This window comes from Streptomyces sp. NPDC047049 (assembly GCF_040643995.1).
Taxonomy (GTDB): Bacteria; Actinomycetota; Actinomycetes; order Streptomycetales; family Streptomycetaceae; genus Streptomyces; species Streptomyces mooreae.
The window spans coordinates 625,201-681,430 of sequence record NZ_JBEYVM010000002.1; the positions used below are offsets into that span (position 1 = coordinate 625,201).

50 protein-coding genes and 1 pseudogene (2 of these 51 running past the window's edge) are annotated in these 56,230 nt (G+C 72.4%); 24 read left to right on the forward strand and 27 right to left on the reverse strand.

Annotated elements, in window-relative coordinates; genetic code table 11:
• Positions 1 to 1,048 carry the 3' portion of a PP2C family protein-serine/threonine phosphatase gene (locus ABZ851_RS06850; protein WP_361123119.1) on the forward strand. 50 nt of this gene lie to the left of the window's left edge, so 1,048 of the gene's 1,098 nt are visible here — the last part of the coding sequence; its start codon lies off the left edge, out of view; it ends in the stop codon at positions 1,046 to 1,048.
• 163 nt (positions 1,049 to 1,211) lie between these two features.
• On the opposite strand, the gene ABZ851_RS06855 is transcribed toward ABZ851_RS06850, so the two are convergent.
• The gene (locus ABZ851_RS06855; protein WP_361123122.1) at positions 1,212 to 2,072 is read right to left on the reverse strand and encodes a helix-turn-helix transcriptional regulator; all 861 of its coding nucleotides are present in this window, start codon (positions 2,070 to 2,072) and stop codon (positions 1,212 to 1,214) included.
• 53 nt (positions 2,073 to 2,125) lie between these two features.
• Between ABZ851_RS06855 and ABZ851_RS06860 the strand changes: the two genes are divergently transcribed.
• Together ABZ851_RS06860 and ABZ851_RS06865 are read left to right on the forward strand one after the other, a co-directional pair.
• Complete coding sequence (locus tag ABZ851_RS06860; protein ID WP_361123125.1) at positions 2,126 to 2,986, forward strand: glucose 1-dehydrogenase; 861 nt, start codon at positions 2,126 to 2,128, stop codon at positions 2,984 to 2,986.
• Between the two features lie 224 nt (positions 2,987 to 3,210).
• Positions 3,211 to 4,170: a DUF5996 family protein gene (locus tag ABZ851_RS06865; protein ID WP_361123783.1), complete on the forward strand. Its 960-nt coding sequence runs from the start codon at positions 3,211 to 3,213 to the stop codon at positions 4,168 to 4,170.
• A gap of 40 nt (positions 4,171 to 4,210) precedes the next feature.
• On the opposite strand, the gene ABZ851_RS06870 is transcribed toward ABZ851_RS06865, so the two are convergent.
• Positions 4,211 to 5,086: a glycosyltransferase gene (locus ABZ851_RS06870; RefSeq protein WP_336048938.1), complete on the reverse strand. Its 876-nt coding sequence runs from the start codon at positions 5,084 to 5,086 to the stop codon at positions 4,211 to 4,213.
• 262 nt (positions 5,087 to 5,348) lie between these two features.
• Here ABZ851_RS06870 and ABZ851_RS06875 point away from each other — a divergent pair, with 262 nt between their 5' ends.
• The 3 genes from ABZ851_RS06875 to ABZ851_RS06885 all read left to right on the forward strand — a co-directional run bounded on the left by ABZ851_RS06875 (position 5,349) and on the right by ABZ851_RS06885 (position 7,024).
• Positions 5,349 to 5,711 carry a cupin domain-containing protein gene (locus ABZ851_RS06875; RefSeq protein ID WP_361123128.1) on the forward strand — a complete coding sequence of 121 codons (363 nt, stop codon included), beginning with the start codon at positions 5,349 to 5,351 and terminating at the stop codon, positions 5,709 to 5,711.
• A 309-nt stretch (positions 5,712 to 6,020) separates the two neighbouring features.
• Positions 6,021 to 6,431, forward strand: coding sequence for a thioredoxin (gene trxA / locus ABZ851_RS06880; protein ID WP_361123131.1), 411 nt, complete (start codon positions 6,021 to 6,023; stop codon positions 6,429 to 6,431).
• On the forward strand, positions 6,428 to 7,024 hold the full coding sequence (locus ABZ851_RS06885; RefSeq protein ID WP_129296557.1) for a histidine phosphatase family protein: 597 nt from the start codon (positions 6,428 to 6,430) through the stop codon (positions 7,022 to 7,024). Before trxA ends, ABZ851_RS06885 begins: the two co-directional genes overlap by 4 nt.
• A 151-nt stretch (positions 7,025 to 7,175) precedes the next feature.
• Here the strand turns inward: ABZ851_RS06885 and ABZ851_RS06890 are convergent, their stop codons facing one another.
• From ABZ851_RS06890 to ABZ851_RS06900, 3 genes are all read right to left on the reverse strand, one after another.
• Positions 7,176 to 8,207 carry a rod shape-determining protein gene (locus ABZ851_RS06890; protein WP_336048936.1) on the reverse strand — a complete coding sequence of 344 codons (1,032 nt, stop codon included), beginning with the start codon at positions 8,205 to 8,207 and terminating at the stop codon, positions 7,176 to 7,178.
• A gap of 151 nt (positions 8,208 to 8,358) precedes the next feature.
• Positions 8,359 to 9,018, reverse strand: a complete 660-nt coding sequence (locus ABZ851_RS06895) for a hypothetical protein (protein ID WP_361123136.1) — start codon at positions 9,016 to 9,018, stop codon at positions 8,359 to 8,361.
• Between the two features lie 135 nt (positions 9,019 to 9,153).
• Entirely contained in the window at positions 9,154 to 10,179 is a 1,026-nt protein-coding gene (locus ABZ851_RS06900; protein WP_361123139.1) for a TetR/AcrR family transcriptional regulator C-terminal domain-containing protein, read from the reverse strand.
• Between the two features lie 181 nt (positions 10,180 to 10,360).
• Between ABZ851_RS06900 and ABZ851_RS06905 the strand changes: the two genes are divergently transcribed.
• On the forward strand, positions 10,361 to 11,953 hold the full coding sequence (locus tag ABZ851_RS06905) for an MFS transporter (RefSeq protein ID WP_361123142.1): 1,593 nt from the start codon (positions 10,361 to 10,363) through the stop codon (positions 11,951 to 11,953).
• 6 nt (positions 11,954 to 11,959) lie between these two features.
• Here the strand turns inward: ABZ851_RS06905 and ABZ851_RS06910 are convergent, their stop codons facing one another.
• Positions 11,960 to 12,391 (reverse strand): MarR family transcriptional regulator, encoded by a 432-nt coding sequence (locus ABZ851_RS06910; RefSeq protein ID WP_361123145.1) that lies wholly within the window; start codon positions 12,389 to 12,391, stop codon positions 11,960 to 11,962.
• A gap of 88 nt (positions 12,392 to 12,479) precedes the next feature.
• Here ABZ851_RS06910 and ABZ851_RS06915 point away from each other — a divergent pair, with 88 nt between their 5' ends.
• The 8 genes and pseudogenes from ABZ851_RS06915 (at position 12,480) to ABZ851_RS06950 (ending at position 22,439) form a co-directional block, all read left to right on the forward strand.
• Positions 12,480 to 13,499 (forward strand): NADP-dependent oxidoreductase, encoded by a 1,020-nt coding sequence (locus tag ABZ851_RS06915; protein ID WP_361123148.1) that lies wholly within the window; start codon positions 12,480 to 12,482, stop codon positions 13,497 to 13,499.
• Positions 13,500 to 13,704: 205 nt separating this feature from the next.
• Positions 13,705 to 14,133, forward strand: a complete 429-nt coding sequence (locus ABZ851_RS06920) for an organic hydroperoxide resistance protein (protein ID WP_361123151.1) — start codon at positions 13,705 to 13,707, stop codon at positions 14,131 to 14,133.
• Between the two features lie 374 nt (positions 14,134 to 14,507).
• Positions 14,508 to 14,633: a hypothetical protein gene (locus ABZ851_RS06925; protein WP_018088072.1), complete on the forward strand. Its 126-nt coding sequence runs from the start codon at positions 14,508 to 14,510 to the stop codon at positions 14,631 to 14,633.
• Between the two features lie 329 nt (positions 14,634 to 14,962).
• Positions 14,963 to 15,964 (forward strand): LacI family DNA-binding transcriptional regulator, encoded by a 1,002-nt coding sequence (locus ABZ851_RS06930; RefSeq protein WP_361123155.1) that lies wholly within the window; start codon positions 14,963 to 14,965, stop codon positions 15,962 to 15,964.
• A 272-nt stretch (positions 15,965 to 16,236) separates the two neighbouring features.
• Positions 16,237 to 17,832, forward strand: coding sequence for a sugar ABC transporter ATP-binding protein (locus ABZ851_RS06935; RefSeq protein ID WP_361123158.1), 1,596 nt, complete (start codon positions 16,237 to 16,239; stop codon positions 17,830 to 17,832).
• Positions 17,833 to 17,860: 28 nt separating this feature from the next.
• A pseudogene (locus ABZ851_RS06940) lies at positions 17,861 to 19,821 on the forward strand (substrate-binding domain-containing protein).
• 58 nt (positions 19,822 to 19,879) lie between these two features.
• Entirely contained in the window at positions 19,880 to 20,806 is a 927-nt protein-coding gene (locus ABZ851_RS06945) for a ribokinase (protein ID WP_361123786.1), read from the forward strand.
• A 340-nt stretch (positions 20,807 to 21,146) separates the two neighbouring features.
• Complete coding sequence (locus tag ABZ851_RS06950) at positions 21,147 to 22,439, forward strand: HAMP domain-containing sensor histidine kinase (RefSeq protein ID WP_361123161.1); 1,293 nt, start codon at positions 21,147 to 21,149, stop codon at positions 22,437 to 22,439.
• 72 nt (positions 22,440 to 22,511) lie between these two features.
• Here the strand turns inward: ABZ851_RS06950 and ABZ851_RS06955 are convergent, their stop codons facing one another.
• Positions 22,512 to 23,585 (reverse strand): pyridoxal-phosphate dependent enzyme, encoded by a 1,074-nt coding sequence (locus ABZ851_RS06955; RefSeq protein WP_361123164.1) that lies wholly within the window; start codon positions 23,583 to 23,585, stop codon positions 22,512 to 22,514.
• Positions 23,586 to 23,692: 107 nt separating this feature from the next.
• On the opposite strand from ABZ851_RS06955, the gene ABZ851_RS06960 reads away from it, so the two are divergent.
• Positions 23,693 to 24,610, forward strand: coding sequence for a LysR substrate-binding domain-containing protein (locus ABZ851_RS06960; protein WP_361123167.1), 918 nt, complete (start codon positions 23,693 to 23,695; stop codon positions 24,608 to 24,610).
• A gap of 46 nt (positions 24,611 to 24,656) precedes the next feature.
• On the opposite strand, the gene ABZ851_RS06965 is transcribed toward ABZ851_RS06960, so the two are convergent.
• Genes ABZ851_RS06965 through ABZ851_RS06975 form a run of 3 tightly spaced genes read right to left on the reverse strand, consistent with a single transcriptional unit; the run spans position 24,657 to position 27,837 of the window.
• Positions 24,657 to 25,949: a pyroglutamyl peptidase gene (locus ABZ851_RS06965; protein WP_361123170.1), complete on the reverse strand. Its 1,293-nt coding sequence runs from the start codon at positions 25,947 to 25,949 to the stop codon at positions 24,657 to 24,659.
• On the reverse strand, positions 25,946 to 27,163 hold the full coding sequence (locus tag ABZ851_RS06970) for a pentapeptide repeat-containing protein (RefSeq protein WP_361123789.1): 1,218 nt from the start codon (positions 27,161 to 27,163) through the stop codon (positions 25,946 to 25,948). The genes ABZ851_RS06965 and ABZ851_RS06970 overlap by 4 nt, the downstream gene beginning before the upstream one ends.
• Positions 27,160 to 27,837, reverse strand: coding sequence for a TetR/AcrR family transcriptional regulator (locus ABZ851_RS06975; RefSeq protein ID WP_361123173.1), 678 nt, complete (start codon positions 27,835 to 27,837; stop codon positions 27,160 to 27,162). The genes ABZ851_RS06970 and ABZ851_RS06975 overlap by 4 nt, the downstream gene beginning before the upstream one ends.
• Before the next feature lie 141 nt (positions 27,838 to 27,978).
• On the opposite strand from ABZ851_RS06975, the gene ABZ851_RS06980 reads away from it, so the two are divergent.
• On the forward strand, positions 27,979 to 30,516 hold the full coding sequence (locus ABZ851_RS06980) for a glycoside hydrolase family 3 C-terminal domain-containing protein (RefSeq protein WP_361123176.1): 2,538 nt from the start codon (positions 27,979 to 27,981) through the stop codon (positions 30,514 to 30,516).
• A gap of 53 nt (positions 30,517 to 30,569) precedes the next feature.
• Here ABZ851_RS06980 and ABZ851_RS06985 read toward each other — a convergent pair whose 3' ends face one another.
• The 3 genes from ABZ851_RS06985 to ABZ851_RS06995 form a co-directional block, all read right to left on the reverse strand.
• The gene (locus tag ABZ851_RS06985) at positions 30,570 to 31,271 is read right to left on the reverse strand and encodes a DUF4097 family beta strand repeat-containing protein (protein WP_361123179.1); all 702 of its coding nucleotides are present in this window, start codon (positions 31,269 to 31,271) and stop codon (positions 30,570 to 30,572) included.
• Between the two features lie 190 nt (positions 31,272 to 31,461).
• Positions 31,462 to 32,493, reverse strand: a complete 1,032-nt coding sequence (locus ABZ851_RS06990; protein ID WP_361123182.1) for an aldose epimerase family protein — start codon at positions 32,491 to 32,493, stop codon at positions 31,462 to 31,464.
• A gap of 23 nt (positions 32,494 to 32,516) precedes the next feature.
• Positions 32,517 to 33,407 (reverse strand): GDSL-type esterase/lipase family protein, encoded by an 891-nt coding sequence (locus ABZ851_RS06995; protein ID WP_361123185.1) that lies wholly within the window; start codon positions 33,405 to 33,407, stop codon positions 32,517 to 32,519.
• A 322-nt stretch (positions 33,408 to 33,729) separates the two neighbouring features.
• On the opposite strand from ABZ851_RS06995, the gene ABZ851_RS07000 reads away from it, so the two are divergent.
• Positions 33,730 to 34,224, forward strand: a complete 495-nt coding sequence (locus ABZ851_RS07000) for a DUF3145 domain-containing protein (RefSeq protein WP_093639031.1) — start codon at positions 33,730 to 33,732, stop codon at positions 34,222 to 34,224.
• A gap of 80 nt (positions 34,225 to 34,304) precedes the next feature.
• Positions 34,305 to 35,195, forward strand: coding sequence for an NAD(P)-dependent oxidoreductase (locus ABZ851_RS07005; RefSeq protein WP_361123188.1), 891 nt, complete (start codon positions 34,305 to 34,307; stop codon positions 35,193 to 35,195).
• Positions 35,196 to 35,265: 70 nt separating this feature from the next.
• On the opposite strand, the gene fabF is transcribed toward ABZ851_RS07005, so the two are convergent.
• The 5 genes from fabF to ABZ851_RS07030 all read right to left on the reverse strand — a co-directional run bounded on the left by fabF (position 35,266) and on the right by ABZ851_RS07030 (position 40,237).
• Entirely contained in the window at positions 35,266 to 36,531 is a 1,266-nt protein-coding gene (gene fabF / locus ABZ851_RS07010) for a beta-ketoacyl-ACP synthase II (protein WP_361123191.1), read from the reverse strand.
• Positions 36,532 to 36,608: 77 nt separating this feature from the next.
• Positions 36,609 to 36,857, reverse strand: coding sequence for an acyl carrier protein (locus tag ABZ851_RS07015; protein ID WP_361123194.1), 249 nt, complete (start codon positions 36,855 to 36,857; stop codon positions 36,609 to 36,611).
• 104 nt (positions 36,858 to 36,961) lie between these two features.
• Positions 36,962 to 38,008, reverse strand: a complete 1,047-nt coding sequence (locus ABZ851_RS07020; RefSeq protein ID WP_311626160.1) for a ketoacyl-ACP synthase III — start codon at positions 38,006 to 38,008, stop codon at positions 36,962 to 36,964.
• Positions 38,009 to 38,021: 13 nt separating this feature from the next.
• Positions 38,022 to 38,963 (reverse strand): ACP S-malonyltransferase, encoded by a 942-nt coding sequence (locus ABZ851_RS07025; RefSeq protein ID WP_311626159.1) that lies wholly within the window; start codon positions 38,961 to 38,963, stop codon positions 38,022 to 38,024.
• An 89-nt stretch (positions 38,964 to 39,052) separates the two neighbouring features.
• A complete protein-coding gene (locus ABZ851_RS07030) occupies positions 39,053 to 40,237 on the reverse strand; it encodes a helix-turn-helix domain-containing protein (protein ID WP_088797503.1) in 1,185 nt (394 codons plus the stop codon).
• Positions 40,238 to 40,294: 57 nt separating this feature from the next.
• On the opposite strand from ABZ851_RS07030, the gene ABZ851_RS07035 reads away from it, so the two are divergent.
• A complete protein-coding gene (locus tag ABZ851_RS07035; protein ID WP_361123199.1) occupies positions 40,295 to 40,966 on the forward strand; it encodes a pirin family protein in 672 nt (223 codons plus the stop codon).
• Positions 40,967 to 41,078: 112 nt separating this feature from the next.
• Here the strand turns inward: ABZ851_RS07035 and ABZ851_RS07040 are convergent, their stop codons facing one another.
• The gene (locus ABZ851_RS07040; RefSeq protein WP_361123202.1) at positions 41,079 to 41,900 is read right to left on the reverse strand and encodes a serine hydrolase domain-containing protein; all 822 of its coding nucleotides are present in this window, start codon (positions 41,898 to 41,900) and stop codon (positions 41,079 to 41,081) included.
• A 185-nt stretch (positions 41,901 to 42,085) separates the two neighbouring features.
• Here ABZ851_RS07040 and ABZ851_RS07045 point away from each other — a divergent pair, with 185 nt between their 5' ends.
• Entirely contained in the window at positions 42,086 to 42,571 is a 486-nt protein-coding gene (locus tag ABZ851_RS07045) for a MerR family transcriptional regulator (RefSeq protein ID WP_361123205.1), read from the forward strand.
• Positions 42,572 to 42,578: 7 nt separating this feature from the next.
• A complete protein-coding gene (locus ABZ851_RS07050) occupies positions 42,579 to 43,604 on the forward strand; it encodes an aldo/keto reductase (RefSeq protein WP_361123208.1) in 1,026 nt (341 codons plus the stop codon).
• A 67-nt stretch (positions 43,605 to 43,671) separates the two neighbouring features.
• Here ABZ851_RS07050 and ABZ851_RS07055 read toward each other — a convergent pair whose 3' ends face one another.
• The 7 genes from ABZ851_RS07055 to ABZ851_RS07085 all read right to left on the reverse strand — a co-directional run bounded on the left by ABZ851_RS07055 (position 43,672) and on the right by ABZ851_RS07085 (position 51,728).
• The gene (locus ABZ851_RS07055) at positions 43,672 to 44,910 is read right to left on the reverse strand and encodes an acyltransferase family protein (protein WP_361123211.1); all 1,239 of its coding nucleotides are present in this window, start codon (positions 44,908 to 44,910) and stop codon (positions 43,672 to 43,674) included.
• 100 nt (positions 44,911 to 45,010) lie between these two features.
• The gene (locus ABZ851_RS07060; RefSeq protein WP_361123214.1) at positions 45,011 to 46,177 is read right to left on the reverse strand and encodes an alpha/beta hydrolase; all 1,167 of its coding nucleotides are present in this window, start codon (positions 46,175 to 46,177) and stop codon (positions 45,011 to 45,013) included.
• 193 nt (positions 46,178 to 46,370) lie between these two features.
• Positions 46,371 to 47,051 (reverse strand): response regulator transcription factor, encoded by a 681-nt coding sequence (locus ABZ851_RS07065; protein WP_361123217.1) that lies wholly within the window; start codon positions 47,049 to 47,051, stop codon positions 46,371 to 46,373.
• Positions 47,048 to 48,451, reverse strand: a complete 1,404-nt coding sequence (locus tag ABZ851_RS07070) for a sensor histidine kinase (RefSeq protein ID WP_361123220.1) — start codon at positions 48,449 to 48,451, stop codon at positions 47,048 to 47,050. Before ABZ851_RS07070 ends, ABZ851_RS07065 begins: the two co-directional genes overlap by 4 nt.
• Positions 48,452 to 48,566: 115 nt before the next feature.
• Entirely contained in the window at positions 48,567 to 49,445 is an 879-nt protein-coding gene (locus ABZ851_RS07075; protein ID WP_361123223.1) for a DUF4429 domain-containing protein, read from the reverse strand.
• Between the two features lie 208 nt (positions 49,446 to 49,653).
• Positions 49,654 to 50,871, reverse strand: coding sequence for an alpha/beta hydrolase (locus ABZ851_RS07080; protein WP_336052730.1), 1,218 nt, complete (start codon positions 50,869 to 50,871; stop codon positions 49,654 to 49,656).
• Positions 50,872 to 51,074: 203 nt separating this feature from the next.
• On the reverse strand, positions 51,075 to 51,728 hold the full coding sequence (locus ABZ851_RS07085; RefSeq protein WP_361123226.1) for a TetR/AcrR family transcriptional regulator: 654 nt from the start codon (positions 51,726 to 51,728) through the stop codon (positions 51,075 to 51,077).
• Positions 51,729 to 51,843: 115 nt separating this feature from the next.
• On the opposite strand from ABZ851_RS07085, the gene ABZ851_RS07090 reads away from it, so the two are divergent.
• A complete protein-coding gene (locus ABZ851_RS07090; protein WP_361123229.1) occupies positions 51,844 to 53,445 on the forward strand; it encodes an MFS transporter in 1,602 nt (533 codons plus the stop codon).
• A gap of 511 nt (positions 53,446 to 53,956) precedes the next feature.
• The gene (locus ABZ851_RS07095; protein WP_361123232.1) at positions 53,957 to 54,376 is read left to right on the forward strand and encodes a peptidase inhibitor family I36 protein; all 420 of its coding nucleotides are present in this window, start codon (positions 53,957 to 53,959) and stop codon (positions 54,374 to 54,376) included.
• Positions 54,377 to 54,505: 129 nt separating this feature from the next.
• On the opposite strand, the gene aceE is transcribed toward ABZ851_RS07095, so the two are convergent.
• Positions 54,506 to 56,230 carry the 3' portion of a pyruvate dehydrogenase (acetyl-transferring), homodimeric type gene (gene aceE / locus ABZ851_RS07100; protein WP_311626145.1) on the reverse strand. 1,008 nt of this gene lie beyond the right edge of the window, so only the last 1,725 of its 2,733 coding nucleotides appear in the window; the start codon falls outside the window, past its right edge; it ends in the stop codon at positions 54,506 to 54,508.

A 56,230-nucleotide genomic window follows, 5' to 3' on the forward strand; every position in this document is an offset into this window, starting at 1 on the left:
CCTGGTGCGGCTGTCGCCGGTGATCCTGACCGTCGTCATCGCCAGCCTGGCATATGCCACTCCCCCGGAGATGGCCTTCAGCCGGCTCCTGCCCGCGGCACCGGCCCTCGCCGCCGCCATGTGGCCGGTGCTCCCCACCGTCCTGCTGGGGACGGTCTGCCTCTTTCTGATGATCGGCCTCAGCATCGTGTTCCCCGGTCTGGGGACGTGGTGGACGGCTGCGGGGATCATCGCGGTCACCGTGGCGGCCGCATACGGAAGCCACGTCCGGCTCCAGCGGGAGCGGACCCTCTTTCAGGTGCGGCTCGTCGCCGACGCGGCGCAGCAGGTGGTGCTGAGCCCGATGCCGCGCCGCTTCGGAAGCGTCGAGATCGAGTCGCTGTATCTCGCGGCCGCGGCGGAGGCCCGTATCGGCGGGGACTTCTACGAGGTGGTCGACACGCGATACGGGGTCAGGCTGCTCATCGGCGATGTGCGGGGCAAGGGCCTGCCGGCAGTGGGGGCGGCCGCGGCGATCGTCAATTCCTTCCGGGAAGCGGCCTACGGCGAGGCCGATATGGTCAGCGTCGCGCGCCGGCTGGACGCGAGCAGCGCCCGTTACAACGCCGCCTTTCCTCCCGAGGGGCCGATGGAGCGCTTCGCCACCGCTCTTCTCGTCGAGATCCCGCACGACGGCGGGCGCATCGAGATCCTCAACTGCGGACACCCTCCGCCGCTGCTCAGGAACCGCGGAGAACTCCGGGCCCTCGAGCCCACCACCCCCTCGCCGCTGCTCAACCTCGCGGAGCTGATCGGCGATCACTACACGATCGACACCTTCGACTTCGTCCCCGGCGACCTGCTTCTCCTCTACACCGACGGGATCGCCGAGGCCCGCGCCCGCGACGGCAGGTTCTTTCCGCTGGCGGCCTGGATGCGCCGACAGCCCCCGACGCCGCCCCACGAGCTGCTGACGGCTCTTCACCGCGACCTCCTCCACTACAGCAAAGGACGCCTGGACGACGACATCGCCGCCCTCGCGGTACGCCTGCGGGAACCTTCGGAGTAAACGCGGCCCGGATCGGATCGCGGCCCGGATCGCGGCCCGGACCGTGGCCAGGTGATCCTGGAATGCAGGAAACGCAGGGAGGCTGAGCGGCACGGGGTGTATGGCCGCCTTGGCGGTTTCGCCTACGCCGCAGCCGGCATGCCCCCGAATTGGGCACTGCCCGTCAGCCGGGTACCCCCAGGCGCTGTGTGCCGACGACGGAGAGCAGTCGTAGGGCCTCTTCCGATGGGGAGCCGGGGGGTGCGGTGTAGATGATGACTTGTTGGTCGCGGTCGGTGATGTCCAGGGTGTCGCATGTGACGCTGATGGGGCCGACGAGGGGGTGTGCGAAGGTCTTGCAGAGGGTGGGGCGGGCGGTGATGTCGTGGGCTGCCCAGATGCGGGTGAACTCCTCGCTGCCGGCCAAAAGTTCCTGGACCAGGCCGGTGACCTCCGGGTCGGTGGGGTAGCGCGCCGCGGCGGTGCGCAGGTGCTGGGCCGAGGTCCGGGCGAACGCGTCCGCGTCCGAGACGCCGTACAGACGCCGGCCGTGCCGGTGCGGGCCGAGGAACGCGCGGCGGAGCAGATTCCGGTCCCGGCGCGACAGGGCGGAGAAGTCCTCCATCAGGGCGCCTGCCAGGTGGTTCCAGGCGATGACCTCGTACGTTGCCGAGATCACGATCGCCGCGGCGCCCGGCAGCCGGTGCAGCAGGTCGACGATGCTCTGCCGTACCTCACGCGAAGGCCCCGGCGGAGGCAGGGGCGGGGCGCCGGCGAGGTGGTGGAGGTGGTCGCGCTCGGGGTCCGACAGGCGGAGCGCGCGGGCGAGTTGGGTCAGCACATCGCGGGAGGGGTGGTGGGCGCGGGCCTGTTCCAGTCGCGTGTAGTACTCGGTCGAGATGAAGGCCAGCTGCGCCACCTCCTCGCGCCGCAGTCCCGGGGTACGGCGGCGTGGCCCGGCGGGCAGCCCCACGTCCGCGGGGGTGATGCGCTCGCGCCTGCTGCGCAGGAAGTCACCCAGCTCTCGTCGTACTCGTCGATTCACCCGCCCAGTGTGCGGGGTGCCGAGGTGTCCAGCCAGGTACTCCCGGGGCCTGGATGAGCGGGGCGGCCGGACACAGGCTCGTCGGTATGGACAACGCACCGATCACGCCGATCACACCCATCACCTCAAGCACGCTGATCACTCCAAGCACCACCTCGGGTCTGCTCGCCGGCAAGGTCGCCTTCATCACCGGTGCCGGTCGCGGCATCGGCGCGGCCGCAGCGCGGCTGTTCGCCAGGGAAGGGGCCAGGGTGCTCCTCGCGGCCCGGACGGAGGCCCAGCTCAAGACGGTGGCCGAGGAGATCAGGGCGGGCGGCGGCACCGCGGACCATGTGGTGTGCGATCTGGCCGACGGGGCGAGCATCCGTGCTGCCGTCGACCGGGCCGTGGAGCTTTACGGCCGGCTCGACGTGGCGTTCAACAACGGTGCGACGGGCCAGCCGCCCGGCCCGATGGACCAGTTGCCGGAGGCCGACTTCGACCGCGTCTGCGCCATCAACCTCAAGGGTCCGTGGCTGGCCATGACCGCCGAAATCGCCGCGATACGTGCCACGGCGAAGAGCGGTGCCATCGTCAACACCTCCAGCGTCGGCAGTCTGATGGGCAACCCCGAGCTGCCCGCGTACGGCGCGGCGAAGGGGGCGCTCAACAGTCTCACCGCGTCGGCGGCCGTCACCTACGGCCCGGAGGGGATCCGCGTCAACGCCATCGCGCCCGGCACCACGCTCACCGAGCTGCTGCAGGACTGGGAGGAGAAGTCCCCGGGTACCATCGCGCAGCGCAACGCCCTGACCCCGCTGGGCCGCGTCGCCGGGCCGGACGAGATCGCCCAGGCTGCCGCCTGGCTCCTCAGCGACCGCGCCTCCTACGTCACCGGTACGGTCCTACGCGTCGACGGCGGTATGCGAGCCTGAGGCCGGGCAGCCCACTGCCGGTGCATGAGCTGGACGGCAGTGTGGGGCGGGTCCCGTACGAAGGTGTCGGCACTGCGCGGTCTTGGGTTGGCCGGGTGGTGTTGTGCGTCCAGGTAGGGGTGTTGCGGGGAGGCGGCACGCCGTTGCGCTCCCGCGTGGCCATCATGGGCACCCGGTCCGCCCGGCCGTCAGGAGTGCGGGGCGGGAAGGGGAAGGTGATGACGGTGGAGTTGTTCCCGCCGATCCCGTTCGCCGAGTGGCGGGACACCAAAGAGACGCTGCATCGCTTCGCTCAGATCGTGGGGAAGGTCCGGCTGGCGGCCGCTCCGCGGCGCAACCACTGGTGGAACGTGCCGTTCCACCTCACCGGACGCGGAATCACCAGCCGGCCGATGGGGCAGGTCGACGGTCATCCGGTCTTCACGGTCGATTTTGACTTCGTCGGTCATCAGCTGGTAGTCGCGGCGCTGGACGGCCGGTCGTTCTCCTTTCCGCTCGTCGGTCAGTCCGTGGCGTCCTTTTACGCCGCGGTCATGGAGGCGCTGGCCGCGCTGGGCGTCCGGGTGGAGCTCGCCATTCCCCGGCCGTTCGACCTGCCCGATGGGGGCCGGCCGTTCGCCGAGGACACCGAGCACGCGACCTACGACGCCGGGCACGCCACCCGCTACTGGCAGGTCCTCAGCCAGGTGGCGTCGGTGCTGGAGGAGTTCGCCGCGGGCTATTCGGGGAAGGTCAGCCCCGTGCATCACTTCTGGCACACCTTCGACATCGCCCACACCCGGTTCTCCGACCGGCACATCGACCAGCCCGGGAAGGTCGACCCGGTGACCCGGGAGGCGTACTCCCGGGAGGTCATCAGCTTCGGCTTCTGGTTCGGCGACGACTCCTTCGCCGCGCCCGCGTTCTACTCCTACACCGCTCCGGAGCCCGCCGGCCTGGCCGAGGAGCCGCTGGAGCCCGCGGCGGCACAGTGGGCCGACCGCGGCGGCAGCCACTTGGCGGTGCTGCCGTACGACGAGGCCCGCGCCGCGGCCGATCCCCGTGCCACCGTGCTCGGCTTCTACGAGAGCGCGTATCGGGCCGGGGCCCGCCGTGCCGGATGGGACCGTGAACGGCTCGCCTGCCCGGGCGGGGTGACGGACCCGTGTCTGCGGGGGGAGGAGACGGGAGGGGCGGCCCCGTGAGGGACCAGGGGGAGCCCCTGATGGACGTAGGGGAGACTCCCTAGATGACCGGGGGCCGGCCCAGCCTCGTCATGCGCCAGACGGTGCGCCAGCGCATCGGCCGCCGCCGTCCGCACGGGGTCCGTACCCCCTCGGCGAAACCCGCCGCCCAGGCGCGCAGGCCCGCCGCCGAGCGGCTGCGGACGGCCGTCAGCGCGGCCCAGACGCCGAGGTAGAGCGGCACCAGGAGCGCGGGGAGATGCCGCTTGGCCAGCCAGACGCGGTTTCTGGCGACCATGCGGTGGTAGACGGCGTGCCGGGTGGGCGAGGTGTACGGGTGCTGGAGCACCAGTTCCGGTGCGTAGCGGATGTGCCAGCCGTCGTCCAGGGCCCGCCAGGCCAGGTCGGTTTCCTCGTGCGCGTAGAAGAATTCGTCCGGCCAGCCGCCGATCCTGTCCAGCATCGGGACGGACAGCGAGTGCCCGCCGCCGAGGAACGTGGTGACCAGACCGCCGCGTGCCGGGTCGCCGACGCGCAGGCGGGGGACATGCCGGCGCTGGGTGCGGCCCCGCTCGTCGGCGACGCGGAAGCTCACGATCCCCAACTTCGGGTCGCCGGTGTGCAGTTCCGCCAGCCGGCTGAACACGTCCGGGCTGATCAGCAGGCCGTCGTCGTCCAGATCGACCACGAGGTCGAGGTCCCCGAGCTTGCGCAGCTCGTCCAGGGCGACGTTCCGGCCGCCGGAGACCCCAAGGTTGTCGCTCAGCTCGATGCCCACGGCACCGTGCGGCAGCGGGGGGAGCGGCGAGCCGTTCCCGATGACCACGATGTGGGCCGGCGGGAGGTCCTGCTTGGCGACCGAATCCAGCAGCGCCTGCAGTTCGGCGGGACGGTTTCCCATGGTCAAGATGGCGACGCCTACGCGCAGATGACGCACAGAAGAATGCTCCGTTCTTGGCGGTCCTTTCGCGATGCTAGCCGCCGGGGGAGGCGACTGCGTGCTACGGCACCTGCCCGGCGACATCCCGTCGGACGGCCGTGGTGGACCTTTGCGGAGCTCTTCCCGCGGCCCCCCGGTCCCGGTGGCCGGGGGTTCCGGTGCGGCGCACCATGGAAGGACCGGGGGTATGCCCGGATGGCCAGGTGGCCCGCATGGCCAGGTGGCCGGATGACCAGGGGGGCGGATGGAGGAAGCCCTCATGATGGAAGTCAAGACGGTCGACAAGCCGGATGAACGGCGCGACTTTCCCCGGGGCCACCTCGAAGCCCTGCACCTCACCGGACTGGACTTTGCCGTGGCCACCTTCGAGCCCGGCTGGCACTGGACGGAGTCGGTGGGGCCGATCGTCGGGACGACAAGCTGCGAGGTACACCACAACTGCTACATGGTCCAGGGCCGGATGCGGATCAGGATGAACGACGGCGCGGAGTCCGAGATGGGGCCAGGCGACGTGGTCGTCATCCCGCCCGGTCACGATGCCTGGGTCGTGGGGGACGAACAGGTGATCCTGTACGACTTCGCGGGCGGTATGGCGACCGACTACGCCAAGTCGAAGAGCTAGGGAGAGCTGGGGGTGTCTCCCTGTTGAGTGGTGGCGAGGGTGCGCTTCGGGGACAGCTGCGGGTGCGATGCGGTGTTCCCCGGGGCGCGCCGGAAGGGGAGATCCGGTGGGGGCGGGGGTGCCCGGGGGCCGTGGTGGAGCCCGGTGGGCGGCGTGGCGATTCCCACGTGCATCGCGATGTCTAGGAACGCGATCGTTGGGCAGGGGTGCGGGACGGTCCGGCGTGCGGAATACGTCACGGGTTGTGCCCGTTACCGCAGCCGGAGACCGACTGGCAATCGTCGACAGACCGGAAGCAGGGAAACACGCATGAGCACCATCGAGCTCACCAAGGACAACTTCGACGAAATCGTCTCCGGCAACGATTTCGTCCTCATCGACTTCTGGGCCGAGTGGTGCGGGCCGTGCAAGCAGTTCGGCCCGGTCTTCGAGAAGTCGTCCGAGACGCATGACGACCTGGTCTTCGCCAAGGTCGACACGGAGGCGCAGCCCGAGCTGGCCCAGGCCCTCCAGATCCAGTCCATCCCGACCGTGATGATCGTCCGCGAGAACATCGCGGTCTTCGCCCAGCCGGGCGCACTGCCCGCCGAGGCCCTGGAGGACGTCATCGGCCAGGCCCGCGCACTGGACATGGACGAGGTCCGCGCCTCGGTCACCGAGGCCCAGCAGAACGAGCAGGACGGGTCCGCCGAGCAGGGGCAGCAGGCGCAGGGCTCGTGAGCGACCTCCTTCTGGTCCGGCACGGCGAGACCGAGTGGAGTCGGGACGGCAGGCACACCAGCTGGACCGACCTCCCGCTGACCGCGGTCGGTGAGGAGCAGGCCCGCGCACTGCGGCCGCTGCTGTCGGACCGGAAGATCGGGCAGGTGTACGCCAGCCCGATGAAGCGGGCGCTGCGCACCGCCGAGCTGGCGGGCCTCGCCCGTCCGCAGACCGATGCCGACCTGCGGGAATGGGACTACGGCGGTTACGAGGGCATCGCCACCGCCGAGATCCACCGCAGCCGTCCCGGCTGGTATCTGTTCACCGACGGTGTCCCCGAGGGGCCCGACGGGCACCCCGGGGAGTCACCGGAGCAGGTCGGGGCGCGTGCGGACCGGGTGCTGGCGCGGATCGTGCCGCAGCTGGCCGCCGATGAGGGGGATGTGGCGCTGGTGGCGCACGCCCACTTCCTGCGGGTGCTGGCCGCCCGCAGGCTCGGGCTGCCGCCCGGCGCCGGCGGGCTGTTCACCTTCGAGACCGGGGCGGTGGGCGTCCTGGGCACGGAGCACGACCGGCCCGCCGTGGTGGCCTGGAACGCCCGGAGTCTGTAGGCGACGGGAGGCCGGTAGGCGGTCGGAGGCCCGTAGGTGCCGGTAGTGGGTGGGCTGTCGGGCCCGGTATGGGGGCCGGAAGGCTGACCGGCCCGGCCTGCCCTGCCCCGCCAGGCGCGTCCGCGTCCCCCCTTACGGGTCCATGGAGCCCCTACGGGTCCATCGGATCGAGGTGCAGGGGTTGCACCTTGCCCTCGATCATGGCGCCGAGCCCCATGACGGCACAGGTGTCGGGGCGGTCCGCGGTGTGCACCGGCATGGTCGTGGCCTGATGGATCATCGGCTCCAGTCCGGGGATCAGCGCACTGCCGCCCGCGAGCACGATGCCGCGTTCCCCGAGGTCGGCCACCAGATCCGGCGGGCAGCGGCGCAGCACCGACCCGATGGCGTCGAGGATCGCGGTCAGCGGGGTGGTGATGGCGTCCCGGACCCGTTCGGTGTCGACGTGCACGGAGCGCGCCATCCCGCTGACCACATCCCGGCCGTGCACCTCGGTGGAGCCGGGGGTCATGCCGTCGCCGCCGGAGAGGATCAGCTGCAGCGGACGTACCGCCTGGCCCGCCAGCATCAGCTCGTGGTGCAGCCGCAGATGCTGGATCACCGCGTGGTCGATGGCGTTGCCGCCCACCGGGACGGTCTCCGCCGCCACGATCGAACCCAGCGAGAGCACCGCGACCTGCGTGGTTCCCGCGCCACACACCACGATCATGGTTGCCTCGGGCTGCTCCACCGGCAGCCCGGAGCCCACCGCGGCGGCGACCAGGGTGTCGACCAGCTCCACCCGCCGTGCCCCCAGCCCCGTCATCGTTTCCACCGCCGCCCGCTGGGCCAGCGGCTCGCTGCCGTACGGGAGGCAGACCGCGGCCCGCGTCGTGGGACGGCGCCGCCACGTCTTGCGCAGCTTGTCGCCGACCAGGGTGCGCAGCAGCCGCTGGGCCATGTCGATGTCGACGATGGTGCCGTGGGAGACCGGGCGCACCACCCGGATGTGATCGGGAGTGCGCCCGTCCATCACCTCGGCCTGGGCGCCCACTGCCAGCAGTGCCCCGGTGCGGGTGTTGATGGCGGCGACGGTCGGTTCATCGACGACCAGCCCCTGGTTCTTCACGTACACCCTGGTCCGGGCCGCTCCGAGGTCGACGGCGGCCGAGCACCGCCGCAATTGGGCGAGGCTGATGGTCATGGGTGATTCCTCCCCGACGGGCCGTTATGGACGAAAGCGCTCGTGCGGCCTGTTCGCAGGGACCGCTCTGCGCCATCCTCCGGTCGCGCGCGGCCGCCCGCCCGCTGGAAAGGTCCGCTCGGGGGACGGGCGGAGGACGGGCCGGGGGCGGTTACGGCGAAGGAGTGAGGTCGCGGCCGCCGGCCGGTGTGGCGGGGGCCGAACCGGTCAGCCGCTGGTACAGCCCCCAGGTGAATTCCGCGACGATGTCCTGGGGCGTGCCGTCGGGACCGGGGGCGGTGCAGGCCAGCTGCCAGCGGGTGGGGGCGCTGCCCTCTCGTGGGCGGGCCGGTGCGAAGGCGCGGGCGACCTCGTCGACCGTGCACGACCAGGGCGTCAGATCCTCGGTCGTCCGCAGGTCAGGGGCCCTGGCGCCGGGTGCCCGGACGAGCCAGGCGTTCCATACGGCGCCCCGGGTGCCGGTGAGGACTTCGAAGCGCAGATCGGGCCAGAGCGGAACGGGCCAGGCCAGGGCCTCGCAGGTCAGGTCGCCGATCCGGCGGGTGGTGACGGTCTCGGGGGTGCCGAGCAGCGCACGATACGGCCAGGCGCCGCTACGCGCTCGCGGGGCGTGCATCCGTGCCTGCCAGCGGCGGTTGGCGTCGCGCATATCGGCGCGGGAGGCCCGCAGAGTGCGCAGGGCGTCCTCGACCAGGCCGGGGTGGTGGTCGGCCATCCGGCGCAGCAGGACGAGCTGGAAGGCGACCGGTCCCGGCAGGCCGGAGGGGGCTGTGGAGCCGGCGGGCGGGTCGGTGTCAGCGGTGCCGTTCATGAAAGACATGGTGGTGGACGGGGCGGGATCCGGGGGTGGGGGAGGGGCTGGGGCCCGATCCGGGAGGCGGAATCGGGGCCCGGGGGCGCGGGGCCCGGGGGCGCGGGGCCCGGGGGCGGCTGCCGGGCGGGGCGCTCAGCCGGCGTCGCCGGTATCACCGCCGTCAGTGCCGTCAGTGCCGTCAGTGCCGTCACCGCTGTCACCGCCCTCCCCGGCCCCGTCGCCGGCCGCCCCGCTCCCGACGAGCGTCTCCATGCCGTCCAGCAGACGGGCCAGCCCGAACTCGAAGAGCGAGTCCTGGTTCACCACGTCCTCGCCTATCGCCGAGACCCCCGCGTACATGGGGTAGGAGCCCGAGGTGAGGATCCCCTCGAACGTCGGCTCCATCGTGGCCATCCACTGCGCCTGGTCCATGCCGGTCTCCTGCTCGGCCTCCAGGTCGTCCTCGAATCCGGCGGCGGTGGACAGCACGAAGCCCAGCAGCGTCAGCGCCATGTGGATCAGCGTCACCGGGTCCATTCCCCGGATCCGCCCCATGGTCCACTCGACCAGTGCCATCGCCCGCGGCATCGGCTGCGGCCGGGTGATCGACAGGTACTGCGCCAGCCAGGGGTGCCGCCGGTAGAGCTCCCACTGCAGCCGTGCGCCCGCCTCCATCCGTGCGCGCCAGCCGTCCGGCGCCGGTTCGGGCAGCTCGACGTCGAGGAACGCGGCGTCCGCCATCAGCAGCACCAGCTCGTCCTTGCCGGCCACATGACGGTAGAGCGCCATCGAGGACACCCCGAACTCGGCGGCGACCCGGCGCATCGACAGCGCCCGCAGTCCCTCGGCGTCGGCGACCTTGATCCCGGCCCGTACGACGCTCTCGCGGCTCAGCCCGCTGTCCGTCTCGCGCGGCCGCCGCTCCCGCGCGAGGCCGCCGCTGCGGGCGGTCCGCTGCGGCTCGGCCACGACCGTGCCCACCCCCGGTACGACCCGTACGAGTCCTTCCTGACGGAGCGTCGTCAGCACCTTGGTGGCGGTCGCCATCGCCACCCCCCACTCCTGGGTGATCCGCCGGGTCGAGGGCACCCGGTCACCCGGCGTCAGCTCGCCGGTGGCGATGCGGCGCCGGATCGCGTCGGCGATCTTGCGGTAGGGCGGTGGGGGCGGCTGCTCCACGGGGGACCTCCGTACTAGTGCACCAGGGGGAGTTCAGGGTAGCTCTGCGGGGCGTGAGGGTGGCAACGCGCACTCCATCAGGGCAGTGCGCCAGGGTTGGTGCACTAGTGTGACGCATCACCAACTCCCTTGCTGTCCATATTGTTTGCACCGTAAGCGCAACCTGCTTACCGTGTCATCCATGTCGTTTACACCGTACACATCCAAGCCGGTGGCCGGCCGCCGGGAGTGGACCGCCCTGGGCGTCCTCCTGCTGCCCTGTCTGCTCGTCTCGATGGACGTCTCGGTGCTCTACTTCGCGGTGCCGTTCCTGACCGCGGAGCTGAAGCCCAGCAGCGTCCAGCAACTGTGGATCCTCGACGTCTACGGGTTCGTCCTGGCCGGGCTGCTGATCACCATGGGTGCGCTGGGCGACCGCATCGGCCGCCGCAAGCTGCTGCTGTCCGGCGCCCTCCTCTTCGGACTCGCCTCCGGGGTCGCCGCCTACGCGCGCAGCGCCGAAATGCTCATCGCCGCACGGGCGTTGCTCGGCATCGGTGGTGCGACGCTGATGCCGTCCACCCTTGCGCTGATCCGCAACCTCTTCCACGACGCCAGGCAGCGCGGCAAGGCGGTCGCGATCTGGTCGGCGGCGGTGACCGGCGGCATCGCGGTCGGCCCGGTGCTCAGCGGGGCGCTGCTGGAGCACTTCTGGTGGGGCTCGGTGTTTCTGGTCAATGCCCCGGCGATGGTGCTGCTGCTGGTCTGCGGCCCGCTGCTGCTGCCGGAGTCCAAGAACCCGGCGGCCGGGCGCTTCGACCTGCCGGGCTCGCTGCTCTCCCTGCTCGCCATGCTGCCGGTGGTCTACGGCGTCAAGGAGATCGCCCGCGACGGCCTGGCGGTGCTGCCCGTCCTCGCGCTGGTGACCGGCCTGATGGCCGCCGCGGCCTTCGTCCACCGCCAGCGCACCGCCCGTCATCCGATGCTCGATCTGGAGCTCTTCCGGCACCGCGGATTCAGCGTCTCGGTGCTGATGAACCTGCTGGCGATGTTCGCGATCGTCGGCTGCGCGGTGTTCTTCACCCAGTACCTGCAGTCCGTACGAGGCATGAGCCCCATGGAGGCGGCGCTGTGGAATCTGCTGCCGACCCTCGCGGTGGGCGGGATGGCGCCGGCCGCCACCGCGCTCGCCCAGCGGATGGACCGGGCCTATGTCATCGCCATGGGGTGCGGCCTGGCGGCCGGCGGCTTCGTCTGGCTGTCCTGGCTGCAGCCGGGCTCGGCCCTGTGGTTCGTCCTGGTGGCCTCGGCGGTCTACGCCTCGGGCCTGGTGATGGTGATGTCGCTCGGCAACGAACTGGCCATCGGCCTCGCGCCGCCCGAGCGGGCGGGATCCGCCTCGGCCGTACTGGAGTCCGGCACCGAACTGGGCGGTGCGCTGGGCATGGCGATTCTGGGCAGCGTCGGGAGCGCGGTCTACCGGGGCGACATCCGTGACGCGCTGCCGTCCGGCCTTCCGGCGGGCGCGGCGGACGTGGCCCGGGAGACGCTGGCGGGTGCCGCCGTGGTGGCCGGTCAACTCCCGGGCCGGGCGGGCGAGATGCTGCTGACCGCGGCCCGGGCGGCGTTCACCGACGGGCTGCGGACGGCGGTGCTGGGTGCCGCGGGCGTCATGGTCGTGGCCGCGGTCCTGGCGCTGACGCTGCTGCGGGGGCTGCGGACAGCGGGAGTTGCGGAGGAGACGGACGCGTCGGGGGCGGCCGGTGGCCGGTCGGCGGTCCGCCATCGCCCGTAGGCCGGCTCACTCGGGCGCGACGCCCAGCATCCGCTGGAGCAGTTCCTTCAGCAGCGTCCGCTCGGCGACCGTCAGACGGCCGAGGGGTTCGCGGGCGAAGTGGAGCGAGGTGCGCAGCGCCCCGGCCGTGCGCGCGCCCTCGGCGGTCGGGGCGGCGAGCTTGACGCGGCGGTCGGACGGGTCGGGGCGGCGCTCGACCAGGCCGCGGGACTCCAGGCGGTCCACGATGCCGGTGACGTTCGACGGCTCGCACTTCAGGCGCTCGGCGACCTTGCGCATGGGCAGCGGTTCAAGGCTGAGCAGGCTGAGCACCCTGGCCTGGGCGCCGGTGAGGGAGTGCTCGGCCGCGGCGAGCTCGTACTCCTCGTAGTAGCGGGCCACGACGGTGCCGATGAGGTCGACGACCTCGACGGTCAGGGAGTCTGCGCGGGGGGTCATGCACACGAGGATACCCATTTACTTGACAACATGAAATATCGAGGAGCATGGTTGTTTCAGCACCTGAAGCTTTAGGAGGATCGCGCTTATGTCCGCACTGCCCACGACCAGCCGCGAATGGCACCTCGTCGCCCGCCCCCACGGCTGGCCCACTCCGGAGGACTTCGCGCTGCGCGAGGCCGCGGTGCCCGAGCTCGGCGAGGGTCAGATCCTCGTCCGTACGCAGCACTTCTCCGTCGACCCGTACATGCGCGGGCGGATGAACGACGTGAAGTCCTACGTCCCGCCCTTCCAGCTCGACCAGCCGATGGACGGCGGCGCGGTCGGCGAGGTCATCGCCTCGCGCGACGATTCCCTCGCCGTCGGCGACCACGTGCTGCACGGTCTCGGCTGGCGTGAGTACGCGGTGCTGGACGCCAAGCGCGCCGCCAAGGTGGACCCGTCGCTGGCTCCGCTCACCGCCTACCTCGGCGTGCTGGGCATGCCGGGCCTGACCGCCTACGCGGGCCTGCTGGAGGTCGCGTCCTTCAAGGAGGGCGACGCCGTCTTCGTCTCCGGCGCGGCCGGTGCGGTGGGCAGCGAGGTCGGCCAGATCGCCAAGCTCAAGGGCGCCTCCCGCGTCATCGGCTCGGCCGGCTCCGACGACAAGGTCAAGCTCCTGGTCGAGGAGTACGGCTTCGACGCCGCCTTCAACTACAAGAACGGCGATGTTGCCAAGCAGCTCAAGGAGGCCGCGCCGGACGGCATCGACGTCTACTTCGACAACGTCGGCGGCGACCACCTCGAGGCGGCCATCAGCTCCCTCAACGTCCATGGCCGTGCCGCCATCTGCGGCATGATCTCCATGTACAACGCCACGGAGCCGAGCCCCGCCCCGCGCAACCTCGCGATGGTGATCGGCAAGCGGCTGCGCCTCCAGGGCCTGCTGGTCAGCGACCACGCCGCGCTGCAGCCGCAGTTCGTCGAGGAGGTCTCCGCCTGGATCCGCTCCGGCGAGCTCAAGTACAGCGAGACCAAGGTGGGCGGCATCGAGAACGGCGTCGAGGCCTTCCTGGGCCTGCTGCGCGGCGAGAACACCGGAAAGATGATCGTGAGCCTCGACAGCTGACGACAGCTCGACGACGACCTGGGGGCGGGGAGGGGCGGGGCGGGGCGAAGTCCGAGGGGCATCCGCCTCACCCCCACCCGCCTCGCCACCCCGCCTCGCCTCCCCACCTGCCTCGGCCCCATCCCCTTGCCCCGGCCGTTAGGCTCGGCGGCACGCCGTCGCGATCCGTGGGCGCGAGTCGCGGCGAACCACAGGAGGATTTGGTATGTCCATCCAGTCCGTCGACGTCGTCTACACCGCCGTCGCCACCGCTGAGAACGGCCGTGACGGCCGCGTCGCCAGTGATGACGGCAAGCTCGACGTCATCGTCAACCCGCCCAAGGAGCAGGGCGGCAGCGGCGCCGGCACCAACCCCGAGCAGCTGTTCGCGGCCGGCTACAGCGCCTGCTTCCAGGGCGCGCTCAGCGTCGTCGCCCGCCGGGAGAACGCCGATGTCTCCGGCTCCCGGGTGACCGCCAAGGTCGGCATCGGCAAGACCCCGGACGGCGGCTTCGGTCTCACGGCCGAGATCTCCGCCGCGATCCCCAACGTCGACGCGGCCACCGCCCGCGACCTCGTGGAGAAGGCGCACCAGGTGTGCCCGTACTCCCACGCCACCCGCGGCAACATCGAGGTCACGCTGACCGTCGTCTGACACCCGGCTCCGGAGGCCGCGGCGGCGCAGAGCGAGGGCGCCGGAGGCCGTGGGTATCCGAAGGCCGCGGTACCGGAGGCCGAGGGCGCCGGAGGTCGAGGGCGCCGGACGTCGCGAACGCCGGAGGCCGCGGTACCGGAAAGTAAGCCAGGAGAAGCAAGTAAGGCCAGGGGCCGTATCCCGTGAACGGGGTGCGGCCCCTGGCGCGTGGCCGTGGTGCGTGGTGCGTGGTGCGTCTGCCGGTTCCCCGCGGCGCGGCGTCAACTCGCGCTATTCTGGCGGGGCTTCACCACGTTCCTCCCCGCAGCTCCGTCGGCGGCCGGCCGGCGGGGGCCCTGGCCTCCGGGGCCTGTCCGGAGGAGCGAGGAGGAGCGATGGACGATCAGGACACGGAGCAGGAGAGCGACCGGTGGGCGCCGTCTGACAGATGGCAGGTGGTCATCGGAGTGCTGGGTCTGCTGGTGGCGATCGTCGCGTGTGTGGGGCAGTTCGCCCGGTAATCGCCGGAGGGGCCCCGTGGGTCCGGACACGGCCGGTGCCCGCCGTCGAGGCGGGACGGCCAACGGGGGAGTGCCCGGGCTCGACAGGCCCCGCGCCCTCCCGCCCTGCGATGTGACGCATGACGTGACGTACGACGCGACGTACGGCGGCGTCGCGTACGACGTTCCACACGGTGTGACGCAGCCAACATTCACGCCGTCTTGACGCACGCCCCGCGTAATCGATTTCGTAGCCCCCGCGAATCCCTCACGAAATCGATTACACATCGATCACGCGAAGCCGCTCCCCGCACCGGAAGCGCTCGCACGGACAGAACGGCAACGGCGCCATGGCGAACATCAAGGATGTGGCAGAACGGGCAGGGGTCTCCGTCGCCACGGTCTCCCGGGTCCTCAACGGGCACAGCCCGGTCGCGGAGACCCGTGAGCGGGTGCTCGCCGCCGTACAGGAGCTGGGCTACCGCCCCAACAACGTCGCCCGCGCGCTGCGCACCGCACGGACCGGCGCGCTCGGCCTGATCATCAGCGACCTCACCAACCCCTTCTTCACCGAGCTGGCGGACGCCGTCGAGGACGAGGCCCGCAGCCTCGGCTACAGCCTGGTGATCGGCAACGCCGGCGAGCGCCCCGCGCAGCAGGACGACTACATCCGCACCCTGCTCGACCGCCGGATCGACGGCCTGCTGGTCAGCTCGGCCGGCACCGGCTCGGCGATGCTCCGCGAGGTCGTCGCCTCCGGCACCCCGCTGGTCCTGCTGGACCGCGCCGTGCCCGGCATCGACGCCCCCTGCGTACGCGCCGACGGCCGCGCCGCGCTCACCGAGCTCGCTGCCCACCTCGCCGCCCACGGCCGTCGCCGCCCGGCGATCATCGTCGCCCCGGCCGGCACCCCGACCGGTGACGAGCGCCTCGCCCTCTTCCGTACGGCGCTGGGCGGATACGGCCTCACCCTGCCCGACGAGCGGGTCGGCGCCACCCCCGACCTCCAGCACACCGGCGGCCGGCAGGTGATGAGCGCCTTCCTCGACCTCCCCGAACCGCCGGACGCGGTGCTGGCCACCGACAACCTGATGGCGCTGGGCGCGATGGACGAACTCCGCGCCCGCGGCCTGCGCGTCCCCGACGACGTGGCGCTGGTGGTCTATGACGACGTGCCGTGGTTCACCCACACCGATCCGCCGCTGACCGCCATCACCCAGCCCACCCGCGGACTCGGGCGCGCCGCCGTCCACACCCTGCTGGAGCGCATCGAGGGCCGGCCCGCCGACTCGGTGCTGCTGCCCGCCCGGCTGGTCACCCGCCGCTCCTGCGGCGAGGCGCCCGCCCCCTGAGCAGGCCCGCCCGGCGCCCGGGACCGGTACCCCGGTCCCGGCTCCCCCGGCCGGGCGGGCCACCTAGGGGGTGTCGTTTGGATCATGGTGGATCAGGGAGCGGGGTCTGGTGCGTGCGATCGCAAGGCGGAGGAGGGAGTCGACGCGGAGCGTCGGCGAGTGACGACAACGCGGCGAGCGTGCGTGCCAGACCCCGCGAGCCCGCCATGATCCAAACGACACCCCCTAAGTCAGTTACCGCACCACCCACCCGAGGAAGAGAGGGGCAGCGCATGACCGGCGTCAACGACGACGAACCGGGCGGCCGCGAACTGCTGCGCGTGGAGGGGGTGACGAAGTCGTTCCCGGGCGTCCGCGCGCTGGACGGCGTGGACCTGACCCTGCGCCCCGGTGAGGTGCATGTCCTGCTCGGCGAGAACGGCGCGGGCAAGAGCACCCTCATCAAGATGCTCTCCGGCGCCCACCGCCCCGACGAGGGCCGCATCCTCGTGGACGGCGACGAAGTCACCATCCGCTCGGCGCAGGACGCCGAACGGCACGGCATCGCCACCATCTACCAGGAGTTCAACCTCGTCCCCGGGCTGACCGTCGCCGAGAACATCTTCCTGGGCCGCCAGCCGCGCACCGCGCTCGGCCTGGTCGACCGGAAGACGATGCGGGCACGGGCCGCCGAGCTGCTGCGGCGCGTACGGCTCGACGTCTCCCCGAACACCCCGGTCGCCGAACTCGGCATCGCCCGCCTCCAGATGGTCGAGATCGCCAAGGCCCTCAGCCTGGACGCGCGCGTCCTGATCATGGACGAGCCGACTGCGGTCCTGACCTCCGAGGAGGTCGAAACCCTCTTCGCGATCGTCCGCGAGCTGCGCGACTCGGGCGTCGGCATCATCTTCATCACCCACCACCTGGACGAGATCGGCGCCCTCGGCGACCGGGTCACCGTCCTGCGCGACGGCCGCTCCGTCGAGGAGGTGCCGGCCTCGACGGACGAGGACGAGCTGATCCGCCTCATGGTGGGCCGGGACATCGCCGAGCAGTATCCGCGGCAGCGACCCGAGGAGCCGGGCGCGCCCCTGCTGCGCGTCCGCGGTCTGACCCGCAACGGCACGGTGGCCGGACCGGTCTTCGAGGGCATCGACTTCGAGGTGCGGGCCGGTGAGGTCGTGGGCCTCGCGGGGCTGGTCGGCGCGGGCCGCACCGAGGTGGCCCGGGCGGTCTTCGGCGTGGACCGCTACGACGCCGGGACGGTCGAGATCGACGGCAAGGAGCTGGCCCGCGGCGACGTCCGTGCCGCCATGCGCGCCGGGCTCGGCCTCGTACCGGAGGACCGCAAGGGCCAGGGCCTGGTCATGGACGCCTCCCTCCAGGACAACCTCACCCTCGCCCGCCTCGACCGCGACACCCGCGGCGGGCTGGTGGACCGGGGCGCGCAGCGGCGCGAAGCGGCCACCGTCGCCGGGCAGTTGAAGGTCCGGATGAGCGGGCTGGGGCAGAGCGCCCGCACCCTCTCCGGCGGCAACCAGCAGAAGATCGTCATCGGCAAGTGGCTGCTGGCGGACACCCGGCTGCTGATCCTCGACGAGCCGACGCGCGGGATCGACGTCGGGGCCAAGGTCGAGATCTACCAGCTCATCAACGAACTGACCGCGTCCGGCCGCGCGGTGCTGATGATCTCCAGCGATCTGCCCGAGGTGCTCGGCATGAGCGACCGGGTGCTGGTGATGTCGCAGGGCCGGCTGGCCGGAGAGCTGTCGGCCGACGAGGCCACCCAGGACGCCGTGATGGAGCTGGCGCTCCGGTCCCCGCACGGCACGAGCACGAGCACCGAGCACAACGACGAGAGCGCGATGGAGGGCTCCGATGTCCACTGAGGTGAAGACGGGAGCCGCCGCCGAGGCGGTGGGGCGGGCACCGGACCGCGACGGCGCGGGAGCGTGGTTCTCCCGGGCGGTGCTCAGAAACGGCCCGCTCGGCGGACTGATCGCCCTGGTCGTGGTGATGGCGGCGCTGTCCGGGGACTTCCTCAACGGCCAGAACCTCCTCAACGTCGGCGTCCAGGCGTCGGTCACCGCGATCCTCGCCTTCGGCGTCACCTTCGTGATCGTCTCGGCCGGTATCGACCTCTCCGTCGGCTCGGTCGCCGGTCTCTCCGCCACCGTCGTCGCCTGGGCGGCCACCCACGAGGGCCTGCCCGTCTGGATGGCGGTCCTGCTCGGCCTGGCGGTCGGCGCGGGGGCCGGTCTGGTCTCCGGCGCGCTGGTCGCCTACGGCAAACTGCCCGCCTTCATCGCCACGCTGGCGATGCTCTCGGTCGGCCGCGGTCTGGCCCTGGTCATCTCCGGCGGCACGCCGATCGCCTTCCCCGGCGCGCTCGGCGCGCTCGGTGACACCCTCGGCGGCTGGCTGCCGGTGCCCGTCCTCGTCATGATCGCCATGGGGCTGATCGCTGCGCTGGTCCTGGCCCGTACGTACACCGGCCGGGCGATGTTCGCGATCGGCGGCAACGAGGAGGCCGCCCGGCTCTCCGGCATCCACGTCAAGCGCCGCAAGCTCGTCATCTACGCGCTGTCCGGGCTGTTCGCCGCGGTCGCCGGCATCGTGCTCGCGGCCCGGCTCACCTCCGCCCAGCCGCAGGCCGCCACCGGCTACGAGCTGGACGCGATCGCCGCCGTCGTCATCGGCGGGGCCAGCCTCTCCGGCGGCTCCGGCAAGGCCTCCGGCACCCTCATCGGCGCGCTGATCCTCGCCGTCCTGCGCAACGGCCTCAACCTGCTGAGCGTGTCGGCGTTCTGGCAGCAGGTGGCCACCGGCCTGGTCATCGCGCTGGCGGTGCTCCTGGACACGCTGCGCCGCCGGAGCGCGCGATGAACGCCCGGACGAGCGTGGGAAGGACTGAGGTACGGACCGAGGGAAGGACCGCCCGGATGACCGCGCGCAGGACCGTCCGGCTCCGGATGCCGCTGGCGGCCGGGCTGGCCGCGGCCGTCGCCCTGGGGCTGGCCGGCTGCGACCGCGGAGGCAACACCGACCTGGGGCTGGCGCTGTCCACGATGAACAACCCCTTCTTCGTCGGCATCAAGAAGGGCGCCCAGGCCGAGGCGGACGCCCGCCACCTGCACCTCAACATCACCGACGCGCAGAACGACCCGACCCAGCAGATCAACCAGATGGAGACGTTCACCAGCCAGAACGTCAAGGCGGCCATCATCAACCCGGTCGACTCGGACGCCGCCGTCCCGGCCGTCGGTGTCGCCAACCGGGCGAAGGTGCCGGTGATCTCCATCGACCGCGGCGTCAACGGCGGCAAGGTCGGCTCGACCATCGCCTCCGACAACGTCGCGGGCGGCCGGCTCGCCGCGAAGACACTGGCCGAATCGCTCGGCGGCAAGGGCAAGGTGGCCTTCCTGGAGGGCCAGGCCGGCACCTCCGCCGCCCGCGAGCGCGGCCGGGGCTTCGAGGAAGGCATCAAGAAATACCCCGGCATCCAGGTCGTCGCCCGGCAGCCCGCGGACTTCGACCGCACCAAGGGCATGGACGTGATGACCAACATGCTGCAGGCGCACCGCGACATCGGCGGGGTGTTCGCCGCCAACGATGAGATGGCGCTGGGCGCGTCCAAGGCGCTGGCCGGCCGCTCGGGCAAGGACGTGAAGGTGGTGGCGTTCGACGGCACCCCGGACGGCGTCGCGGCGGTCCGCAAGGGCACGCTGACCGCCACCGTCGCCCAGCAGCCGGAACTCCTCGGCAAGCAGGCCGTGGACTGGGCGCTCAAGGCCTCCCGCGGTGAGAAGCTGCCGCAGTCGGTCCGAGTGCCGGTGGTGCTGGTGACGGCGGAGAACGCCGCGAAGTTCGACGGCTGAGAAGGCGGCCCGGCGGGTCGCCGGGCCACGACGGAGGAGAGAAATGGGAGAGCGGCGCATGTATGACGTCCTGGTGGTCGGCTCGGCCAACGCGGATCTGACGGTACGGGTCGAGCGCCGGCCCGGCGCGGGCGAGACCGTGACCGGCACGGATCTGGTCGAGTCGGCCGGCGGCAAGGGCGCCAACCAGGCGGCCGCAGCGGCCCGGATCGGCGGACGCACCGCGCTGCTGGCGCGGGTCGGCGGCGATGCCTACGGCGAACTGCTGCTCGGCGCCCAGCGCGACGCGGGCACCGATGTCACGCCGGTGATCGTGGACGACGCGGCCCGCACCGGCACCGCCATGATCCTCGTCGACCCCGACGGCGACAACAGCATCGTGGTCTCGCCCGGCGCCAACGCCGCCCTCACCCCGCAGGACGTGGCGGCGGCGAAGGACACCATCGCCGCCGCCTCGGTGGTCTCCCTCCAGCTGGAGATCCCCATGGAATCCGTACGTGCCGCCGCCGCGGCCGCCGAGCAGGCCGGCACCCGCGTCGTCCTCAACCCCTCCCCGGCACCCGAGGCGGCCGCACTGGCGCCCGAACTCCTCGCGGCGGCCGACCCGTTGGTGGTCAACGAGCACGAGGCGCGGCAGCTCTCCGGGCTCGCCGACGGCACGCCCGCCGCGTGGGCGCGGGCGCTGCGCGAGCGGGGCGCCCGCTCCGTGGTGGTCACCCTCGGTGGCGACGGCGCGCTGGTCCTGGACGCCTCGGGGACCACGGGCGTCCCGGGCGTACGGGTCAAGGCCGTGGACACCACCGGTGCCGGCGACGCCTTCACGGGCGCCCTCGCCACCCGCCTGGCCCGTGGCGACTCGCTGCCCGAGGCGGCGCGCTTCGCCGTACGGGTGGGCGCCGCGGCCGTCACCAAGCCGGGCGCCCAGCCGTCCTACCCCACCCCGGCCGAGCTGGACGTGCTGGCGCCCGAGGCGGCGCAGGGCTGAGGCCCGGCCCCGTCCGGCCGGAGGGACGGCCGGACGGGGCAGGCCGGACAGGCCCGGGAAGGCCGGTCCGGGAAGCGCTCCGCCGGGAGGAGCGCCGGACCGTAGGCACCGGACCGCCAGGCGCCGGTCTGCGAGGCGCCGGTCTGCGAGGCGCCGGACGCCAGGCACCGGACTGCGAGCCGATCCGTTGCTTACTGCCGGTTTATGGGTCCTTTGGGCAGGATGGGTGCTGTGGGGCAACTGTCGTGTGCCTTACGGGATCTGAGGAAGGACCAGCAGTGCGCCTAACCCCCGTCCCGGTATCGGTCGCCGTGCCCGCTTCACCGGGTCTCCGGGGCTGATGACTGTGACCGTCTCCACCCCGCCGTCCCCGTCCTCCCCGTCCTCGCCGTCCTCTTCGTCGTCCCCGCCGGTGGCCGCGCCTCCGCAGCCCACCCGGACCGCCCCTCCGCCGGACCACCGTCCGGCACCGTGGCTGCGGCCGACCATCCGGATACGGCTCGCCCTGCTCTACGGCGGCATGTTCCTGATGGCGGGGGTCGTACTGCTCGTCATCATCTACTTCCTCGCGGCCAGGACCCTCAAGGAGGGCACCCCGGAATTCCGCGTGTTCGGCAGCAACGTCAGGCTGGGCAACATCAGCTGTCCCGACCTGCCGTCGGTCGCCTCGCTCGACGAGATCAATGCGGCGATCGGCCGCTGCCTCCGCAACCAGCGCGAACAGGCCCTGCACACCTTCCTGAACAGCTCCCTGCTGGCTTTGCTGGGTTTGACGGTGGTGGCGTTCGCTTTCGGTTATGCGATGGCGGGGCGGGTGTTGTCGCCGTTGGGGCGTATTACGCGGACGGCTCAGCGGGTGGCGGGTTCGGATCTGCACCGGCGGATCGAGCTGGGGGGTCCTGATGATGAGCTGAAGGAGCTCGCGGACACGTTTGACGAGATGCTGGACCGGCTGGACCGGGCGTTCGAGTCGCAGCGGCGGTTCGTGTCGAATGCTTCGCACGAGTTGCGGACGCCGTTGGCGATCAACCGGACGCTGCTGGAGGTGCAGCTGGCGGATCCGGGGGCGTCGCCGGAGCTGGCGCAGCTGGGCAAGACGCTGCTGGCGACCAATGAGCGCAGTGAGCAGCTGGTGGAGGGGTTGTTGCTGCTGGCGCGCAGTGAGAACAAGGTCGTGGACAAGAAGCCGGTGGATGTGGCGGAGGTGGCGTCGCAGGCGGTGGAGCAGATGCGTGAGGAGGCGCAGGCCAAGGGGGTGGCGTTGCGGGGGGTGCGGGAGCAGGTGTTCGTGCAGGGCAACGGGGTGCTGCTGGAGCGGATCGCGCTGAATCTGGTGCAGAACGCGGTGCGCTACAACGTGCCGGAGGAGGGCTGGGTGGAGGTGATGACCCAGCCGCAGCCGGGGTGTGCGGTGCTGGTGGTCTCCAATACCGGTCCGGTGGTGCCGGCCTATGAGGTGGAGAACCTTTTCGAGCCGTTCCGGCGGCTGCGCACGGAGCGGACCGGGAGTGACAAGGGGGTCGGGCTGGGGCTGTCCATCGTGCGTTCGGTGGTGCGTGCGCATGACGGCACGATCACGGCCCGGCCCCGTGAGGGCGGCGGACTGGTGATGCGGGTCGTCCTGCCGCTGTAGGCGCGGGACCGGGGCCGGGACGGGATGCGATGCGCCGGGCCGTCGCCCACCCCCGTTCGCAACATGGTTGATTCACCGGCCGGTCGATGCGTGCGGGTTGGCCTCGGCGCCCTCGGTGCTGAGCAGTACGACCGTGCGGGTGCTGTGCTTCGCCAGTACCGCACGGCGTTCGGCGGCGGAGGTCAGGGCGGCCCGGGCCCCGGCCAGCGAGGCGGCGCCGCAGGGGCCACAGGAGAGTCCGAGCGCTGCCAGGTCGCGGGCCGCGCGGGCGCTTTCGGCGTCGGTGACGGCGACAGCGGCGTCGAGCCCGTCGCGCAGCAGGGGCCAGGCGGCGCTGGAGGGCGTGCCGCAGTTGAGCCCGGCCATGATGGTGGCGCCGGTCGGCACGGTGGTCGGGCGGCCGGCGGTGAGGGATGTCAGGACACCCGCGGCGGTGTCCGGTTCGACGCTCAGCAACGACGGCGGCGGGGCGTCCCGCGGGGCGCGGTAGTGGCTGACGGCGGCCTGCGCCAGTGAGCCGACGCCGACGGGGACGGCCACCAGCCCGGCGGGTCCGGCGCCCAGCGCGCGCAGTTGCACATCGGTCTCGTCGAACAGCGTGGCGTAGCCCTCGATGATCCAGCCGGGTATCCGGGTGTAGCCGGGCAGGGCGGTGTCCTGGACGAGGACGGCGCCGGGTGTGCGCGCGGCGGCGTCGGCAGCCCGGTGTACGGCGTCGTCGTACGCCCCGTCGACCCGCGTCACCCGGGCGCCCTCACGCGCGATGGCGTCGGCCGCCGCCGGGTGCACCGCGGTGGGTACGAAGACCTCGGCGGTCAGGCCCAGCAGTCGGGCGGTACGGGCCACGGCGCGGCCGTGGTTGCCGTCGGTGGCGGTGACCAGCCGTTCGCCGGGCGTTTCGGCCAGGGCCCGGTGGATCGCCCAGGACGCCCCCAGGATCTTGAACGCGGGCAGGCCGAGCCGGGCGGACTCGTCCTTGACGAACACCCGGTGGACTCCCAACTCCTCGGCCAGCGCGGGCATTTCGCGCAGCGGCGTCGGAGCGTAACCGGGCAGGGTGGCGTGGAAGGTGATCGCCGCACGCGGCGCGGGCGGACAGGTCCAGGAACGGGCGGCAGGGCGTGCGTACCAGTCAGTGGTGGGCATGGGGAGCACGCTGCCGTACCGCCGTCCCAACGGTCCAGCACATCTTTTCGAGCGATAATCGTCGGAAAACCCGAACGGTTGCGGACGATGGAGGGGCTGGACCGGACATGCTCGATCTCCACCGGCTGCGGCTGCTGCGCGAACTCAAGCACCGCGGCACCCTCGCCGCCGTCGCGGCGGCCCTCTCGTACAGCCCTTCCTCGGTCTCGCAGCAGCTCTCGGTGCTGGAGGCCGAGGTGGGCGTGGCGCTGCTGGAGCCGGTGGGACGCCGGGTACGGCTGACCGAGCAGGCCGAGATCCTGGTGGCGCACACGGACGTTCTGCTGGAGCGCCTGGAGCGGGCCGAGGCCGATATCGCCGCCTCGCTGGCCGCCGTCACCGGCACCCTGCGGGTCGCCGCCTTCCAGACGGCCGTGCTGGCGCTCGTCCCGCCGGCGCTCACCCTGCTGCGCGAGGAACACCCGGGCCTGCGCGTCCACGTCGTACAGGCGGAGCCGGAGGCGGCGCTGCCCGCCCTGCTCGCGCGGGAGGTGGACCTGGTCGTGGCGGAGGAGTACCCGGCGCACGCGGTCGCCCGGCCCGCCGGGGTGGACGCGGTGGAGCTGTGCGGCGACGAGATGCGGCTCGCCCTGCCGCCCGGCAGCGCCTCCCCGGCGGACGAGCCGGCGGCGGCGCTGCGCGCGCTCTCCGGCCGGCCGTGGGTCATGGAACCGGCGGGTACCGCGTCCCGGCGGTGGGCGACGGCCGTGTGCCGCCAGGCCGGTTTCGAGCCCGACGTACGGTTCGAGTCGCCCGACCTGCTGGTGCAACTGCGGCTGGTGGAGCAGGGGCACGCGGCGGCCCTCCTGCCCGACCTGCTGTGGGGCGGGAGCGCACCGACCGTTCCGCTGCTGCCGCTGCCGGACGGCGGCCGCACCCGGCGGCTCTTCACGGCCGTACGGCACGGCGGTGAAGGCCACCCGGCGGCCCGGGCCTGCCGTGCGGCGCTGCGACGCGCCGTCGAACGGGCCCGCTGCCTGCCCTGAGCGCCCGGCAGGCCCGGTCCGCCGCCCCCGGAACGTGACGGGAGTACTACCGCCGCGCGCCCCGCGCCGCCGCCGTCTCCGAGGCCGCCACCGTCAGGATCGCCCGTACCTGCTCGGTGATCGCGACCCGGTGGTGGACGAAGTCCGGGTCGGTGACCTGGCCGTGCGCCGGGTCCGTGTTGCCGGGGCCGAACTCCAGCACCGGGGTGTGCAGATGCCCGCCGGGGAGCGCCGGACGCACCGCGTCGCGCAGCAGGGTCGCCCGGTAGGCGATCTCGTTGGAGAGATAGTCCCCGCCGCCACCGGCACGGGCCGTCGACCCGGGAGTGGGGCCGTCCGGCCGGTCGACCGGCCCGGTGCCGCCCGCCGGGATCTCCGTGACCTCGGTGTGGTCGACCACGGGGAAGGGCCCGGTCCCGGCCGCCACGATCCGTGCGTACGGGAGGCTGGTGGTCGTCCACTGCGGCTGCGGCCACACGGTCGGCACGCCTGCCGGAACCGGCACGGTCTCCGTACGGGATTCCCGCGCGTTGTCCGGATAGCCGCCCCGCCAGGCCCCGTTGGTCCGCTCGACATCGAACCGGCCGGGCCGCCCCTGGCTGATCGTCGTGAACAGATCGGCCTGCCGCGGCCCGCTCCGGAAGTGCGGGAGCAGGGTGCGCTCCACCGTGCCGTCCGCGAAGTCGGCCCACCGTACAGGGAAGACCGCGGTCTCGATCCGGGCCGGCTGTCCGGAGGCGGTGCGTACCGTCGTCCCGTCCAGCGCGAGCGCCGCCGCCCCCGACGGGTTGCTGCGCCGTGCGTCGGCGTCCAGCTGGAACGGGTCGAATCCGGTCACCACGATCCGCAGGACGTGCTGGTCCGCGGGCAGTTCGATCGAGTCCTGGCCGCGCGAGCCCCGCTCCAGTGACCCGAGGAGCGCGGCGCGCGCGGACTCCGTCAGTCCGAAGTCCGGTCGCCATTGCCGTAGTTGCCCGGTCATTCCCAGCCGTGCCCAGTACAGCGGCCGGTCGTCGTCCCGGCTCAGGTCCCCGCTGCCGGGCCCGCGTCCCTGCGCCCGGTCCACGGCCCGCCGCCACAGCGCCCGCCCCTCGGCGGCGACATAGCGCCGGGCTTCGCCGTAGCCGGCCACCCGCGCAAGCCCGTGGCCGAACTCCCGCTCCACCGCGTCGAATCCGCTGCGCCGCAGGATCTCCTGCGGTGCGGCCTGTGTCAGGCGCCCCTCCTCCACCGTGACATCCGCCGGAGCGGCCGCGGTGGCCGGTGCCGTGAGGGACAGCGGGGCGGCGGCCAGCAGCGCGACGGCGAGCGCGGCCATTCCGGTGCGTATGCGAGTCATGGGGGCGAGTAAAGCGGTGTACGCCGTGGGGCGGTAGAGGGAGGGGTCGATGGCTGATACGCCGGGGCGCCCTGCTTCTTGCCTCTTCCTCTTGCCTCTTGTCTCCTGCCCCTTGCCCCTTGCCCCTTGCCCCCTGTCCTTTGTCCCTTGCCCCTTCCTCTTTGCTCCTGCCCCTGCCCTCGCCCGCCGAGCGGCCGCGGATAGGGTTTCTGGTTCGGCCCGGTCCGGCTCACCACCGTGTCCGACGACAGACAGGCACGAGACTCAGGGGGATTTCTGTGGCCACCCCGCCACCACCGCAGGGCCCGTACTCGTACGCTCCGCCGCCCTCGGAGCCTTATGCGCAGCAGCCCGCCGGCCCGTATGCCCCACAGCCGTACGCCCCGCAGTCGTACGCCCCGCAGTCGTACGCCCCGCAGTCGTACGCCCCGCAGTCGTACGCCCCGCAGTCGTACGCCCCGCAGCAACCGGGGTACCCGGCACAGGCTCCGCACCCGTACGCGCAGCAACACCCGTACCCGCACCCACAGTCGCCTCCGCCTCCGCACCCGCAGCCGTACGCCGCTGCCCCGGGCTGTTGTCAGCTCTGCGGTGCTCAGCCCGCCGTGCAGGCCACCGTGCGCGGGCACCAGGGCATCCTCTACGTGATGCGGTTCCTCAGCCGCAAGGGGATGTTCTGCCGCTCCTGCGGGCTGGCCACCTACCGCGAGATGTCCGCGAAGACGCTGTGGCAGGGCTGGTGGAGCCCGCTGTCCGTGGCCATCACCCCGCTCACCCTGCTGATGAACCTCGGTCCCCGGGGCCGCTTCCGCAAACTGTCCGCCCCCGCAGGCGGCTTCCGGCCCTCGCTCGACCCGGGCAAGTCGCTGCTGCGCCGGCCGGAGGCGATGCTGTTCCTGGTGCCGATGGCCCTCGTGGCGGTGACGGTCCCGGCCCTGCTCGCACTCGGCCTGTTCGCCGACGGGGCCGGCATCGGGAAGGCGCCCACCCTCGCCGTCGGTGACTGCGTGCGCAACGAAGGCGACTGGCAGGACCAGGACCTGGAGGTCGTGGACTGCGGTTCGGCCGACGCGCAGTACAAGGTGACCCGCAGGCTCGACACCTCGAAGGCCCACTGCGCCGGCGGTGACATGCTCGCCGATCTTGAATACAGCGCGGACAAGGCGACGATTTCCTGTCTTTCCCCCGTCCGGTAGCGGCACCGGGAGGGTCACCCCACGCCCGGCTCCTCGCCGGATCCGGCGCCGCCGCCCTGCCCCTCGGTTCGCCCCAGCAGCGCCAGGAAGTCCCGGAACGCGGCCGGCATGTCCACCTCCTCCGGGTCCAGCAGCCACTGCAGTTGCAGGCCGTCCATCACGGCGGCCAGCAGCGGCGCCGCCCGCTCGGCGGACAGGCCGCCGGGCAGCGTGTCGCCGTACTCGGCCCGCAGCACCTCGGCCATCGAGGCCCGCACGGAGCGGAAGCGGGATTCGAAGAAGGCGCGGGCGGGGTGGTCCTCGGTGACGCTGTCGGCGGACAGCACCGTGTAGGTCTGGACGATGCCGGAGCGGGTGGCGTTGTAGTCGACGAGCTGGGCGAGGGCGTCGGTGCGCAAGGTGCCGGACGCCGCGGCGGCCGAGGCCAGGTCCCAGCGGTCGCGCGCCTCCAGGACGCCGACCAGCAGCAGCTGCTTCGTCGGGAAGTGGTGCAGCAGCCCCTGCTGGGTCAGTCCGGCGCGCGCGGCAACGGCGGCGAGTGAGGTACGGCGGTAGCCGCGCTCGGCGATGAGCTCCATGGCGGCCTGCAGGATGGCCTCGCGCCGCTCCGCGCGCCGGGCCTCCCGCCCGCCACCGCCGAGCCGGGCGCCCGCTCCGCCACCGTGGGATCTGTCCTGGTCTGGTGCAGTCACCGGCCGAGCGTAACTCCCGCGTGGAGATCCCGTACGGCTGGTGTATCGGAAAAGTAACGGCGCCTACCGGCCGGGAGGCAGGACGGCAAGAATCGCGGCAAGGGGGGCCGCACGTCCATTCAGGGAGCACCGGAGAACCGCATGACCGACACCCAGCCCCGCCACCCCACCGACGCCGACCACCGCGCCCCCGATGAGGCGCCCGACTACACCGCAGTGGTGGAGCGGGCGCTCGCCGCGCTCGACCTCGACACCAAGGTCCGGCTGCTGTCCGGCCAGGACATGTGGACCCTGCCGGCCGTGCCGGCGATCGGGCTGCGGTCGCTGGTGATGTCGGACGGCCCGGTCGGTGTGCGGGGCCGGGAGTGGAACGCCGAGGACCCCTCGGTCACGCTGCCCAGCCCCACGGCACTGGCCGCGACCTGGGACCCCGCGCTCGCCCGCCGGGCCGGCCACCTCCTGGCCCAGGAAGCTCGCCGCAAGGGCGTGCACGTACTCCTCGCGCCGACCGTCAACCTGCACCGGTCACCCCTGGGCGGCCGCCACTTCGAGTGTTATGCGGAGGACCCGCTGCTCACCGGCGCGATCGGCGCCGGGTATGTGCGCGGTGTGCAGGAAGGCGGCGTCGGCGCGACGGTCAAGCACTTCGTCGGCAACGACGCCGAGACCGACCGGTTCACCGTCGACAACCGCATCGCCCCGCGCCCGCTGCGCGAGCTCTATCTCGCGCCCTTCGAGCACATCGTCGAACTCGCCCGCCCCTGGGGCGTCATGACCGCCTACAACCGGGTCAACGGCGCGACGATGACTGAACACCGGCCCCTGGTGCAGGACGTGCTGCGCGGCGAGTGGGGTTTCGACGGCGTCAATGTCTCCGACTGGACGGCCGCCCGCGACACCGTGCGCGCCCTGCGCGGCGGCCTGGACGTGGCGATGCCGGGGCCCCGTACGGTCTACGGCGCGCCCCTCGCCGAGGTCGTCCGTGCGGGTGAGGTGGCCGAGTCGGAGGTGGACGACGCGGTGCGCAGGGTGCTGCTGCTCGCCGCCCGGACCGGTTGCCTGGAAGGGGTGCCGGCCGCGGTCGGCCCGGCCGGTGTCCCGCAGGGCATCGACGGCCGGGCGGTGGCCCGCGAGATCGCCCGGCGGGGGTGTGTCCTGCTGCGCAACGAGCCGGTGGGCGGGGCACGGCGGGCCCTGCCGCTGGACGCCGCGGCCCTGCGCGGGGTCGCCGTCATCGGGGCGGCCGCCCGCGAGGCCAGGGTCCTCGGCGGCGGCTCCGCGACCGTCTTCCCCGACGCGGTCGTCTCCCCGCTGGAGGGGCTGCGCGCGGCGCTCCCCGACGACGTCGAGGTGACCTTCGCCGTCGGCGCCGATCCGCGCACCCGGGTCCCGCACGCCCGCGACGGCTTCACGCTGCGCGCCCGCTACCTGGCCGCCGACGGCCGGGTGCTGGCGGAGGCACCGCAGACCGACGGCAAGGTGCGGCTCACCGGCCGCCTGCCCGAGGGCGTCACCCGGCAGGACCTGAGCGCCGTCGAGCTGACCGGGAGCTACCTCCCGCGGCTCACCGGCAGCCACACCCTCGCGGTCTCCGGCACCGGCGAGCTGCGGCTGACCGTAGGCGGGGCGGTCCTCTTCGACGGCCGCCTCGCGCCCGGGAGCAGCGACCCCTTCGAGGCGTACCTGCGCCCCGCCCAGCGGCGCATGACGGCGGAGCTGACGGCGGGCGAGAGCGTCGAGGTCACCCTGCGGTGCGCGGCGGACGGGCCGCAGACGGGCGACGGCCCGGCCTTGCCGGCCTTCGCCCTCGGCCACGGCGAACCGCAGCCGGACGCCGATGCGGAGATCGAGGAGGCGGTCCGCGCCGCGGCCTGCGCCGATGTCGCGATCGTGGTCGTCGCCACCACCGAGGAGACCGAGTCCGAGGGCTTCGACCGCCGCGACCTGGGGCTGCCCGGCCGTCAGGACGAGCTGGTCACCCGGGTCGCCGCCGCCAACCCGCACACGGTCGTGGTCGTCAACTCCGGCTCCCCGGTGGAGCTTCCGTGGCGTACCGAGGTCCCCGCCGTGCTGCTGAGCTGGTTCCCCGGCCAGGAGGCCGGTGCGGCGCTGGCCGACGTCGTGCTCGGTGCCCATGAGCCGGGTGGCCGGCTCCCCACCACCTGGCCGGCCCGGCTCACCGATGCCCCGGTCACCACCGTGACCCCCGACGACGGTCAACTCACCTACTCCGAAGGGGTGTACATCGGCTATCGCGGCTGGCAGCGCTCCGCCCCCGCGCCCGCCTACCCCTTCGGCCACGGACTCGGCTACACCGACTGGGAGTACGAGTCGCTGGACACCACCCCCGACTCGGTGCGGGTGCGGATCCGCAACGCGGGCGACCGGCCCGGCCGCGAGGTCGTCCAGATCTATCTGGCGCCCACTGCGGACGCCGCCCCGGACGCTCCGGAGCGCCCGGCCCGCTGGCTGGCCGGCTTCGCGGTCGTCGAGGCCGGTCCCGGTGAGAGCGCGGAGGCCGAGATCCCGCTGCCGGACCGGGCCTTCGCGGTCTGGGAAGCGGGCGACGGCGGGGAAGCGGCGGACGGCGGCTGGCGCCGGGTCAAGGGCGTCTACCGCGTGGAGGCGGCGCACAGCGTGGCGGACCGCAGGCTGACGGCGGAGGTCACCGTCGGCTGACCCGGCCGGGGGCGGGGGCGCTCCTGCCCGGGAACGCTCCCGGCGGTTCCCCCTCATGAGGTCATCACGGACACATCACCGCCGCTCGTCCGTGCCGTGACCTTGTGCGGGGAGTCGTCGTCCGTCGGGACGGAGACCTTGCGGGTGCCGCCGCTCGTCGAGGCGTCCACGGCATAGGAGCCGCCCTTCGGCAGGCGGATGGTGACGCTGCCCCCGCTGGTCCGGCCCGACACCTCGTCGGGTGCCGTGGACAGCGCGAGGTCCACGTCTCCGCCGCTGGTCTTCGCCTTCGCCGTGCGGGCCGCGGAGTCCGTGACGGTGATGTCGCCGCCGCTGGTCTCCGCGGCGATGCCGCCCGACGCGCCGCGGACGATGATGTCCCCGCCGCTGGTCCGCAGATCGACCGAGGCGTTGCGCGGCAGCAGGACCCGGTAGTTCACCGCGCACTTGCGCCCCATGCCGCATTCCTCGGCCTTGAGCGTCAGCCGGCCGTCCTTGACCCCGTGCTCGGGGGACGGCTTCTCCTTGTTGTACTCGTACTTCTCCGTCACCTTGACCGACCCGCCGGCGTCGACCGGCACCACCTCGATGTCCCCGCCGTGCGTCGTCGCCGAGAGCGCGGTGACCTTGCCCGGCACGGTGTACGTCCGCTTCGCCTCCTTCGTCGGACCGAGGTCCGACAGCGAGCAGCCGGTCACCAGCACGGTCAACGCCGCACAGGACAGGACGAGATGGGGAACGCGAAGGCGGGCCATGGCGAGACTTCTCCCGGGGCAGACGGCGGACGAGGTGACCGGAGCTCCGGTCACTCCTCATCGTTCCTGCTCCGCCGCCCCACCGCGTCAGCGCACAGGATGACCTCTTCCGGCCCCCGCCCTTAAGGGTTTCCCGCACTCCTGGGGCCGGAGGACAGGACCGGCGACAGGCCCCGGGGGCCGCCTGCCCTCAGGCCCGAGGCCGCACCGAGAACGCGTAGACCGTCTGTGAGCGGTAGGTCTCGCCGGGCCGCAGCACCGTGCCGGGGAAGTCCGGTCGGTTCGGCGAGTCCGGGAAGTGCTGGGTTTCCAGGGCCAGGCCGGCCGCCGGTCCGTAGGGGACACCCGAGGTGCCGGTCAGGGTGCCGTCGAGGTGATCCGCGGTGTAGAGCTGCAGACCGGGCTCGGTGGTGGCCAGTTCCAGGACGCGGCCCGAGCGCCGGTCGTACAGCTCCGCGACGGTACGCGGCGCGGCGCACACACCCCCGTCCAGCACGAAGTTGTGGTCGTAGGAGCCCGCCACCGCACGCGCCGCCCGGAAGTCGAAGCGGGTGCCGGTGACGTCGGCGGGCGCACCGGGCACCGGTATGCCGGTGCCGTCGACGGGCGTGTACCGGGACGCCGTCAGCCGCAGCTCGTGGCCGGTGGCGCTGCCGCTGCCGTCGCCCCCCAGATGAAGGTAGGTGTGGTTCGTGAGGTTGACGACGGTCGGTGCGTCGGTCGTCGCGTACGAGGCGATGCGCAGCGCGCCGGCCGAGAGGGTGTACGTCACGCGGACGTCCAGGGCGCCGGGGAAGCCTTCCTCACCCGCCGGGCTGACCCGGTGCAGCTGCACACCCCCCTCGACCTCCCGGGCTTCCCACACCACCCGGGAGAATCCCCCCGGCCCGCCGTGCAGACTGTGCCGCCCGTCGTTCGGCGTCAGTGTGTGGGTCTCGCCGTCGAGCGTGAAGGACGCCCCGGCGATCCGGTTGGCGTACCGCCCGACCAGCGCGCCGAAGTACGACCCGCCGTGCGCGGCATACGACGCGAGGTCGGCGAAGCCCAGTGCCAGCTGCCCCCGCGCCCCGTCCCGGTCCGGCGCCTCCACCGTCTGGATGATCCCGCCGTAGGTGAGGACGCGGACCCGCAGCCCGCCCGGACCCGACTCCAGGGTCCAGCGGTCGACACGGCTGCCGTCGTCCAGTGTGCCGAAGGATTCCCTGCTGACCTGCGTCGCCATAGGCATGAGCCTATGCCCGGCGGCTACGGCTGCGCCCGGGTGATCACGCGCAACGCCAGCGACGCCAGCTCCTTCTGGCCGCGGGTGCCCGGGTGGAACCAGTCCCAGGTGCTCAACTGGCGCCCGGTGAAGCGGTAGTCGAAGACCGACTTGTCGAAGCGGCACAGCGGATCCCTGCCGCACACCTCGGCCAGCGCCGAGTTGTAGGCCACCACCCGTTCCCGCACCGTCGCCCGGCGGTCCTGTGCCGCCTTCGTCAGATCGTCCGGATCACGCAGCATGGACCCGCAGATGCCCAGCTTCCACACCTGCTTCCCGAGCGGGTTCTTGCGCCCCTCGGACCACAGTCGCAGCAGGTCGGGGACCGCCGCGACATACACCTGGGTGTGCGGCAGGGCGCGCCGCAGCCGCTTCATGGCGCGCGCGAAGTCGGCGCGGAAGGCGGCCGTCGGGGTCATCGCCCCGACATCGCGCCGACAGGCGTCATTGGCGCCGATCAGGACCGTGACCAACTCGGGTTTGCGGTGGACGGCCGCGGTCATCTGGCCCGGCAGGTCGCTCATCAGCGCACCGGTCCGGGCGAAGTTCCAGCTGTGGGTGGCGGGGTGTTTGACGAGCCGTCGGGCGACGCTGCCGACCTTGGGGTCGGTGCCGGTGGCCCAGGAGACCCGGGGGCATTCGGAGAGCAGCGTGCAGGCGTCGAAACCGGCCGTGATCGAGTCCCCGAGCGCCGCGACCGAGCCGGGATCGGTGTGCCATACGGGCGTCGGCTTGGGGTGCGGCTTCTCCGGGTGCCCGCCGCCACTACAGGCGGTGAGGGCGATCACCAGGGCGGAAGCGGCGGCGACGGTGCGTGAGGAGCGGCGGACGGAGCGGCTGCGCCGGGGGCGAACAGGCCGATCGATCTGCTTCATCCCCTGTCCCCTCCGGCGTGCGAGTGATATCTCTTCGGGTACCGACGGTACGTCACCCCCGGGCCGGCACCGCGCGGTAGCTTTGCCCCGTGCCTGCCGGGCGGTGACCCAAAGTGGCTGGTGCAGTCGGCACAGACCAAATTACATCACGTCATTTCCTGTCCCTTTTGCGGCAAATTCCGCCTAATGGTGTTTACTGTAGGTCACCAGCATGCTGGTGCCGAAGTGGTCACTGGGGCAGAATGGCAACTGTCCCGGCCGCAACCGGAACGGGCACGAGGCCGCTGGGGAAGGCGAACCTCGAACCGCACTGGAGGTCCCGGTGACGACACGTGGAGTTCTGTACGTCCACTCCGCTCCGCGCGCGCTGTGCCCGCATGTCGAATGGGCCGTCGCGGGCGTCCTCGGTGTGCGCGTCAATCTCGACTGGATCCGCCAGCCGGCGTCCCCGGGCACCTGGAGAGCCGAGTTCTCGTGGCAGGGGGAGGCCGGCACGGCCTCCAAGCTGGCCTCCGCGCTACGCGGCTGGCATCTGCTGCGCTTCGAAGTGACCGCGGAACCCTGCTCCACCGCCGAGGGCGAGCGCTACAGCTCCACCCCCGACCTGGGCATTTTCCATGCCGTCACGGGTATCCACGGCGACATCCTCATCCCCGAGGACCGGCTGCGCGCCGCGGCCGCCCGCTCGGCGCGCGGCGAGACGGAACTCGCCGCCGAGGTCGACAAGCTCCTCGGCAAGCCCTGGGACGACGAACTGGAGCCCTTCCGTTACGCGGGCGAGGGCGCCCCGGTCCGCTGGCTCCACCAGGTCGTCTAGGTCCCCCCGGCCGCGCCGGAGCCGTCCCGACACGCGGCCGCAGTTGCCCTGGAGTGCGCTCCACCGCCTAGCGTGCCGTCATGGCCGACAACAACTCTTCCGACACCCCGTCAGTAGCGGTGCTCGGGACCGGAATCATGGGTGCGGCGATGGCCCGCAACCTCGCCAGGGCCGGTCTGGACGTCCGGGTCTGGAACCGCACGCGCGCCAGGGCGGAGCCGCTGGCCGCCGACGGGGCCCGTGTCACCGGCACGCCCGCCGAGGCGGTGGACGGCGCCGGTGTGGTCCTCACGATGCTCCTGGACGGGGAGGCCGTCCTGCAGGCGATGCGGCAGGCCGCGGGCGCGCTGCCGTCCGGCGCGCTGTGGCTGCAGACGAGCACGGTGGGCACCGAAGCCCTCCCGTCGCTCGCCCGCTTCGCCGACGAGCACCGCCTGCGGTTCGTGGACGCCCCCGTACTGGGCACCAAGGCGCCCGCGGAGAAGGGGGAGTTGACGATCCTGGCGGCCGGCCCGCGGGACGTCAGGGAACGCGCCGAGCGGATCTTCGGCATCGTCGGGAGCCGCACCCAGTGGGTCGGCGAGGACGGGGCGCGCGGAGCGGCCAGCCATCTCAAGCTCGTCGTCAACAACTGGGTGCTGACGGTCATCAACGGTACGGGTGAGTCCCTGGCGCTCGCCAGGGCGCTCGGCGTGGACCCGCGCGACTTCCTCGGTGCGGTCGCCGGCGGCGCGCTCGACATGCCGTATCTCCGGCTGAAGTCCGAGCTGATCCTGTCCGGGAACTACCCACCGAGCTTCACGGTGTCCGCGGCCCGCAAGGATGCCCGGCTGATCCTGGAGGCCGCCCGGGACGGCGGTGTGCGCATGGACCTGGCCCAGGCCGGTGCCGAACGCTTCCGGAGGTCCGAGGAGCAGGGCCACGGCGAAGAGGACGGCGCGGCCGCCTACTTCGCGAGCTTCGGGAGCTGAGCGGCCCGCGGGAGGAACGCCGAGGGCCCGTCCGGTGAAGTCCTCACCGGACGGGCCCTCGGTGCGTGCGTCAGACCGTCCGGAAGGCCAGGACCACGTTGTGGCCGCCGAAGCCGAACGAGTCGTTCAGGGCCGCGATCCGGCCCTCGGCGGGCAGCTTGCGGGCCTCGCCGCGGACGATGTCCGCGTCGGCCTCCGGGTCGAGCTGGTCGATGTTGATCGTCGGCGGGGCGATCCGGTTCTTGAGCGCGAGGACCGTGGCCACCGTCTCGATGCCGCCCGCGCCGCCCAGGAGGTGGCCGGTCATCGACTTCGTGCTGGTGATGGCCATGTGGTCGACGTCGTCGCCGAACGCCTTGCGCAGTGCCCGGAGCTCGCCGACGTCACCGGCGGGCGTCGAGGTGGCGTGCGCGTTGACGTGCACGATCTCGGCGGGCTGGAGGCCGGTGTTGTCGAGCAGGTTCTGCAGCGCCGCGGCGATGCCGTTGCCGGACGGCTCGGGCTGCGTGATGTGGTGGGCGTCGGCCGAGATGCCCTGGCCGACGGCCTCCGCGTAGACGCGTGCGCCGCGGGCCTTGGCGTGCTCCTCGGACTCCAGGACGATCACGCCCGCGCCCTCGCCGAGCACGAAGCCGTTGCGGTCGACGTCCCAGGGGCGGGAGGCGCCCTGCGGGTCGTCGTTGTTCTTGGACATCGCCATCATGTTGCCGAATGCCACGATCGGCAGCGGGTGGATGGCGGCCTCGGTGCCACCCGCGACGACGACATCGGCGCGGCCCGAGCGGATCATCTCGATCGCGTAGCCGATGGCCTCGGCGCCCGACGCACACGCCGAGACCGGCGTGTGCACACCGGCGCGGGCGTTGAACTCGATGCCGACATTGGCGGACGGCGAGTTCGGCATCAGCATCGGCACGGTGTGCGGGGAGACGCGGCGTACGCCCTTCTCCTTGAGCACGTCGTACTGGTCGAGCAGGGTCGTCACACCGCCGATGCCGGAGGCGATGACGGCGCCCAGACGGTCGGGGTTGACCGCCGTGTCCTCGCCGGCCTTGGCGGTGAAGCCCGCGTCCTGCCAGGCCTCCTGGGCCGCGACGAGCGCGAACTGCGCCGAGCGGTCCAGCTTGCGGGCCTGCGGACGCGGAATGGTCTCGGTGGGCTCGACGGCGATCTGCCCGGCGATACGGACGGGCAGCTCGGCGGCCCAGTCCTGTTCGAGGGTGCTGACACCGGAACGTCCGGCGAGCAGGGCCTGCCAGGTCGAAGCGCTGTCGCCACCCAGCGGTGTGGTTGCGCCGATACCGGTGACGACCACGGTGCGATTGGTCGCGTTCACGGGAATTCTTACTCCACGGGTAGAGGGGTCTGAATCGACGGCGCCACCGCGGGGTGGCGACATGCGCGGGAGCTGGATCAGCTCTGGTGCTTGAGGATGTACTCGGTCGCGTCGCCGACCGTCTTGAGGTTCTTGACGTCGTCGTCCGGGATCTTCACGTCGAAGCGCTCTTCCGCGGCGACGACGACCTCGACCATGGACAGCGAGTCGACGTCCAGGTCGTCGGTGAAGGACTTGTCCACCTGGACGTTCTCGGTGGGGATCCCGGCGATCTCGTTCACGATCTCGGCGAGACCGGCGACGATCTCTTCCTGAGTGGCGGCCATGATGGCGCTCCTTCGGTCATTTTATGGGGAACTGCGTTACTTGCGGTGAGGATCCGTGCAACGGCCGAGACGTCCGGGGACGTACGGCCCTGCGCAGATCTTGCCTAGGGGAGGGTAACGACCGTCGCGGCGTAGACGAGACCCGCCCCGAAGCCGATGACCAGCGCGGTGTCGCCGCTCTTGGCCTGCCCGGTCGCCAACAGCCGCTCCATGGCGAGCGGAATGGAAGCGGCCGAGGTGTTGCCGGTGGTCTCCACATCGCGGGCGACCGTCACGCTCTCCGGCAGCTTCAGAGTCTTCACCATCGAGTCGATGATCCGCATGTTGGCCTGGTGCGGGATGAAGACGTCCAGGTCGTCCGGGCTGACGCCGGCCGCGTCCAGCGCCTGCTGGGCGACCTTCGCCATCTCGAACACCGCCCACCGGAAGACCGACTGGCCCTCCTGCGTGATGGCGGGGTACCGGATCTCCTCCGGAGCCGGGCGGCCCTCGGGGGCGTCCCCTCCGGGGAGGGGGGTGGAGCGGTAGACGTCCCAGCCCAGGGTCTGCTTGATGGTCTCGGACTTGTCGCCCTCCGAGCCCCAGACGGTCGGGCCGATCGCCGGCTCGTTGGCCGGGCCGACGATCACCGCGCCGGCGCCGTCACCGAAGAGGAAGGCCGTCGCGCGGTCCTCCAGGTCGGTGAGGTCCGAAAGCCGCTCGACGCCGAGGACCAGGACGTACTCCGCCGAGCCCTCGGTCACCAGGCCCTTGGCCAGGGTCAGGCCGTAGCCGAAGCCCGCACAGCCCGCCGAGATGTCGAACGCGGCCGGCTTGCCGGCACCGATGCGGTGCGCGATCTCGGTCGCGATGGCCGGAGTCTGCTTGAAGTGCGACACGGTGGAGACGATCACGGCGCCGATCTGCTCGGGCGTGATGCCCGCGTCGGCGATCGCCTTGCCCGACGCCTCGACCGACATGGTCGCGACGGTCTCGTCCGGACCCGCCCAGTGGCGGGTCGCGATACCGGACCGCGAGCGGATCCACTCGTCGGACGAGTCGATGTGCTTGAGGATCTCCTCGTTGGGCACCACACGGGTCGGGCGGTAGCCGCCGACGCCCATGATCCGCGCGTACGGGGCGCCCTTCGAGGGCTTGATCTTCGAGGTCATGCGCTTCGGACTCCTATTCGGCCGGTGCGGATTGCTCGGCGATCAGCGTGCGGGCCGCGTCGAGGTCGTCGGGCGTCTTGAGGGCGAGGGTCCGCACGCCGGGCAGCGCGCGCTTGGCCAGACCGGTGAGCGTGCCGCCGGGAGCCGCCTCGATGAGCGCGGTGACCCCGAGCTCCTTGAAGGTCTCCATGCACTGGTCCCAGCGCACGGGGTTGGCCACCTGGCCCACCAGCCGCTGCACCAGTTCCCGGCCGTCGGATACCAGCCGCCCGTCCTTGTTGGAGACGTAGCGCGTGTGCGGATCGGCGACCGATACCTGGGTGGTCGCCGATTCCAGAGCCGAGACAGCGGGTGCCATGTGGTGAGTATGGAACGCGCCGGCCACCTTCAGCGGTACGACCCGGCGAGTGCCCTCCGGCTTGTTCTCGACCAGTGCGGCGATCTGCTCGGTGGTGCCCGCGGCGACGATCTGTCCGGCGCCGTTCACATTCGCCGGGGTCAGGCCCAACTGCTCCAGATGCGGGATGACGACGGCCTCGTCGCCGCCCAGCAGTGCGGCCATACCGGTCTCGGTGACGGCGGCGGCCTCGGCCATCGCCTGGCCGCGCCGGCGCACCAGCATCATCGCGGCCTCGTCGGAGATCGCGCCGGTCAGCGCGGCGGCGGCGAGCTCACCCACGCTGTGGCCGGCTGCCGCGCCGACCTGCGCGGCGACGTCGTCGGCCGTCGCGAACAGCTGCCGGGCGGAGACCAGGGCGGAGGCCACCAGCAGCGGCTGGGCCACCGCGGTGTCGCGGATCTCCTCCTCGTCCGCCTTGGTGCCGTAGTGGACCAGGTCCAGGTCGATGGCGTCCGACCAGGCACGGAGCCGGTCCTCGACACCGGGGAGGTCGAGCCAGGGAGTCAGGAAGCCGGGCGTCTGAGCGCCTTGGCCGGGAGCGACGAGTACGAGCACCCTCACACTCTCTCTTGTGGGTGGTTCCGCCCGCCCGTGGGGACAAGGACGAAGAACCATCGGGGGAATTGTTGATGTCCGACAAAAGTCTAGGGTTGGGCCTCACCGTCAGCCAGGCGTCCCAGAATCAACGCGATACGGAGGGTGAACGCCGAGCGCACATCGGAGGGTGACCAGCCGGTGACGTCCGTCACACGTCGGAGCCGATAGCGCACGGTGTTGGGGTGCACGAACAGCATCCGGGCGGCGCCCTCCAGACTGCTCGCCTGCTCCAGGTAAACGCTCAGCGTTTCCAGAAGTGCCGACCCCGCCTCCTCCAGCGGTCTGTAGATCTCCTCCACCAGCTGCTCGCGGGCGACCGGGTCCGAGGCCATCGCGCGCTCCGGCAGCAGGTCGTCGGCGAGCACCGGCCGCGGCGCGTCGGGCCAGGCGGCGCAGGCCCGCAGGCCGGCCGCCGCGGCCTGCGCCGAGCGGGTCGCGGCCAGCAGATCGGCGACCACGGGCCCGGCCACCACGGCACCGGCGGCATACGGGCCGATCAGTGCCTTCGCGGCCTTCAGGGGGTTGTCCGAGCCGCCCGCGATCACCACCAGGCGGGAGCCCAGCACACCGGTCAGCACCTGGAGCTTGGCGTGCCGGGCGGCCCGCCGGATCGCCTCCACGGTCAGTTCGCTGTCCCCGTCGGGGGCGGTGCCCAGCACCACGCACACATGCTCGGGGGAGTTCCAGCCCAGCGCCGCGGCACGGGAGACCGCGCCCTCGTCCGCCTCGCCCGACAGCACCGCGTTGACCACCAGCGACTCCAGTCGGGCGTCCCACGCGCCGCGGGCCTCGGCGGCCTGGGCGTAGACCTGGGCGGTGGCGAAGGCGATCTCCCGGGCGTAGACCAGCAGCGCCTCGCGCAGTACGGACTCGTCGCCCGGGGCCGCGACCTCGTCGATCGCGGACTCCATGACCTCGATGGTCGTCCGCACCATCTCCACGGTCTGCCGCAGGGTGATCGCCCGGGTCAGCTCGCGCGGCGCCGTGCCGAAGACGTCGGTGCTGATCGCCTGCGGGGTCTCCGGGTGCCGGAACCACTCGGTGAACGCGGCGATACCGGCCTGTGCCACCAGGCCGATCCAGGAGCGGTTCTCCGGGGGCATCGCGCGGTACCACGGCAGGGTGGCGTCCATGCGGGCGATGGCCGCGGCCGCCAGTTTGCCGGAGGAATTCTCCAGGCGCCGGAGGGTGGCGGAGTGCGGGTGCGCGTCGCGCGATGCGGGTTCAGACACGGGACAAGCCTGCACTATCGGGGCGGGAGGGTGCGGGGGCGGGGCTACGGTGGGCCCATGATTCAGGTGCGCAGAGGCCATGAACGGTATCCGGGCGGGGACGCGGAGGCCGGGATCGAGTCACTGCACGCGTTCTCCTTCGGGCCCCATTTCGACCCGGACAATCTGCGCTTCGGCGCGCTGATCGCCTGCAACGAGGAGCGGCTGGCGGCGGGCGCCGGGTTCGACGAACATCCGCACCGCGACACGGAGATCGTGACCTGGGTGGTCGAGGGCGAGCTGACCCACCGCGACTCGGCCGGCCACGAGACCACCGTACGCCCCGGTGATCTCCAGCGGCTCAGCTCGGCCGGCGGCGTACGGCATGTGGAGCGCAACGACGGCGCGCGGCCGCTGCGCTTCGTCCAGATGTGGCTGGCGCCACGGGAATTCGGCGGCGAGCCGTCGTACGAGGTGGTGCGCGGCATCGCCGACGGCACGCCGTACGCCGTCCCGCGGGCCGGGGCCCTGCTGCATCTGCGCCGCCTCGCCGAGGGCGAGCGCACCGCGGTCCCGGATGCCGCACGGGCGTATGTGCAGGTGGTGCGCGGCGCCGTACGGATCGGCGCGGAGCGCCTGGAGGCCGGCGACGCGGCGCGGATCACCGACGGGTCGGGCCTGGAGCTGCGGGGGCTGACGGCGGCGGAGTGCCTGGTGTGGGAGATGGGGGCGGAGCCGGCGTACGGGTGAGGGCGGCGGCCCGGAGCCGGCGGCGGCCCGAATCCGGCGGTGGCGCGGCACGCCGGTGTGTCGCGCCGTCCGCTTCCGGCTCCGGCGCGTCCGCGTACCGCCCGCGCCCCCGTCAGGCGGTCTGCGCCAGCTCGGCCAGCACCGCGTCGGTCAGCGGCGGCCAGGCCTCGACGGCCCACGGCCCGAAGGCCCGGTCGGCCAGCGCCACACACGCCGCGCGCGCGTCCGGGTCCACCCACAGGAACGTCCCGGCCTGGCCGAAATGCCCGAAGGTGCGGGGCGAGGACGCGCTACCCGTCCAGTGCGGTGACTTGCCGTCGCGGATCTCGAAGCCCAGCCCCCAGTCGTTCGGCTTCTGGTGGCCGTAGCCCGGCAGCACCCCCGTCAGCCCGGGGAAGGCCACCTGCGTCGCCGCCGCGAGCGTCTGCGGGGCGAGCAGCCGCGGCGCCTGCAGCTCGGCGGCGAACCGGACCAGGTCGGCGACGGTGGAGACGCCGTCCTTGGCGGGGGAGCCGGGCAGTTCCGTCGCGGTCATCCCGAGCGGGGCGAGGACCGCCTCGTGCAGATACTGCGGGAAGGGGATGTCCGTCGCCTTGGCGATGTGGTCGCCCAGCGCCTCGAAACCGGCGTTGGAGTAGAGCCTGCGGGTGCCCGGCTCGGCCATCGTGCGCTGCTCGTCGAAGGCCAGCCCCGAGGTGTGGGCGAGGAGGTGACGGACCGTGGACCCCTCGGGTCCGGCCGGTTCGTCCAGCTCGATGGCGCCCTCCTCGACGGCCAGCAGGGCGGCGTACGCGGCCAGCGGCTTGGTGACGGAGGCCAGCGGGAAGCGGTGCTCCTGGGGGCCGTAGGAACCGGCCACCGACCCATCGGCTCGTACGACGGCGGCCGCTGCGGTGGGCACCGGCCAGTTCTCGATCATCCGCAGGCTCTGCATGCCCACGAGCCTAGGCGGTGTCCCCTCCGCGCTGTCCGGGAGGTCCCCGCGTCCCCAAATCCCGGTCAAGTCTTCCCGTGATCCGCACTTGCCTGGAGTGCACTCGAAGTCTCTAGCGTTGAGGACGTCGAGAGGCACCCGGCGAAAAGGCCGGGAGACATCCGGCGATCCAGGGGAGACGGGGCATGACGGTAACGCAGAGCGAACCGGTCACGAGCGGGGCCGCGGCCGGGAGGCTGCCCGCGAGGCCGCGCAAGTGCGGTCCGACGCTCACGCACCCACGGCCCGCCGGCCGGGACCAGTACACGATCAGCGAGGTGGCGGCACACACCGGACTCAGCGCGCACACCCTGCGCTGGTACGAGCGCATCGGCCTGATGCCGCATGTGGACCGCACCCACACCGGGCAGCGGCGCTTCACCAACCGCGATCTGGACTGGCTGAGCCTGGTGGCCAGGCTGCGGCTGACCGGTATGCCGGTCGCGGACATGGTCCGCTACGCCGAGCTGGTGCGGGCCGGGGAGCGCACCTTCGCCGAGCGCGAGGAGCTGCTGACCGCGCACCGCGAGGACGTACGGCAGCGGATAGCCGAGCTGCAGAGCACGCTGGACATCCTCGACTACAAGATCGACATCTACGCCGACGCCCGCCGGGCGTCCGAGAAATTCTGAGGACTCCATGGGTAGCGACAAGATCGAGACGGTCGAGCTGGGCACCGGCGGACCGCGGGTCGGGGTGCAGGGCCTCGGCTGCATGGGCATGAGCTTCGCCTACGGCCCGACGGACACCGACGAGGCGCGGGCCACGCTGGAGCGGGCCCTGGAGCTGGGCGTGACGCTCTTCGACACGGCCGACATGTACGGTCTGGGGGAGAACGAGAAGTTCATCGCCCCGTTCATCCAGGCCCACCGCGACGAGGTCGTGGTGGCCACCAAGTTCGCGATAGCCGCCGACCCTGACCACCCGGCCGACCCGTCCAAGCGGGTCATCCGCAACGACCGGCCGTACATCCGCCAGGCCGTCGAGGGCAGCCTGAAGCGTCTGGGCGTCGACGAGATCGACCTGTATTACATGCACCGGCGCACGGCGGACGTCCCCCTGGAGGAGTCGGTCGGCGCGATGGCCGAGCTGGTGGCCGAGGGCAAGGTCAAGCACCTGGGGCTGAGTGAGGTGACCGCCGCCGAGCTGCGCGCGGCGCAGGCCGTGCACCCGATCGCGGCCCTGCAGTCCGAGTGGTCGCTGTTCAGCCGGGACGTCGAGGACGGCGTGGTGCAGGCCGCGGCCGAGCTCGGTGTCGGCCTCGTCCCGTACTCGCCGCTCGGCCGGGGCTTCCTCACCGGTGCGTTCGTCAGCGCCGACAAGGAGCTGACGGAGGGCGACTTCCGGCGGACCCAGCCGCGCTTCACCGGTGACAACGCCACCGCCAACGCCGCGCTGCTGGAGCCGGTCCGCACGATCGCCGACGCTCATGGCGCCACGCCCGGCCAGATCGCGCTGGCCTGGGTGCAGCACCAGGCCACGGCCCGCCGGATCGCCGTCGTGCCGATCCCCGGCACCCGTAAGCGCAGCCGCGTCGAGGAGAACACCGGGGCCACCCGGATCTCGCTGACCGAGCAGGACCTGGCGCTGCTGGAGCCGATCGCCGGACAGGTCGCGGGGGCGCGCTACGCGGACATGACGCACACCTCGGCGGGACGGCCGTAAGGCCCGCGGGCGGCGGGGCCGGCGGTGCGGTTCTCCGTACCGCAGGCCCCGCCGCCCTGCCGGGTGCTCACGCCAGCCCCAGCGCAAAAGCGGCGAACCCGGCGGCCAGGAGCGCCGCGGCGGCCCGGCGGGCCCGGGTGACGCCGGTCCACGGCGCCTCGAAGCGGCGGGTGGTGCGCCCGATGAGGAGCAGCGCCACGCCGAACACCGGCAGCCAGGCGAGCCGGACGAGGATCCAGCCGAGGCTGTCGGGCCGCGTGGTCAGCCCGGGGATCTCGCCCAGGAAGGACGCGGGCACGGCGGCCGAGAGCATCGCCGTCTGATGCCAGCACAGGACCGTCATCGCCGAGAGGTTGACGATCGTGACCGGCGCCCACAGGGCGGGCCGGCGCAGGAGACGGGCGAGCCGGTCGCGGAGCAGGACGGCGGCGCCGGACTGGGCCGCCGCCAGCGCCAGGACCAGCAGCGACGGCGGGTGGGAGTTCGTACGGTCCTGACCGGGGACGCCGACCATGCTCATCGGGTAGTGGAAGAACAGCAGCAGCGCGGCGAAGAGTGCCGCGCCCCCGAGCAGCAGCGACCAGGCGGTGCGCCCGCCGAGCCGCCGCTCGCCCCAGGACACCCCGAGCTGATAGGCGAACAGCCAGCCGGGCAGGAAATTGAGCAGGCCGATCCACCCCGGCATCACCTCGGCGAGGGGCCCGTAGCGCAGGAAGTCCACCGCCGCCACGACGGCCGCCAACGGTGCCGCGGCCCAGGCGCCCCACCGCCGGGCGGCCCGCAGGCAGTAGGGCGTGAGCGCGGTGACCGCCGCGTACACGCCCACGAACCACAGCGGCTGGATCACCAGCGTCGCCCCGGTCCGCAGCGTCGCCTCCGGCACCCCCAGGCCGTACAGGACGGGGAGCAGCACCGCCCACACGGCCGTCACCCCGAGCACCGGGCGGCCCAGCCGGAGGATCCGGCCGCGCAGCCAGCCGCCGGCGGGCTCGCCCCGCTCGGTGGCGCGCCGGAGGGAGCGCACCGACGCATGGCCACCGACCAGGAAGAAGATGCCGAGCATCTGCAGCACCCAACTGGCGGGCGCGAGCGCGCCGAAGGTGGTCAGCGGGCTGGTGTTGTGCAGAGCGCCGGCGGCGTCGCGGGTGAAACCCCCGAGCAGCCAGTGGCCGAGGGGCACCGCGAGCAGGGCCAGCGCGCGCAGCCCGTCGAGGGCGCGGTCGCGGTCCGCCGGCGTGCGGTCCTCGATGGTGCGGACCGCTTTGCGGGCGGCGTCTGTGAGAGGCGCGAGGAGGGCGAGAGCCATGGGGCGTCCTTGAGTTGTGGAGCCGAAGGGTGAGGAGCGGTCGAGAGCGGGCGCCGGGCGGCCGGTGAGCCGGCGCCCCGGCGGTCCGGGCGCACCGGCGTCAGCGCACGGCGCCGTAGCGGCCCAGCACGATGGCCGCGAAGTTCCGCAGGGAGTCCGTACCGGGGGCGAGGTAGCCGGTGTGCCCCACGGCCCGCACGGCGGAGACCCGGCGGGCGCCGAAGGCGGGGTCGGTGGGGTCGGTGCCGTGCCCCAGGCCGAACAGTTCGACGTTCGGGACATCGCCGATCCAGTCGGAGGCGTCCCGCGCCGCCCAGACCCGGGCCGAGGTGCGCAGCTGCGCGACGTTGTCCCGGCGGACGCCGGGGGAGCCGAAGAACACCAGGTCGGCGAGGTTGCCGTGGGCCGGCTGCGCGGCGGCCAGCCCGCAGACCACCGAGCCGTAGCTGTGGCACAGCACGGCCGGGGCCGGGGCTCCCACGGCGGCCAGCCCGGTCAGGAACCGGGCCAGCCGCGGCGCTCCGGCATCGGCGAGCCGGCCGGTCATGGCATCCGGGCCGATACCGACCGGCGTGGTGTACCCGGCCCAGGCGATGACCGCGGTACGGGTCCCGGGCGCGTCGGCGGCCAGCCGGGTCCGCAGCGACCCGGCCATGCCCGCCGGTGTGCCGTACGGATCGTGGTCGCGGTCGAAGGAGGTCAGGTCGATGTCCGAGCCCGGCACGATCACGGCGGTGCGCTCGGCGGTGGCCAAGTCGCCGTACACCTCGGCCACTTGCCCTCGGCCGCGCGGGTCGTAGGCGAGGATGTGCCGGCCGGGGGAGAGCAGCGAGGCACAGCGGGCGGCCGCCTGCCTGGCCTGCCGGCGCTCCTGGAGGGTGCCGGCCGGATCGGCGGCGCGGGCCAGCCGGCGGTCCCGTTCCGCCGTCAGCGCACGGGAGTTGGCCGCGTACCGCACGGCGGGCGGCACCCCGTCGAGATTGCCGACGATGAGCGGGTGCCGGGCCACCAGCGCCTGCCGCTGCCGGTCGGTCAGTGAGGCGAAGAAGCGGGTGACGTCGGCGGGTCGTGCGGTCGCCGGGTCCGGCAGCCGGCGGCCGAGGGAGTGGTCGGCGCGCCAGGCGGCGGCGCCGGGCGCCGGGCCCGTGACGGCGCTCTGCGCGGTGCCGGCCGCCCAGCCGCCGGTGCCGGCGGCCACGGTCAGCGCGAGCGCGGCGCCGAGGAGCGTGCGCCGGCCGCGCCGAACGATGCTTCGCAGCCTGGACATGGTGGTGTCTCCCTCTCCCGGTGGTGTGGCGGAGGGAAACCTAGGAAGGGGGCGTGTGGCCCGGCGTCACACCGCGGAGCCAACTGCCGGGTGATACCCCGGTAGGGGGGCGGCGTCCCTCTCCTCCTCAAGGAGGGGCAGCGCGGAAGGGCACGCCCGGGGCCCCTCCCCGGCCGCCGCTGCTCCCGGCCGGCTACTGCTCCCCGGGCGTGACCAGTCCCGACTCATACGCGAAGATCACGGCCTGGGCGCGGTCCCGCAGCGCCAACTTGGCGAGCACCCGGCTGACATGGGTCTTCACGGTCTGCTCGGCGACGATCAGTGCGGCGGCGATCTCCTGGTTCGACAGACCGCGGGCGATCAGTTCCAGGACCTCCGTCTCGCGCGGGGTGAGGCCCTTCAGCCGCAGCGCCGCCCGGCCCTTGCGCGGCGCGGGCCGCCGGCGGGCGAAATCGGCTATCAGCCGCCGGGTCACGGACGGGGCGAGCAGCGCCTCCCCGGCCGCCACGACCCGGACCGCGGAGATCAGATCACCCGGCGGCGCGTCCTTGAGCAGGAAGCCGGACGCCCCCGCCCGCAGCGCCTCGTAGACGTAGTCGTCGACATCGAAGGTGGTCAGCATCAGCACCTTCGGGCGGTGCAGCACACCGGGGGGCGGATCGAGCAGCTGCCGGGCCGCCTCCAGCCCGTCCATCTCGGGCATCCGGACATCCATCAGCACCACATCGGGGTGCGCCCGGCGGCTCAGCTCCACTCCCCGCACCCCGTCCGGCGCGTCGCCCACCACCTCGAGGTCGCTCTGCGCGGCGAGCAGCGCGGCGAAGCCCGCGCGCACCATGGCCTGGTCGTCGACGATGATCACGCGCGTGGTCATACGGAGCCGGATTCCTTCGGTCCAAGGGGAGCCGCCGGGGCGGGCGGCGGCGAAAGGGGGAGCTGCGCGGCCACCCGGAACCCGCCGTCGGGCAGCGGCCCGGTGTCGAGCGAACCGCCCACCAGCCGCACCCGTTCCCGCATGCCGATGAGGCCGTGGCCGGTGCCGTTGGTCTCCAGCGGCGCGGCGGGCGCGGACGGCGCGGGCGGCGGGGAGTTGACGACGAGGACGGTCAGCCCAGAGCCGTCCGCCGTCGTCGTCACCGACACCCGGGTCGGTGCGCCCGGGGCGTGCCGTACGACATTGGCCAGCGCCTCCTGCACGATGCGGTAGGCCGACAGATCCACCGCCGGTTCGAGCGGTATCCGGTCCCCGGGCAGCGACAACTCCACCGGCACACCCGCCCGTACGGTCCCCTCGACCAGCTTCGGCAGCATGCCGATGCCGGGCTGCGGGGTCTTCTCCGGGTCGCCGTGCCGCTCCGCCTCCTCGCTGCGCAGCACCCCGAGCAGCCGGCGCATCTCCGCCAGCGACTCCCGTGCGGTCGCCGCGATCGACCCGAACTCCTCCTCCGCCTCCCGGGGAATCCCGCTGATGCGGTACGGGGCGCTGTCGGCCTGGACCGTGATCACCGACATGTGGTGGGCGACGACATCGTGCAGCTCGCGGGCGATACGGGTGCGCTCCTCCAGCAGCGTCCGACGGGCCCGCTCGGCCTCGCTGATGGTCTCCTGCTCGATCAACTTCCGCCGGGCGTCGCCGCGTTCCCGCAGTGTGGCGCCCATCATCAGCACCACTCCGGTCAGCACGAACAGCAGCACCCAGGTGCTGTTGATCCGGGCCGGGCCGTCCGGGGTGACCGGGGTGACCGGGGTGACCGCCTCGGAGAGGATGCCCGCCAGGCCGGTCGTCAGCCAGACGGCTATCAGGGTGCGACCGCGCTCGCGCAGCGACAGCGCCACCATCAGCGCGAGATAGCCGACGATCGCCGTGGGCGGCCAGGGCCAGGAGCGGTCCGCGACGCCGTCCGCGTGGATGAGCGCCAGGGCGCAGACCACGTCCGCCGTGAAGATCACCCACCAGGCCTGCAGCGGCCGGGTCACCGCGAGCAGCAGCGGCGCGGCCTGCGCGGTGGCCAGCGCGCCGGACAGCCCGCCGTCCAGGCCGTAGTCGTGGCTGAGGACGGTGATGGTCGTCGGCAGCAGGGACACCGCGAACACGAACGCGACCAGATACGGCAGCCGGCGCAGCCAGGCGCTCCGCACGCTGCCGAACAGCGGGGTGCCGGGTTCGGCCGGCGTGCCGAGCTCGACGGCGAGGAGGTGCGGCGCCTGCCGTACGGCGCGCAGCACCCGCCGACGGGCCGGTTCGGGTGCGGGGAGGGAAGAGGGTCGGGTCATCGCACCCCCATCCAAGCGGAGCACCGCGGCCCTGACGTCATACCAGGGGCCGGACTTCCACCCCCTACCACGGTATGAGCCCCCGGATCCCGTCTCCGGGCCGGACCCTGAGCCGCTACAGCTCCGCCAGCAGCTCGGCCTTCTTCGTGCTGAACTCGTCGTCGGTCAGCAGGCCGGCCCCGTGAAGCTCGCCGAGGTGCCGTATCCGGTCCGCGATGTCCGCGGGGTCCCGGCGCGCGTCCCCGGTCCGGCGGCGCGGTTCGCTCTCCGCCGTCTCCGATGCCGGCTCGGCGGCGCGTACGGCCTGCAGTACCGAGGCCGCGAACGGCAGCGACTCGTGAACGGGGCCGTACCCGAGCCCGAACACCACCGCGGCCGGATCCTGGTCCGGCTCGCCGGTCCCCGGCTCACGGGCACCGCGTTCCAGCAGACGCAGGTACCCGTTGAGGATCTCCGGCGAGCGCCACTCCACCCCGGCCAGTTCGCCGACCGGGAAGGTCTGGTCGCCGCACTTCCACTTCGCCGAGCTCGCACCCGTCCAGAACCACCGGAAGGCGACCGAACGGCCGTCGAAGGACGCCTTGCCGTCGTACGCCTTGAAGTGCAGCGGCGGCTCCGGCGCGGCCACCAGGTGGCGGTCGGCGGGTTCCTTCGCATCGGGGCCGAGCACCGTGCGCAGCTCGTCGGCGTAGTACTCGGCCAGCGTCCCGCGCTCGGCCGGCAGCACCAGCCGGTACGGATCGGCGTCCTCCTTGAGCTGTCCGTCCGCCGCCTCCATCAAAGGATCGGCGCCGGTCCGGGGCACGGCATGCAGCACCACCGTGCCGCGTCTGCCGCCGCTCACCTCGACGGAGCTCAGCGCCTCGTACGGAATACGTCGCTCGCCGAGCGCCTGGAACAGCTTCGGCCTGCGGATCCCCCGTTCGAAGCGGATGAGTACGGAGTCCGTGTCGAACTCCCAGACGGCATGAAAACCGGCCAGCACATCACCCATGTGGCTCATCGTATGCGGGCGGTCGCCCGCCCGTCCCCCTTCCGGACACCTCGGGGGCGTCTGCCGAAGCTACGCGCGTCACTCCGGCCACCCGCTGCGTTCCCTGTCTGGTGGACGTCCCCGGCGCGGGGTGCGGTTCCCGCGGGCACGGCCCGTCCCCGGGCGCCGGGCCGTGCCCGCGGGAACCAGTCGTACGGGCCGACGGCCCTCAGGCCAGCCCCGAACTGCAGTGCGGGTCATCGGTGGCGCAGGAGACGGTGCTGGTCGCCCCCACCCCGACCAGGGCGAAGTTGCGCAGACTGCGGGTGCCGGGCGCGAAGTAGCCGGCGTGCCCGACCGCGCCGTCGGCCGACAGGACCCGTGAGCCGAAGGACGGATCGACGGGGTCGGCGCCGTGGCCGAGCCCGCCGACCTCCAGGTTGGGCACGTCCGCGATCCAGTCGTCGGCGTCCCGCATGGCCCAGACGCGGGCGTGGGTGCCCAGCCCGGAGAGGTTGCCGGCCCGCATGCCGGGGCTGCCGGCCACCGCGATGTCCTCGACGTTGGACGGCAGGTCACGGGCCGCGACGCCGCAGACCACGGACCCGTAGCTGTGGCAGAACAGCGAGACGGCGTCGGAGGAGGGCAGCGAGTCCACCAGGGCGCGCAGCCGGACCGCGCCGTCCGCGGCGAGCTTCCCGGTGGCGGCCTCGACGCCCATCCCGGCCGGTGAGGTGTAGTCGGCCCAGGCGATCACGGCGGTACGGGTGCCCGGCCGGGCTTCGCGCTCGGCGCCGTAAAGGGACCGCGCCATGCCGACGGGGGCGGTGTTCGCCCGCGCGGTGCGCTCGAAGGTCGACAGGTTGGTGTCCACGCCGGGCACCACGACCGAGACCCGCTGCGCCGCCGGGAGGTTGCCGAAGACCTCGGCGGCCCGGCCGTCGCCGGCCGGATCGAAGGCCAGGATCTGCCGGGCGGGGTTCATCATCGACTCGAAGCGGTGCATCAGCCGGCCCGCCTCCTGACGGCCGACGGGGGTGAGCCGGCGGTCGCCCATCCGCTGTTTCTCGATGCCGCGGGCATCGTCGATGGCCATCCGGTTGGCGCGGTAACGCAGCGGTACGGGGGCGCCGTTCATATTGCCCACGACCAGCGGGAAGCGGTCGGCGAGCTGCTGCTTCTCGGCACCGGTGAGCTTGCCGAAGAAGCCCCGGAGCGCGGCCGGCGAACCGTCGGGGTCGGGCAGCGGGCGGCCGTGAAAGGTGGCGTGCTGCCAGGCGGCCCTGGCGGTGGCCAGCGGATGGGCGTCTTCCTTGGTACCTCTGACGGCCGTCCAGCCGGTGAGAGCAAGCATCACGAACACCACCGCCAGGGCGAGCGCGGCACGCCAGGCGGAGGACTGCAGGAAGCTGGAGGAGGGGCCGAGGCTGCCCGGGAAAGAAGTCACCGCGTGCCACCCTAGGAGACGCGGAAGGGTGCTTGCTGTGACCGTGAGTGAGATCACGTTCCACGGTGGGTATTTCGACCAAATCGGACACCTGTCATCCGTTTTCGGTGCTCAGTCGTGCAGACGCGATCTCAGGGGGTGCGCGGAATGATCGCGTAAAGGTGGATTCCCGTTACGGGGAGTAGCGCATGGTGTGGGCGCGCTCACTTCGCCCGCCAGTCGCTCTCCATTGCCGGCCCGATGTGGTCCAGATAGGAATGGGTGAGCTCGCGGATGGACGCCACGCTGCAGTCCTGTCCCTCGCCCCACACCTTGCCGGCCACCCGCATCACCCCGCTGAACGCGGCAACCAGTACCCGTGGCCGCGGATCCGCGTCGACGTCCAGCCCCTCGCGCCGGGCGATCAACCGCGCGATCTGCTCCTCCAGTTCGGAGGAGCGCCGCAGATGCGCGGCGACCAGTGCGGGCGTCGACTCGATCATCTGGAACGAGCGCATGTGCAGCTCCACCGGGATCACCGACTCGATGGCGCTGCCGATGTCGTCCCAGGCCACCATCACGGCGGTGCGCAGCGCGGTGAGCGGTGCCTCCGCCGCGGGCCGTGCGTTCAGCTCGTCGAGGAAGCGGGCCTCGACCATCTCCTGGACGGCGAAGGCGACGTCCTCCTTGTTGGCGAAGTAGCGGAAGTACGTCCGCTGGGAGACATCCACCGCCTCCGCGATCTCGTCGATCGTTGTCGCCTCGTACCCCTGCTCCGTGAAGAGTTCGAGTGCCGCGCGGATCAACGCGTCGCGGGTGCGCTGCTTCTTGCGTTCCCGCAGGCCCGTGGGTGCCGTGTGCGGCGTCGGGTCCGCCATCCTGAGCCGCCTTTCCGTGGTGTTCTCGCTGCTCAGGTTACCTGTGAGCGAAATGACAGTTACCGACTCATGATTTGCTTTGTCAACTGTCAGTGGCTGTCATTAGCCTCGTCGTATGAGTTCTCAGACGCCGGTCGCCGTCGCTGCGCCGGACCTTCCCGCACCAGAGCCCTCGAAGGGGCTGCGCGGCCATCCGTGGCTGACCCTCTTCTCCGTCGCGATCGGCGTCATGATGGTCGCCCTGGACGGCACGATCGTCGCCATCGCCAACCCGGCCATCAAGAAAGACCTCGGTGCGTCGCTCGCCGACGTGCAGTGGATCACCAACGGCTACATGCTCGCGCTGGCCGTCTCGCTGATCACGGCCGGCAAGCTCGGCGACCGCTTCGGCCACCGCCAGACCTTCCTCGTCGGCATCCTCGGCTTCGCCGCCGCCTCCGGCGCCATCGGGTTCTCCCACGAGGTCGCGCTGGTCATCACCTTCCGCGTGCTGCAAGGCCTGTTCGGCGCGCTGCTGATGCCCGCCGCGCTGGGGCTGCTGCGCGCCACCTTCCCGGCCGAGAAGCTCAACATGGCGATCGGCATCTGGGGCATGGTCATCGGCGCCTCCACCGCGGGCGGGCCGATAGTCGGCGGACTGCTGGTCGAGCACGTCAACTGGCAGTCCGTGTTCTTCATCAACGTCCCGGTCGGTGTGCTGGCGCTGGTCCTCGGCCTGGTGATCCTCAAGGACCACCGTGCGGTGAACGCCCCGCGCTCGTTCGACATCCCGGGCATCGTGCTGCTCTCCGGAGCGATGTTCTGCCTCATCTGGCCGCTGATCAAGGCGTCGGAATGGGGCTGGGGCGACATGAAGACCTGGGGCTTCCTGATCGCCTCGGTGGTCCTCTTCGCGCTGTTCGCCGTCCTGGAGACCAAGGTCCGCGAACCGCTCATCCCGCTGCGGATGTTCCGCTCCCTGCCGCTGACCGCCGGCACGGTCCTGATGGTGCTGATGGCCTTCGCCTTCATGGGCGGCCTGTTCTTCGTGACGTTCTATCTGCAGAACGTCCACGGCATGACCCCCGTGGACAGCGGACTGCACCTCCTCCCGCTCACGGGCATGATGATCGTCGGCTCGCCGCTCGCCGGCGCCCTGATCACCAAGCTCGGCCCGCGCATCCCGCTGGTCGGCGGCATGGTCCTCACCGCCGTCGCCATGTACGGCATGTCCGGTCTTGACACGGACAGCACCACCGGCCCGATGTCCCTCTGGTTCGCGCTGCTCGGCCTGGGCCTCGCGCCCGTCATGGTGGGCGCCACCGAGGTCATCGTCGGCAACGCCCCGCTGGAGCTCTCCGGCGTCGCCGGCGGCCTCCAGCAGGCCGCGATGCAGGTCGGCGGCAGCCTCGGCACGGCCGTGCTCGGCGCGGTGATGGCCTCCCGTGTCGACAACGAGCTCCCGGGCAACTGGAAGTCGGCCGGCCTCCCGCCGGTCCCGCCCGGGCAGGCGTCCCAGCTGTCCGACGCGGTCTCGGCCGGCATCGCCCCGGTCCCGAAGGGCACCCCGCCGGCGTTCGCCCAGAAGATCGTTTCCGTCGCGCACGACACCTTCGTGTCCGGCATGGGCCTGGCCTTCACCGTCGCCTGTGGCGTGGCGGTCGTCGCCGCCCTCGTCGCCGTCTTCACCAAGCGCGGCGCGAACGCCGAGGCGGGAGCCGGGGTCGGCCACATCTGACCCCGCACCCCGGCGCACGGCGCGCGGCAGGCACGAGGCTCGTCCTCGGCCGGCCGCGCGCCGTTGCGTGCTGCCTGTGCGGTGTCCGCGTGCCGTCGTCAACGGCGGGCGTCAACCGGCCTCCCCGGCCCTCGCCCGGCCCCTCCCGTCATGTGCCGGGCGGGAGTTGGCCCCTGCCGGCGGGCCGAATCCCTCATCCGGATGAGCCGGCCGGGGAACCGGACCGGCCACCGGCCTCCTCCGGGACGTCAGCCGCCTCCCGGACTCCGGCCGGCCAGGGGACGAACGGTTTCCGCACTCCCACCCCGCCGGTCCCTCCCACGTCAACGCCGTGCACCGAAGGCACCGCGCCGGGCCGTTCCGGCTGTCCACATCCCTGATCCGGGTGGCCGTGCCGCCAGGGCCTTGGCAACCGCGCCGCGCCCTCGCGAAGCTCGACACCGCAGCACCCGCCGCGGGCCACCCGCCCACGGCACACACCATCGTCGTACTTCACGGGGGAGAGATTCCTATGCGTCTGCGTCTGCGTACGTCCCACACCACCGCGCTCCTCACCGGCCTCGCCGCGCTCACCGCCGCCCTCGCCGTCCCGCCGGCCCTCGGCATCCCGGTTGCCCACGCGGCCCCCGGCGGCCGTGCCGGTGCCGCCTCGGGCTCCTGCGCGGCAGGACAGCTGTGCCTGTGGCCGAAGGCGGACTTCGGCGGCACCCGGCGGGCCTACGAGCTGTCCGACACCGATATCGAGAGCTGCACCCCGCTGCCCAAGGGAACCAGCGCCGCCGCGCTCGCCAACCGGACCGGCCGGCCGGTGACCACCTACCAGAGCGAGGAATGCGCGGAGACCGCCGAGTTCGACACCTACCCGGGCGGTGGCAGCTGGGTGCCCCGGTCCCCGTATCAGGTAAGGGCGTTCAAGGTATGGGAACGCTGACCATTGCCACGCCGCCGCACCCGCCCTGCGCACCGGTACCCCGCGTCCGCACCACAGCGCCCCCCGGCCGGCGAGGAACGCTGGTCGGGGGGCGCGGTGGGAGCGGTGCGGCGGTCCGCCGCAGAGAGGTCAGGCGTCGCCGCCGGCCTCCCCGGCCTCGGCGGCCGTGACGTCCAGGAGCTGGTAGCGGTCGATCGCCTGCTTCAGCAGCGACCGGTCGACCTTGCCCTCCTTGGCGAGCTCGGTGAGCACGCCGAGGACGATGGACTGCGCGTCGATGTGGAAGAAGCGACGGGCCGCGCCACGGGTGTCCGCGAAGCCGAAGCCGTCGGCGCCCAGCGACTGGTACGTGCCGGGAACCCAGCGCGCGATCTGGTCGGGGACCGCCCGCATCCAGTCCGAGACCGCGATCGTCGGGCCCTCGGCACCCTGGAGCTTCTGCGTCACGTACGGGACGCGCTGCTCCTCCTCCGGGTGCAGGAGGTTGTGCTCCTCGATCTCCACCGCGTCGCGGCGCAGCTCGTTCCAGGAGGTCGCCGACCAGACATCGGCCTTGACGTTCCACTCGTCCGCGAGGATCTGCTGGGCCTCGACGGCCCACGGCACCGCGACACCCGAGGCGAGGATCCGGGCCGCGTGCTCGCCCTTCTCGCCCGCCTTGATGCGGTGCAGACCCTTGAGGATGCCCTCGACGTCGACGTCGGACGGCTCCGCCGGGTGCTGGATCGGCTCGTTGTAGACGGTCAGGTAGTAGAAGATGTCCTCGGCGTTCTCGCCGTACATCCGCCGCAGACCGTCCTTGACGATGTGCGCGATCTCGTAGCCGTAGGCCGGGTCGTAGGAGACACAGGCCGGGTTGGTCGAGGCCAGCAGCTGGGAGTGGCCGTCGGCGTGCTGCAGACCCTCACCGGTCAGCGTCGTGCGGCCCGCGGTCGCGCCGAGCACGAAGCCGCGCGCGAGCTGGTCGGCCATCTGCCAGAACTGGTCGCCGGTGCGCTGGAACCCGAACATCGAGTAGAAGACATAGACCGGGATCAGCGGCTCGCCGTGGGTGGCATAGGCGGAGCCCGCCGCGATCAGGGAAGCGGTGCAGCCCGCCTCGGTGATGCCGTCGTGCAGCATCTGGCCGGTCGGCGACTCCTTGTACGCGAGGAGCAGTTCGCGGTCGACCGACTCGTACTGCTGGCCAAGCGGGTTGTAGATCTTGGCCGACGGGAAGAACGCGTCCATGCCGAAGGTGCGGTACTCGTCGGGCGCGATCGGCACGAAGCGCTTGCCGATCTCCTTGTCCCGCATGAGGTCCTTCAGGACACGCACGAACGCCATGGTCGTGGCGATCTTCTGCTGTCCCGAGCCCTTCTTGGCGCCCGCGTAGGCCTTGTCGTCCGGCAGCTTCAGCGGCTCCGCGCGCACGACACGGGTGGGTACATAGCCCCCCAGGCCCTTGCGGCGGTCGTGCATGTACTGGATCTCTTCGGAGTTCCGGCCCGGGTGGTAGTACGGCGGCAGGCCGTCCTCCAGGTCCTTGTCCGGGATCGGCAGGTGCAGCCGGTCGCGGAAGCCCTTGAGGTCGTCGACCGTCAGCTTCTTCATCTGGTGGGTCGCGTTGCGGCCCTCGAAGTTCGGGCCGAGCGTCCAGCCCTTGACGGTCTGCGCGAGGATCACCGTCGGCTGGCCCTTGTGGGCCTTGGCCGCCGCATACGCCGCGTAGATCTTCTTGTGGTCGTGACCGCCGCGGCCCAGGTGCAGGATCTGGTCGTCGGTCATGTTCTCGACCATCGCGCGCAGCCGCTGGTCGTCGCCGAAGAAGTGCTCGCGGATGTACGCACCGGTCTCGGTGGCGTACGTCTGGAA

Bases quoted from the DNA above. Each gene is read 5' to 3' on its own strand.
- ABZ851_RS06875 (WP_361123128.1), top strand. From the start codon at position 5,349: ATGATGGAAGTCAAGACGGTCGACAAGCCGGATGAACGGCGCGACTTT.
- ABZ851_RS06985 (WP_361123179.1), bottom strand. From the start codon at position 31,271: ATGGCCCGCCTTCGCGTTCCCCATCTCGTCCTGTCCTGTGCGGCGTTG.
- ABZ851_RS06960 (WP_361123167.1), top strand. From the start codon at position 23,693: ATGCTCGATCTCCACCGGCTGCGGCTGCTGCGCGAACTCAAGCACCGC.
- ABZ851_RS06935 (WP_361123158.1), top strand. From the start codon at position 16,237: ATGACCGGCGTCAACGACGACGAACCGGGCGGCCGCGAACTGCTGCGC.
- ABZ851_RS07090 (WP_361123229.1), top strand. From the start codon at position 51,844: ATGAGTTCTCAGACGCCGGTCGCCGTCGCTGCGCCGGACCTTCCCGCA.
- ABZ851_RS06955 (WP_361123164.1), bottom strand. From the start codon at position 23,585: ATGCCCACCACTGACTGGTACGCACGCCCTGCCGCCCGTTCCTGGACC.
- ABZ851_RS07020 (WP_311626160.1), bottom strand. From the start codon at position 38,008: ATGACCTCGAAGATCAAGCCCTCGAAGGGCGCCCCGTACGCGCGGATC.
- ABZ851_RS06995 (WP_361123185.1), bottom strand. From the start codon at position 33,407: ATGAAGCAGATCGATCGGCCTGTTCGCCCCCGGCGCAGCCGCTCCGTC.
- ABZ851_RS06860 (WP_361123125.1), top strand. From the start codon at position 2,126: ATGAGCGGGGCGGCCGGACACAGGCTCGTCGGTATGGACAACGCACCG.
- ABZ851_RS07095 (WP_361123232.1), top strand. From the start codon at position 53,957: ATGCGTCTGCGTCTGCGTACGTCCCACACCACCGCGCTCCTCACCGGC.
- ABZ851_RS07015 (WP_361123194.1), bottom strand. From the start codon at position 36,857: ATGGCCGCCACTCAGGAAGAGATCGTCGCCGGTCTCGCCGAGATCGTG.
- ABZ851_RS07035 (WP_361123199.1), top strand. From the start codon at position 40,295: ATGATTCAGGTGCGCAGAGGCCATGAACGGTATCCGGGCGGGGACGCG.
- trxA (WP_361123131.1), top strand. From the start codon at position 6,021: ATGAGCACCATCGAGCTCACCAAGGACAACTTCGACGAAATCGTCTCC.
- ABZ851_RS07065 (WP_361123217.1), bottom strand. From the start codon at position 47,051: ATGACCACGCGCGTGATCATCGTCGACGACCAGGCCATGGTGCGCGCG.
- ABZ851_RS07055 (WP_361123211.1), bottom strand. From the start codon at position 44,910: ATGGCTCTCGCCCTCCTCGCGCCTCTCACAGACGCCGCCCGCAAAGCG.
- ABZ851_RS06920 (WP_361123151.1), top strand. From the start codon at position 13,705: ATGTCCATCCAGTCCGTCGACGTCGTCTACACCGCCGTCGCCACCGCT.
- ABZ851_RS07040 (WP_361123202.1), bottom strand. From the start codon at position 41,900: ATGCAGAGCCTGCGGATGATCGAGAACTGGCCGGTGCCCACCGCAGCG.
- ABZ851_RS07075 (WP_361123223.1), bottom strand. From the start codon at position 49,445: ATGGGTGATGTGCTGGCCGGTTTTCATGCCGTCTGGGAGTTCGACACG.
- ABZ851_RS06950 (WP_361123161.1), top strand. From the start codon at position 21,147: ATGACTGTGACCGTCTCCACCCCGCCGTCCCCGTCCTCCCCGTCCTCG.
- ABZ851_RS06925 (WP_018088072.1), top strand. From the start codon at position 14,508: ATGGACGATCAGGACACGGAGCAGGAGAGCGACCGGTGGGCGCCGTCT.
- ABZ851_RS07060 (WP_361123214.1), bottom strand. From the start codon at position 46,177: ATGTCCAGGCTGCGAAGCATCGTTCGGCGCGGCCGGCGCACGCTCCTC.
- ABZ851_RS06980 (WP_361123176.1), top strand. From the start codon at position 27,979: ATGACCGACACCCAGCCCCGCCACCCCACCGACGCCGACCACCGCGCC.
- ABZ851_RS07070 (WP_361123220.1), bottom strand. From the start codon at position 48,451: ATGACCCGACCCTCTTCCCTCCCCGCACCCGAACCGGCCCGTCGGCGG.
- ABZ851_RS06895 (WP_361123136.1), bottom strand. From the start codon at position 9,018: ATGAACGGCACCGCTGACACCGACCCGCCCGCCGGCTCCACAGCCCCC.
- ABZ851_RS06945 (WP_361123786.1), top strand. From the start codon at position 19,880: ATGTATGACGTCCTGGTGGTCGGCTCGGCCAACGCGGATCTGACGGTA.
- ABZ851_RS07085 (WP_361123226.1), bottom strand. From the start codon at position 51,728: ATGGCGGACCCGACGCCGCACACGGCACCCACGGGCCTGCGGGAACGC.
- ABZ851_RS06890 (WP_336048936.1), bottom strand. From the start codon at position 8,207: ATGACCATCAGCCTCGCCCAATTGCGGCGGTGCTCGGCCGCCGTCGAC.
- ABZ851_RS06990 (WP_361123182.1), bottom strand. From the start codon at position 32,493: ATGGCGACGCAGGTCAGCAGGGAATCCTTCGGCACACTGGACGACGGC.
- ABZ851_RS06910 (WP_361123145.1), bottom strand. From the start codon at position 12,391: ATGACCCCCCGCGCAGACTCCCTGACCGTCGAGGTCGTCGACCTCATC.
- ABZ851_RS06915 (WP_361123148.1), top strand. From the start codon at position 12,480: ATGTCCGCACTGCCCACGACCAGCCGCGAATGGCACCTCGTCGCCCGC.
- ABZ851_RS06965 (WP_361123170.1), bottom strand. From the start codon at position 25,949: ATGACTCGCATACGCACCGGAATGGCCGCGCTCGCCGTCGCGCTGCTG.
- ABZ851_RS07050 (WP_361123208.1), top strand. From the start codon at position 42,579: ATGGGTAGCGACAAGATCGAGACGGTCGAGCTGGGCACCGGCGGACCG.
- ABZ851_RS07005 (WP_361123188.1), top strand. From the start codon at position 34,305: ATGGCCGACAACAACTCTTCCGACACCCCGTCAGTAGCGGTGCTCGGG.
- ABZ851_RS06930 (WP_361123155.1), top strand. From the start codon at position 14,963: ATGGCGAACATCAAGGATGTGGCAGAACGGGCAGGGGTCTCCGTCGCC.
- ABZ851_RS06905 (WP_361123142.1), top strand. From the start codon at position 10,361: ATGTCGTTTACACCGTACACATCCAAGCCGGTGGCCGGCCGCCGGGAG.
- ABZ851_RS07045 (WP_361123205.1), top strand. From the start codon at position 42,086: ATGACGGTAACGCAGAGCGAACCGGTCACGAGCGGGGCCGCGGCCGGG.